General features: G+C 54.1%; 62 protein-coding genes and 1 pseudogene. 16 read left to right on the top strand and 47 right to left on the bottom strand.

Features of this window, described 5'->3' with window-relative positions; genetic code table 11:
• From OEW58_06230 to radC, 11 genes are all read right to left on the bottom strand, one after another.
• A partial coding sequence (locus OEW58_06230) for a YbgC/FadM family acyl-CoA thioesterase (GenBank protein ID MDH5300944.1) occupies positions 1-291 on the bottom strand: 291 nt, incomplete at its 3' end.
• A gap of 12 nt (positions 292-303) precedes the next feature.
• On the bottom strand, positions 304-1,350 hold the full coding sequence (ruvB, locus tag OEW58_06225) for a Holliday junction branch migration DNA helicase RuvB (protein ID MDH5300943.1): 1,047 nt from the start codon (positions 1,348-1,350) through the stop codon (positions 304-306).
• Positions 1,347-1,961 carry a Holliday junction branch migration protein RuvA gene (gene ruvA / locus OEW58_06220; GenBank protein ID MDH5300942.1) on the bottom strand — a complete coding sequence of 205 codons (615 nt, stop codon included), beginning with the start codon at positions 1,959-1,961 and terminating at the stop codon, positions 1,347-1,349. Before ruvA ends, ruvB begins: the two co-directional genes overlap by 4 nt.
• On the bottom strand, positions 1,958-2,458 hold the full coding sequence (gene ruvC, locus OEW58_06215; protein ID MDH5300941.1) for a crossover junction endodeoxyribonuclease RuvC: 501 nt from the start codon (positions 2,456-2,458) through the stop codon (positions 1,958-1,960). The genes ruvA and ruvC overlap by 4 nt, the downstream gene beginning before the upstream one ends.
• A gap of 161 nt (positions 2,459-2,619) precedes the next feature.
• Complete coding sequence (locus OEW58_06210; GenBank protein ID MDH5300940.1) at positions 2,620-3,264, bottom strand: alpha/beta hydrolase; 645 nt, start codon at positions 3,262-3,264, stop codon at positions 2,620-2,622.
• A gap of 223 nt (positions 3,265-3,487) precedes the next feature.
• Complete coding sequence (locus tag OEW58_06205; protein MDH5300939.1) at positions 3,488-4,063, bottom strand: YfaZ family protein; 576 nt, start codon at positions 4,061-4,063, stop codon at positions 3,488-3,490.
• Positions 4,064-4,217: 154 nt separating this feature from the next.
• Positions 4,218-4,799, bottom strand: a complete 582-nt coding sequence (locus OEW58_06200) for a transglutaminase family protein (protein MDH5300938.1) — start codon at positions 4,797-4,799, stop codon at positions 4,218-4,220.
• A 112-nt stretch (positions 4,800-4,911) separates the two neighbouring features.
• Complete coding sequence (rpmG, locus tag OEW58_06195; GenBank protein MDH5300937.1) at positions 4,912-5,067, bottom strand: 50S ribosomal protein L33; 156 nt, start codon at positions 5,065-5,067, stop codon at positions 4,912-4,914.
• Between the two features lie 11 nt (positions 5,068-5,078).
• A complete protein-coding gene (rpmB, locus tag OEW58_06190; protein ID MDH5300936.1) occupies positions 5,079-5,315 on the bottom strand; it encodes a 50S ribosomal protein L28 in 237 nt (78 codons plus the stop codon).
• A 104-nt stretch (positions 5,316-5,419) separates the two neighbouring features.
• On the bottom strand, positions 5,420-5,941 hold the full coding sequence (locus OEW58_06185) for a porin family protein (GenBank protein MDH5300935.1): 522 nt from the start codon (positions 5,939-5,941) through the stop codon (positions 5,420-5,422).
• Positions 5,942-5,977: 36 nt separating this feature from the next.
• Positions 5,978-6,655: a DNA repair protein RadC gene (gene radC, locus OEW58_06180; GenBank protein ID MDH5300934.1), complete on the bottom strand. Its 678-nt coding sequence runs from the start codon at positions 6,653-6,655 to the stop codon at positions 5,978-5,980.
• 53 nt (positions 6,656-6,708) lie between these two features.
• Between radC and coaBC the strand changes: the two genes are divergently transcribed.
• From coaBC to OEW58_06150, 6 genes are all read left to right on the top strand, one after another.
• A complete protein-coding gene (gene coaBC / locus OEW58_06175; protein MDH5300933.1) occupies positions 6,709-7,935 on the top strand; it encodes a bifunctional phosphopantothenoylcysteine decarboxylase/phosphopantothenate--cysteine ligase CoaBC in 1,227 nt (408 codons plus the stop codon).
• The gene (gene dut / locus OEW58_06170; protein ID MDH5300932.1) at positions 7,907-8,362 is read left to right on the top strand and encodes a dUTP diphosphatase; all 456 of its coding nucleotides are present in this window, start codon (positions 7,907-7,909) and stop codon (positions 8,360-8,362) included. Before coaBC ends, dut begins: the two co-directional genes overlap by 29 nt.
• Positions 8,363-8,394: 32 nt before the next feature.
• On the top strand, positions 8,395-9,795 hold the full coding sequence (locus OEW58_06165) for a phosphomannomutase/phosphoglucomutase (protein MDH5300931.1): 1,401 nt from the start codon (positions 8,395-8,397) through the stop codon (positions 9,793-9,795).
• A 53-nt stretch (positions 9,796-9,848) separates the two neighbouring features.
• Entirely contained in the window at positions 9,849-10,742 is an 894-nt protein-coding gene (argB, locus tag OEW58_06160) for an acetylglutamate kinase (protein MDH5300930.1), read from the top strand.
• A 20-nt stretch (positions 10,743-10,762) separates the two neighbouring features.
• Entirely contained in the window at positions 10,763-11,374 is a 612-nt protein-coding gene (gene slmA, locus OEW58_06155; GenBank protein ID MDH5300929.1) for a nucleoid occlusion factor SlmA, read from the top strand.
• A 75-nt stretch (positions 11,375-11,449) separates the two neighbouring features.
• Positions 11,450-12,205, top strand: coding sequence for a sulfite exporter TauE/SafE family protein (locus OEW58_06150; protein ID MDH5300928.1), 756 nt, complete (start codon positions 11,450-11,452; stop codon positions 12,203-12,205).
• Here the strand turns inward: OEW58_06150 and OEW58_06145 are convergent, their stop codons facing one another.
• Positions 12,206-12,712: a chemotaxis protein CheX gene (locus OEW58_06145; protein MDH5300927.1), complete on the bottom strand. Its 507-nt coding sequence runs from the start codon at positions 12,710-12,712 to the stop codon at positions 12,206-12,208.
• Positions 12,713-12,880: 168 nt separating this feature from the next.
• On the opposite strand from OEW58_06145, the gene OEW58_06140 reads away from it, so the two are divergent.
• Positions 12,881-13,192 (top strand): pyrimidine/purine nucleoside phosphorylase, encoded by a 312-nt coding sequence (locus OEW58_06140; GenBank protein ID MDH5300926.1) that lies wholly within the window; start codon positions 12,881-12,883, stop codon positions 13,190-13,192.
• Between the two features lie 50 nt (positions 13,193-13,242).
• On the opposite strand, the gene OEW58_06135 is transcribed toward OEW58_06140, so the two are convergent.
• The 18 genes and pseudogenes from OEW58_06135 to OEW58_06050 form a co-directional block, all read right to left on the bottom strand.
• Positions 13,243-13,638, bottom strand: coding sequence for a hypothetical protein (locus tag OEW58_06135; protein ID MDH5300925.1), 396 nt, complete (start codon positions 13,636-13,638; stop codon positions 13,243-13,245).
• Positions 13,628-14,026: a hypothetical protein gene (locus tag OEW58_06130; protein ID MDH5300924.1), complete on the bottom strand. Its 399-nt coding sequence runs from the start codon at positions 14,024-14,026 to the stop codon at positions 13,628-13,630. Before OEW58_06130 ends, OEW58_06135 begins: the two co-directional genes overlap by 11 nt.
• A gap of 94 nt (positions 14,027-14,120) precedes the next feature.
• A complete protein-coding gene (locus tag OEW58_06125; protein ID MDH5300923.1) occupies positions 14,121-15,611 on the bottom strand; it encodes an outer membrane protein transport protein in 1,491 nt (496 codons plus the stop codon).
• Positions 15,612-15,866: 255 nt separating this feature from the next.
• Positions 15,867-17,009, bottom strand: coding sequence for a radical SAM protein (locus OEW58_06120; GenBank protein ID MDH5300922.1), 1,143 nt, complete (start codon positions 17,007-17,009; stop codon positions 15,867-15,869).
• Between the two features lie 15 nt (positions 17,010-17,024).
• Positions 17,025-18,116 (bottom strand): NAD(P)/FAD-dependent oxidoreductase, encoded by a 1,092-nt coding sequence (locus OEW58_06115; protein ID MDH5300921.1) that lies wholly within the window; start codon positions 18,114-18,116, stop codon positions 17,025-17,027.
• Positions 18,107-19,195: a lipoate--protein ligase gene (locus OEW58_06110; protein ID MDH5300920.1), complete on the bottom strand. Its 1,089-nt coding sequence runs from the start codon at positions 19,193-19,195 to the stop codon at positions 18,107-18,109. Before OEW58_06110 ends, OEW58_06115 begins: the two co-directional genes overlap by 10 nt.
• Before the next feature lie 144 nt (positions 19,196-19,339).
• Positions 19,340-20,362 (bottom strand): annotated as a pseudogene (locus tag OEW58_06105) (radical SAM protein).
• 117 nt (positions 20,363-20,479) lie between these two features.
• A complete protein-coding gene (gene gcvH / locus OEW58_06100) occupies positions 20,480-20,920 on the bottom strand; it encodes a glycine cleavage system protein GcvH (GenBank protein ID MDH5300919.1) in 441 nt (146 codons plus the stop codon).
• Positions 20,921-20,990: 70 nt separating this feature from the next.
• Positions 20,991-21,389, bottom strand: coding sequence for a DsrE family protein (locus OEW58_06095; GenBank protein MDH5300918.1), 399 nt, complete (start codon positions 21,387-21,389; stop codon positions 20,991-20,993).
• A 3-nt stretch (positions 21,390-21,392) separates the two neighbouring features.
• Positions 21,393-21,833: a glycine cleavage system protein H gene (locus tag OEW58_06090; GenBank protein ID MDH5300917.1), complete on the bottom strand. Its 441-nt coding sequence runs from the start codon at positions 21,831-21,833 to the stop codon at positions 21,393-21,395.
• A gap of 47 nt (positions 21,834-21,880) precedes the next feature.
• Positions 21,881-22,792, bottom strand: a complete 912-nt coding sequence (locus OEW58_06085) for a CoB--CoM heterodisulfide reductase iron-sulfur subunit B family protein (GenBank protein ID MDH5300916.1) — start codon at positions 22,790-22,792, stop codon at positions 21,881-21,883.
• Positions 22,785-23,501 (bottom strand): 4Fe-4S dicluster domain-containing protein, encoded by a 717-nt coding sequence (locus OEW58_06080; GenBank protein MDH5300915.1) that lies wholly within the window; start codon positions 23,499-23,501, stop codon positions 22,785-22,787. The genes OEW58_06085 and OEW58_06080 overlap by 8 nt, the downstream gene beginning before the upstream one ends.
• Positions 23,502-23,528: 27 nt before the next feature.
• Complete coding sequence (locus tag OEW58_06075) at positions 23,529-24,362, bottom strand: hypothetical protein (protein MDH5300914.1); 834 nt, start codon at positions 24,360-24,362, stop codon at positions 23,529-23,531.
• A 9-nt stretch (positions 24,363-24,371) separates the two neighbouring features.
• On the bottom strand, positions 24,372-25,400 hold the full coding sequence (locus tag OEW58_06070) for an FAD-dependent oxidoreductase (GenBank protein MDH5300913.1): 1,029 nt from the start codon (positions 25,398-25,400) through the stop codon (positions 24,372-24,374).
• 6 nt (positions 25,401-25,406) lie between these two features.
• Positions 25,407-26,810 (bottom strand): heterodisulfide reductase-related iron-sulfur binding cluster, encoded by a 1,404-nt coding sequence (locus OEW58_06065; GenBank protein MDH5300912.1) that lies wholly within the window; start codon positions 26,808-26,810, stop codon positions 25,407-25,409.
• Between the two features lie 38 nt (positions 26,811-26,848).
• Positions 26,849-27,526 carry a 4Fe-4S dicluster domain-containing protein gene (locus OEW58_06060; protein MDH5300911.1) on the bottom strand — a complete coding sequence of 226 codons (678 nt, stop codon included), beginning with the start codon at positions 27,524-27,526 and terminating at the stop codon, positions 26,849-26,851.
• Between the two features lie 141 nt (positions 27,527-27,667).
• Positions 27,668-28,135, bottom strand: coding sequence for a DsrE/DsrF/DrsH-like family protein (locus tag OEW58_06055; protein MDH5300910.1), 468 nt, complete (start codon positions 28,133-28,135; stop codon positions 27,668-27,670).
• A gap of 63 nt (positions 28,136-28,198) precedes the next feature.
• On the bottom strand, positions 28,199-28,429 hold the full coding sequence (locus OEW58_06050) for a sulfurtransferase TusA family protein (GenBank protein MDH5300909.1): 231 nt from the start codon (positions 28,427-28,429) through the stop codon (positions 28,199-28,201).
• 303 nt (positions 28,430-28,732) lie between these two features.
• Between OEW58_06050 and OEW58_06045 the strand changes: the two genes are divergently transcribed.
• The 6 genes from OEW58_06045 to soxA all read left to right on the top strand — a co-directional run bounded on the left by OEW58_06045 (position 28,733) and on the right by soxA (position 32,710).
• A complete protein-coding gene (locus tag OEW58_06045; protein ID MDH5300908.1) occupies positions 28,733-29,038 on the top strand; it encodes a hypothetical protein in 306 nt (101 codons plus the stop codon).
• A 78-nt stretch (positions 29,039-29,116) separates the two neighbouring features.
• Positions 29,117-30,556 carry a M48 family metalloprotease gene (locus OEW58_06040; protein MDH5300907.1) on the top strand — a complete coding sequence of 480 codons (1,440 nt, stop codon included), beginning with the start codon at positions 29,117-29,119 and terminating at the stop codon, positions 30,554-30,556.
• A gap of 109 nt (positions 30,557-30,665) precedes the next feature.
• On the top strand, positions 30,666-31,031 hold the full coding sequence (gene soxX / locus OEW58_06035; GenBank protein MDH5300906.1) for a sulfur oxidation c-type cytochrome SoxX: 366 nt from the start codon (positions 30,666-30,668) through the stop codon (positions 31,029-31,031).
• A 24-nt stretch (positions 31,032-31,055) separates the two neighbouring features.
• Positions 31,056-31,523 (top strand): thiosulfate oxidation carrier protein SoxY, encoded by a 468-nt coding sequence (gene soxY, locus OEW58_06030; protein ID MDH5300905.1) that lies wholly within the window; start codon positions 31,056-31,058, stop codon positions 31,521-31,523.
• 27 nt (positions 31,524-31,550) lie between these two features.
• On the top strand, positions 31,551-31,868 hold the full coding sequence (soxZ, locus tag OEW58_06025; GenBank protein ID MDH5300904.1) for a thiosulfate oxidation carrier complex protein SoxZ: 318 nt from the start codon (positions 31,551-31,553) through the stop codon (positions 31,866-31,868).
• A gap of 32 nt (positions 31,869-31,900) precedes the next feature.
• Positions 31,901-32,710, top strand: a complete 810-nt coding sequence (soxA, locus tag OEW58_06020; protein ID MDH5300903.1) for a sulfur oxidation c-type cytochrome SoxA — start codon at positions 31,901-31,903, stop codon at positions 32,708-32,710.
• Between the two features lie 39 nt (positions 32,711-32,749).
• Here the strand turns inward: soxA and pyrE are convergent, their stop codons facing one another.
• On the bottom strand, positions 32,750-33,397 hold the full coding sequence (pyrE, locus tag OEW58_06015; protein MDH5300902.1) for an orotate phosphoribosyltransferase: 648 nt from the start codon (positions 33,395-33,397) through the stop codon (positions 32,750-32,752).
• Positions 33,398-33,528: 131 nt separating this feature from the next.
• On the bottom strand, positions 33,529-34,557 hold the full coding sequence (locus OEW58_06010) for a carboxypeptidase regulatory-like domain-containing protein (GenBank protein MDH5300901.1): 1,029 nt from the start codon (positions 34,555-34,557) through the stop codon (positions 33,529-33,531).
• Positions 34,558-34,665: 108 nt separating this feature from the next.
• Here OEW58_06010 and OEW58_06005 point away from each other — a divergent pair, with 108 nt between their 5' ends.
• The 3 genes from OEW58_06005 to OEW58_05995 all read left to right on the top strand — a co-directional run bounded on the left by OEW58_06005 (position 34,666) and on the right by OEW58_05995 (position 38,730).
• On the top strand, positions 34,666-35,445 hold the full coding sequence (locus OEW58_06005) for an exodeoxyribonuclease III (protein MDH5300900.1): 780 nt from the start codon (positions 34,666-34,668) through the stop codon (positions 35,443-35,445).
• An 82-nt stretch (positions 35,446-35,527) separates the two neighbouring features.
• Positions 35,528-37,009, top strand: coding sequence for a DUF4382 domain-containing protein (locus OEW58_06000; protein MDH5300899.1), 1,482 nt, complete (start codon positions 35,528-35,530; stop codon positions 37,007-37,009).
• 212 nt (positions 37,010-37,221) lie between these two features.
• Positions 37,222-38,730, top strand: a complete 1,509-nt coding sequence (locus OEW58_05995) for a DUF4382 domain-containing protein (protein MDH5300898.1) — start codon at positions 37,222-37,224, stop codon at positions 38,728-38,730.
• A 77-nt stretch (positions 38,731-38,807) separates the two neighbouring features.
• On the opposite strand, the gene OEW58_05990 is transcribed toward OEW58_05995, so the two are convergent.
• From OEW58_05990 to gshB, 15 genes are all read right to left on the bottom strand, one after another.
• The gene (locus OEW58_05990) at positions 38,808-39,005 is read right to left on the bottom strand and encodes a PEP-CTERM sorting domain-containing protein (GenBank protein ID MDH5300897.1); all 198 of its coding nucleotides are present in this window, start codon (positions 39,003-39,005) and stop codon (positions 38,808-38,810) included.
• A 312-nt stretch (positions 39,006-39,317) separates the two neighbouring features.
• Complete coding sequence (locus tag OEW58_05985; protein MDH5300896.1) at positions 39,318-39,893, bottom strand: YggT family protein; 576 nt, start codon at positions 39,891-39,893, stop codon at positions 39,318-39,320.
• Positions 39,893-40,720 carry a pyrroline-5-carboxylate reductase gene (proC, locus tag OEW58_05980; protein MDH5300895.1) on the bottom strand — a complete coding sequence of 276 codons (828 nt, stop codon included), beginning with the start codon at positions 40,718-40,720 and terminating at the stop codon, positions 39,893-39,895. The genes OEW58_05985 and proC overlap by 1 nt, the downstream gene beginning before the upstream one ends.
• 44 nt (positions 40,721-40,764) lie before the next feature.
• A complete protein-coding gene (locus OEW58_05975) occupies positions 40,765-41,451 on the bottom strand; it encodes a YggS family pyridoxal phosphate-dependent enzyme (GenBank protein MDH5300894.1) in 687 nt (228 codons plus the stop codon).
• A gap of 42 nt (positions 41,452-41,493) precedes the next feature.
• Positions 41,494-42,141, bottom strand: coding sequence for a hypothetical protein (locus OEW58_05970; protein MDH5300893.1), 648 nt, complete (start codon positions 42,139-42,141; stop codon positions 41,494-41,496).
• Positions 42,141-43,424 (bottom strand): dihydroorotase, encoded by a 1,284-nt coding sequence (locus OEW58_05965; protein MDH5300892.1) that lies wholly within the window; start codon positions 43,422-43,424, stop codon positions 42,141-42,143. Before OEW58_05965 ends, OEW58_05970 begins: the two co-directional genes overlap by 1 nt.
• Complete coding sequence (locus OEW58_05960; protein MDH5300891.1) at positions 43,424-44,401, bottom strand: aspartate carbamoyltransferase catalytic subunit; 978 nt, start codon at positions 44,399-44,401, stop codon at positions 43,424-43,426. Before OEW58_05960 ends, OEW58_05965 begins: the two co-directional genes overlap by 1 nt.
• 10 nt (positions 44,402-44,411) lie before the next feature.
• Positions 44,412-44,888 carry a bifunctional pyr operon transcriptional regulator/uracil phosphoribosyltransferase PyrR gene (gene pyrR / locus OEW58_05955; GenBank protein ID MDH5300890.1) on the bottom strand — a complete coding sequence of 159 codons (477 nt, stop codon included), beginning with the start codon at positions 44,886-44,888 and terminating at the stop codon, positions 44,412-44,414.
• A 35-nt stretch (positions 44,889-44,923) separates the two neighbouring features.
• The gene (ruvX, locus tag OEW58_05950) at positions 44,924-45,367 is read right to left on the bottom strand and encodes a Holliday junction resolvase RuvX (protein ID MDH5300889.1); all 444 of its coding nucleotides are present in this window, start codon (positions 45,365-45,367) and stop codon (positions 44,924-44,926) included.
• Positions 45,368-45,381: 14 nt separating this feature from the next.
• Positions 45,382-45,945, bottom strand: a complete 564-nt coding sequence (locus OEW58_05945; protein MDH5300888.1) for a YqgE/AlgH family protein — start codon at positions 45,943-45,945, stop codon at positions 45,382-45,384.
• Positions 45,946-45,990: 45 nt separating this feature from the next.
• The gene (locus OEW58_05940) at positions 45,991-46,884 is read right to left on the bottom strand and encodes a TonB family protein (GenBank protein MDH5300887.1); all 894 of its coding nucleotides are present in this window, start codon (positions 46,882-46,884) and stop codon (positions 45,991-45,993) included.
• Positions 46,862-47,404: a Gx transporter family protein gene (locus tag OEW58_05935; protein MDH5300886.1), complete on the bottom strand. Its 543-nt coding sequence runs from the start codon at positions 47,402-47,404 to the stop codon at positions 46,862-46,864. The genes OEW58_05940 and OEW58_05935 overlap by 23 nt, the downstream gene beginning before the upstream one ends.
• Positions 47,404-47,760, bottom strand: a complete 357-nt coding sequence (locus OEW58_05930) for a NusG domain II-containing protein (GenBank protein MDH5300885.1) — start codon at positions 47,758-47,760, stop codon at positions 47,404-47,406. The genes OEW58_05935 and OEW58_05930 overlap by 1 nt, the downstream gene beginning before the upstream one ends.
• A complete protein-coding gene (locus OEW58_05925) occupies positions 47,757-48,782 on the bottom strand; it encodes an FAD:protein FMN transferase (protein ID MDH5300884.1) in 1,026 nt (341 codons plus the stop codon). Before OEW58_05925 ends, OEW58_05930 begins: the two co-directional genes overlap by 4 nt.
• A partial coding sequence (gshB, locus tag OEW58_05920) for a glutathione synthase (protein ID MDH5300883.1) occupies positions 48,779-49,517 on the bottom strand: 739 nt, incomplete at its 5' end. The genes OEW58_05925 and gshB, both read right to left, overlap by 4 nt.

Raw genomic sequence — 49,517 nt, 5'->3', positions numbered from 1 at the left:
TTCTTGGCGGAAATGTAAACTTAAACGATTGGAAGAGATCAATTCGGTTTTAACCGCCAGCAAATCATCGTATTTTGCCGTACGTTTAAATTCTAGCGACGCATGACGCACTGCAAACAACAGGGAATGTTGCGCCACCCACTTTGCCTGCCAAATACCCCGCTGGCGCAAAGCCTCTGTACGCGCCCGCTCCATGTACGCCAAATAGTTGGAATGATACACCACTCCGCCGCAATCAGTATCTTCGTAATAAACACGAACGGGCCAGTAAAATGCTTTTGTCTCACTCACACGACATTCCCGTTAATCATCCATCGACTCGATCACTGAACCACGATCCCCGGGGGCGGGCAAACCAAAATGCGCGTAGGCATGCGCCGTTGCCACCCGACCACGTGGCGTACGCATTAAAAATCCCTGCTGGATCAGATACGGTTCCAATACATCTTCAATAGTGTCGCGTTCTTCACCAATCGCCGCCGCCAGGTTATCCAAGCCCACCGGACCACCGGAAAACTTGTCAATCATGGCACGCAGCAGCCGCCGATCGTTTTGATCGAATCCGAGCGGGTCAACATCAAGCATACTTAATGCCGCATCGGCCACTTCGGCAGAAATATGTCCATCGGCACGCACCTGGGCAAAGTCCCGCACCCGACGCAGCAGCCGGTTGGCGATGCGCGGCGTACCCCGCGAACGGCGCGCAATTTCACCCGCCCCCGTGGCATCCATCCCCACGCCCAAAATTTGCGCAGAACGCGTCACTATGCGCTGCAAATCCTGGTTATTGTAGAACTCGAGGCGCTGCACAATGCCAAACCGATCGCGCAACGGCGAGGTCAGCAAGCCAGCTCGGGTCGTCGCGCCAATCAGGGTAAACGGTGGCAAATCCAGCTTGATGGAACGCGCCGCCGGTCCTTCGCCGATCATAATGTCGATCTGGTAATCTTCCATCGCGGGATAAAGTACTTCCTCCACTGCCGGGCTCAGTCGATGGATTTCGTCGATAAAAAGCACGTCGTGCGGCTCAAGATTGGTCAGCATCGCCGCCAAATCGCCGGCTTTTTCCAGCACAGGCCCCGAGGTTTGGCGAATATTGACACCCATTTCGGCAGCAATAATGTTCGCCAGAGTGGTTTTCCCCAGGCCTGGCGGACCATAAATCAGCACGTGATCCAGCGCATCGCGCCGGGCCCGCGCCGCACCAATGAAAATATCCAATTGCTCACGCACCGGCTGCTGACCAACATAGTCAGCCAGACTTTTTGGCCGGATGGCCCGATCCAGGGCTTCATCACGGCCGTCTGCCACGGCAGCCACGGCAGCCACCAAACGATCTTGCTCTATCATGCTTTGGCCTTGGCGACACTTTGCAGCGCCGCACGAATAATTTCTTCACTTCCCATACCATCAACCGCCACTGCCTTGACCATGCGGGCGGCATCCTGTGGTTTGTAACCCAAGGCGATCAATGCGCTTTGGGCATCCCCTACCTCACTGCTAACGGGCACCGCTCCCAGTGTCGGCAACAATGTTCCCGCACCGTCACCAACCGCCATGTCCTTGAGCCGATCGCGCAGTTCAACAATTAACCGTTCAGCGGTTTTTTTGCCAATGCCTGGCAAACTGACCAAGCGGTTGACGTCATTATCGTGCAGCACCTGCACCAGCTCTTCGGTGGAGATTCCTGACAAAATGGTCAGCGCCAATTTGGGACCTACGCCATTGGCTTTGATCAAATGACGGAACATGGTGCGTTCTTCACGCCGCGCAAAGCCGTACAGCAAATGCGCATCATCGCGCACCACCATGTGAGTAAACAACATCACTTTTTCGCCCAGCGAGGGCAAGACATAGAACGTACTCATCGGCGCATCGACTTCGTAGCCGACCCCGCCGACGTCCACCAACAAATGCGGCGGCTGTTTTTCCAGCAACACGCCCTGCAAACGACCGATCATGCCAATACTCCACGCACAGTACTCGACGCATATTTCACACTGTGGCCATGGCAAACTGCGATCGCCAACGCATCTGCCGCATCCTGTTGCGGCAAACCCGACAACTGCAACAACGCCGCAACCATGTGCTGCACCTGATCCTTCGCCGCCCGCCCGGTCCCGACCACCGCCTGCTTAACGCGCGTTGGCGCATACTCACTCACAGGCAACCCCAAGGTTACTCCGGCACAAATCGCCGCACCGCGCGCCTGCCCCAACTTCAACGCCGAGGCCACATTATTCTTCACAAACACCTGCTCTATCGCCATCACGTCGGGCTGATACTGACGAATCACGCAGCCCAACTCTTCAAAAATCACTTTCAGGCGCAACGGAAACTCTTTTTCCTGGGTGCGAATACAACCACTGGCCACATACCGCAGCCGCCCCTGGTTCAGCTCAACCACCCCAAAACCGGTAATTCGCGAGCCGGGATCAATCCCGAGAATACGCATCAATAGCCCGCTCCAACTAGACAAACCCGGTTGCTCAATTCGAGCAACGCACATACGGCGCTTTTCCGAAAAATGCTTGGCATCGCCTGTTTTTTAGGCATTTTTCCGCACAAAACGGCAAACTGCCGTGCGACACAACAGTTTACCACCCCCTCAGCGCAAGTTTAAGACTCCCTATAAAAAGCCCCTGTCCGCAAGAAGCTTTCAACCTGCGCAAATACCGAGGGCGACAGCAGTAATCCCGAATGCGACACCGCCAACACCTGATGATCCGCCATGCCGCTCATCCTTGTTTCTTCCACCAACACCGCGCTATCCCCCGCAGGCAAACGCGAACCCAGCAACCGCCCCAACCCAAGCGCATGATTGCCAGCAATTCCTCCCCATTGCCACCCCGGTGGCACTTGTCGCTGCGACTGGAACAATAACGTTTGCGCCCGCCCCAGCAGCCACCGCCCCCAGCGATGGCGAACCAACTGGGCCGCCACTGCGCAATCCTGATGTGGCGAACCTAAAGTCACCACCCGCCCCAATGGCCGTACATGATACTGATCAATCCAACACCAAATTAATTTGCCACCGAGACTGTGACCGACGAAATGCAGTTGCGAATGATGAGGTAACGCTTGAACGAAATGCTGAAATTCAGCGACACAACGGGAAAGGCCGCGAAATACCGGCCAATAGGAAAAGTAGTAGACACAAAAACCTTGAGCACGCAGACGTCGCCCAAGCAAAAAAACAAACCAGGAATTCATCCAGATGCCGTGCACCAGCACCACAGCGGGTCGAGAATTTGCGCTATCCATCGCTCATGACACCCCAGAAACAACAATGCCGACAGTAGAAAACCACTGCCGGCATAATGACACGCCTAGGTGACATGCCCTCCCCCCACTTTTTCACTCCTGCGTCTTGGTGCGCAGGTCGATAATCACGAACAGCACAAATTTTTCTTATTTTTCGTATTGTGTGCTCAGCGAATACAGGGCTAAGACTAAAGTTCTAGGCTTAAAGCAAACTTAATGAATCTTAAAATTCCACCTGCAAACCAACACGAGCGCCTTTTTCAATACTGAAGCTGCCGCGACCATCGCTCAACGTCACGTGAAATTGATGTGCTTCAACATAGACTGCCGCCTCTGGGAACAGCGCAAACTGCAAACGCAACGCGCCTTCACGAAAACGCTCTGCATCCATAAACGATACAATCGGTGGTGCATAATAAAAGGTTCCGCCCACACTGATGCGATCTGCACCCGGCAAGGAATACATCATCTGCATCCCCAAACCCAGCGCCAACAAATCGACATCGCGTGATGATGCGGGCATGGTCGTGGCAAATACTTTACCACCTACGCCAATTTTCAAACCGCGAGCGCGACTACCAGCCTCATCTACCACATGCAAACCCAGCTCGGCAACGTAGTCATCTTTTTCATTAAACAACAGACCCATCACCATTTCGCTGCGACCGTAGCTCGCGCCACCCACCAGCAAGCCATACTTCAACTGCGCGCTGGTTTCACTCAAACTAGCCGACGCCGTTTGCGCCTGAGCATTCCACGTCACCAATGATGCCAGCAACACAAATATGAATCGGAACACGCTCTTTCTCCTCAATTTTCTGAATCTGCAATACGCGTAAGACTTGCAATCATTCGACTGCCGCTTTAGTCGGGGCCTCATTGTAGCAGAGCAGCGCATGCATCAAACACCCCATTCCGCCCCCACCAACCCAAGCACGTCGCTGCGCACAATTCTATAGTCTTACAATCTCAATGTCCGGCAAATTATCCAAGACTTCACTGTAGGTTTGGCATCGCTCCAGGACATCGACGACAACAGGAAGTGGCGAATGCCATATTTCCTTAAAATCCGACTCATTTTCGCCCAACACCGGAAATGCCAACTTTTCGCGGGGAGGCGAAAACTGCGCATCTACGCCCGGCTTATTCCCTCGCGCATCCACTCGATACCAGCCAAATTGACGCAGATAAATTGCATTCAAACCATGCAGGCAATACGGCGCACCATTCTCATGAAGACTCAGTCGCTGATAACAAAGCCCTGCAGGAATATTGTTGGCTCTCAGCAATGCCGCCAACAAGTGACTTTTCGCGTAGCAAAATCCCGTGCCCTGCTCCAACACGTCGGAGGCAATACAGGTAACTGGATTTAGCTGATAATCCGAACTGTGCTTTATGTTGTCGCGAACCCACTCAAAACAGGTTCTGGCTATTTCCAGTTCATCACTTTTCCCCTGAACCAGCTTCTGCGCCAGAGAAAAAACATGAGGAGACTTCCAATCGATATATTTCGAGGATTGTAGATATTTTTCCATTTATGCTGCGAAGCATCCTTCAAGCATCGGCCAACACGCTGATGACAAGCCCAAAATGCAAAAAACCCGCATAGGCGGGTTTTTTTACAAATACGTTACCGGCAAAAGAAGCTTATTTAATTTTAGCTTCTTTATAAACCACGTGCTTACGCACAACCGGGTCGTATTTTTTGATTTCCATTTTTTCAGGCATAGTACGCTTGTTCTTGGTCGTTGTGTAAAAATGACCGGTACCAGCGGAAGAAACCAAACGAATTTTATCACGCATGGTGCAACTCCTTAGATCTGCTCGCCACGGGCACGCATATCAACCAGAACCTGATCGATGCCCTTCTTGTCGATGATGCGCATACCCTTAGTAGAAGTACGCAGTTTCACCCAACGATTCTCACTCTCAACCCAAAAACGGTGAGTCTGGAGATTCGGCAGAAAGCGACGCTTGGTCTTGTTGTTCGCGTGCGAAACGTTGTTCCCAGTAATTGGGCGTTTACCTGTAACCTGACAAACTCTTGACATTGTAATCTTCTCCAAAAAACCTTGGCGCAATTCACTCTTTGCGAAGGGCCGCACTTTATACCAAACCCATGCCGGTTTGTACAGCCTTTCCGCAATTCCCCTAGCTAGAATTTCAGATGAACGCCCAGTGTAGCTATGAAACTGTCGGCATCTAACCGACTTATCTCCGCCTCGACGATCAGGCGCCGAAACTGGCCGCCGTGGTACACCGTGCCCGCTCCCACCCCGGGAATAAAGCTAAACTTCGTGCCACTGTAGTCGTTCAGGCTCGCCGAAAAGCGCTTATCCAGCATCGCCCCGCCAAGCTTGCCCTTGAGGTAGGCGGCCTGGGACAACACCACTCGTTTGGTTATAAACCCCGACACACCGGACACGCTCATGGTGCCATCGCCCTTGGAGGCGACGCTACTGCCTATACCGCTAAACGCGTCCAGCTCGAACGACGTATCCCGTGACACATTATGCCCATAGGTCAGCGATATTATCTTCAGCGGCTCCATCTGCGGCTTATTTTCCGCCAATATTCCGGCTCGCGCAAACCAGAATTCGTCTGACTCAGCCGCCCACACCGGCATTGCCAGCACTCCCAGCAGCACCGTGGAGATCAATTGTTTTACCAATGGCACCTAGAAACCTCAAATTATCTCTTTGTAAACGCGCAGTTATTGTAACTCACCCGCCTCGGCAAAAGAATATCCCGCGCCTTCTCCGACCACCACATGATCCAGCACCCGGATGTCCACCAGCGCCAGCGCCTGAACCAATCGCCGGGTAATGGCGCGATCCGCCTGGGACGGTTCACATACACCCGACGGGTGGTTGTGCGCCAAGATGACCGCCGCGGCATTCAAGGCCAGTGCGCGCTTCACCACCTCGCGGGGATGCACGCTGGCGCCGTCGATGGTGCCACGAAACATCTCCTCAAAGCGAATCATCCGGTGGCGATTATCCAGAAACAGCACCGCGAACACCTCGTGTTCGTAGTCGCGCAAGCGGTTTTTGAGATAGCGCTGCGTCACCGCCGGACTGCTCATCACGTCTTCGCGCAGCATTTCGGCTTCCAGATGGCGCCGTCCCATCTCCAGCACCGCCTGCAACTGTACGTACTTGGCCTCGCCCAGCCCCAGACCGCGACAAAACTGCGCCTGCTCGGCTCGCAACAACGCCCGCAGACTGCCAAACTCATGTAACAGCTCCCGCGCCAGATCCAGCGCCGTCTTGCCCTTCACTCCGGTGCGTAAAAAAATCGCCAGCAGCTCGGCATCCGACAGGGCGCTCGCCCCCTTATGTAACAGTTTTTCTCTCGGCCGTTCCATGACCGGCCAATCCGTAATGGCCATAACCCCTTCCTTTTCGTGCAGAATCCATTCACAAAAGGTAAACTCTAGCGCCTATGAGCCAACTTGCCCAGAAACAAATCCTGCTCGGCGTCAGTGGCGGCATTGCCGCCTACAAATCCGCCGACCTTGTCCGCCGCCTGCAAGACCAGGGGGCGGTCGTGCGCGTCATCATGAGCCGCGCCGCCACCGAGTTCGTCACCCCCATGACCTTCGAGGCCCTCAGTGGTCATCCGGTGCATGTGGAATTGTTCGAGACCGGCACCGGCGCCATGGAACACATTGAACTGGCCCGTTGGGCCGACGCCATCCTGATCGCGCCAGCCAGCGCCAACACCCTGGCCCGACTGGCCCACGGCCTGGCCGACGACCTGCTCAGTACCGTCGTGCTCGCCAGTCGCGCGCCGTTGGCCGTAGCGCCAGCAATGAATCAACAGATGTGGGCTCACCCAGCCGTACAAACCAACATCGAAACCCTGCGCCAGCGTGGCGTGCAGATTTTCGGCCCTGCTTCGGGCAGCCAGGCCTGTGGCGACGTGGGCACCGGTCGCATGCTGGAACCACTGCAACTGGTCGAGGCCCTGGAAAGCTGTTTCACTCCGCCCTGTCTGGCCGGAAAGCGCGTCACCATTACCGCTGGCCCGACCCGCGAGGCGCTGGACCCGGTTCGCTTCATCAGCAATCGCAGCTCCGGCAAGATGGGCTATGCCCTGGCCCAGGCCGCGCGCGCGGCCGGTGCCGAAGTCACTCTGGTCAGCGGCCCGGTTAATCTGCCTGCGCCCGCCGGCGTAACCACCCTCCGCGTCACCAGCGCCGATGACATGGCCCAGGCCGTACTGCAAACCCTACCCGGTTGTGATATTTTCATCGCCGCAGCTGCCGTAGCTGACTACCGCCCGGCACAACAGGCTGAACAAAAAATCAAAAAGAACGACAGCGAAATGCGACTGGAACTGGTGCGTAATCGCGACATTCTCACCGAAGTATCTACCCACCCACATCGCCCCTTCTGCGTTGGCTTTGCCGCCGAGACCGAAAATTTGCAGGCCAACGCCCAGGCCAAACTGCAGCGCAAGCAACTGGACATGATCGCCGCCAATTGGGTGGGTGCCAGCGCCGAAACTGAACAAACCGGCTTTGACAGCGACGACAACGCCCTGCATGTCTACAGCAAAAATTCTGACACCCTGTTGCGCAAGACCAGCAAACAGCGTCTGGCCCAGCAGTTACTGCAACTTATCGCCGAGAAATACCATGAAGCAAATCCAGCTAAAAATTCTTGATCCTCGCATGGGCAGTGAGTTCCCGCTGCCCACCTACGCCACGCCCGGCAGTGCCGGCATGGATTTGCGCGCCATGATCGACGTCAAACTGACCATCGCCCCCGGCGAGACCGTGCTGATTCCTACCGGCCTGGCCATCCACGTCGAAGACCCGAGTCTGGCGGCGGTGATTCTGCCGCGCTCCGGCCTGGGCCACAAACACGGTATCGTGCTGGGCAATCTGGTGGGCCTGATCGACTCCGATTATCAGGGGCCGCTGATGGTGTCCTGCTGGAACCGTGGCAACAAACCGTTTGAACTGGAAGTGGGCGAACGCCTGGCGCAACTGGTGTTCGTTCCGGTGGTACAGGCGAGCTTTGAAATCGTCAAGGAATTCGGCGCCTCCGAACGCGGCGAAGGCGGCTTCGGCTCCTCCGGTCGCAAGTAAAAATCAAAATCAATCAAGGACAAGCGCATCGCATGAGCACGCAGTACAACGCCGATTTCCCCATCACCGAATCCATTTTCAAAGCCTACGACATACGCGGCATCGTCGACCAGGGACTGACCGAAGACATGATGTTTGCCATCGGCCGTGCGCTGGGCAGTGAAATCATCGCCAGTGGCAAACACCAGGCCTGCGTCGCCCGCGACGGTCGCTTGTCCGGCCCGCGCCTGCTCAAGGCGCTGACCGACGGTCTGCTCGCCTGCGGCGTGGATGTGATTGATGTTGGCCGCGTGCCCACGCCGGTGCTGTACTTCGCCACCTTTGAGCTGGCCACCGGCACAGGCTTCATGCTCACCGGCAGCCATAATCCGCCCAACTACAACGGCCTGAAAATGGTGCTCAACGGCGTCACCCTGTCTGGTGACACCATCCAGAAACTCAAGCAACGCATCATCGACAAAGACTTCGTCAATGGTCAGGGCAAGCTGTCGCACCAGGATGTGCAGGACGCCTACGTCGCACGCATCGCCTCGGACATCAAACTGCCGCGCCCGCTGAAAATCGTCATCGACTGCGGCAATGGCGTGGCCGGTGAACTGGCCCCCAAACTGTTCCGCGCACTGGGCTGTGACGTGACCGAGCTGTTCTGCGAAATCGACGGTAACTTCCCCAACCACCACCCCGATCCCAGCCAGCCGGAAACCCTGGAAACCCTGATCGAAAAAGTAATCCACGGCGGCTACGACGTTGGCTTTGGCTTTGACGGCGACGGCGATCGTTTGGGCGTGGTTGCGCCCAGCGGCGAAATCATCTGGCCTGACCGCCAAATGATTCTGTACGCACTGGACATCATTGAACGCAATCCCGGCGCACAAATCATTTACGACATCAAATGCTCACGCAATCTGCACATTGCCATTGAACAGGCCGGCGGCGAGCCACTGATGTGGAAAACCGGTCACAGCCTGGTCAAAGCCAAGCTGAAGGAAACCGGCGCGCCACTGGCCGGCGAAATGAGCGGCCATATTTTCTTCAAGGAGCGCTGGTTCGGCTTTGACGATGCGCTCTACACCGGCGCACGCCTGCTGGAAATTCTGTCCAAGGATTCACGCTCCACCGGCGAAGTCTTTGCCAGCCTGCCCAACATGGTCAACACCCCGGAACTGCGCCTGGAATTTGATCGCGACGGCGAACACTTTGAGTTCATGGCTCGCCTGACCCAGGCGGCCAATTTTGGCGACGCCAGAATCACCACGATTGATGGTTTGCGGGTAGATTTTGCCAACGGCTGGGGACTGGTGCGCGGCTCCAATACCACGCCTTGTCTGGTCATCCGTTTTGAGGGCGAGGACGAAAATGCCATGCTGTCCATCCAGGAACAGTTCCGCAAATTGTTCCAAAGTCTGGACGACAGCCTCAAACTCCCGTTTTAACTACAAAAATACCGAGTATAATCAGCACCTCCCGAGATACGAGATTAGCGCCTATGAGTTTAGATGCCAATTCAGCCATGAATATCGCCAAAGTCCTGGTTGAGGCCCTGCCTTACCTGCAGCGTTTTGCCGGTAAGACCTTCGTCATCAAATACGGCGGCAACGCCATGATAGACGAGGAATTAAAAACCAGTTTTGCCCGTGACATCGTACTGATGAAAGCCGTTGGCATTAATCCCGTGGTGGTGCATGGCGGTGGTCCGCAGATCGGCAATCTGCTCAAGCGCATCGGCAAAGAAAGCGAATTCATCCAGGGCATGCGCGTCACCGACGCCGAAACCATGGACGTGGTGCAAATGGTTTTGGGCGGTCTGGTCAACAAGGAAATTGTCGGCATGATCAACACCCATGGCGGCAAAGCCGTGGGCCTGACCGGTAAAGACGGCAACATGATCCGCGCGAAAAAACTCACGCTGAAAAACAACTCGCCTGAATTGAATGCCTCCGAAATTATCGACATCGGTCACGTCGGTGAGGTCAGCCGCATCGACACCACCCTGATCGAACGTCTGGTGGCCAACGATTTCATCCCGGTGGTTGCGCCGGTGGGCGTGGGCGAGAACGGCGAAGCGTACAACATCAACGCCGATCTGGTGGCCGGTGCATTGGCTGCAGCATTGAAGGCCGAAAAGCTGATTCTGTTGACCAACATTCCCGGTCTGCTGGATAAAAACAACAATCTGCTGACCGGTCTGAGTTCCAAAATGGTGGACGAACTGATACAAGACGGTACTATCTATGGGGGAATGCTGCCCAAAATCGACAGCGCCCTCAAAGCCGTACAAGAAGGCGCTCACACCGCCCACATAATTGACGGCCGAGTAAAACATGCCGTAATGCTCGAGATCTTCACGGACGAAGGCATCGGTACATTAATCCGCAGCTAAACGTAAACGGAGTAGACGCAGTGAGTACTAACAAAGCGAAATCGTCGCGCAAACAGGAAATTCTCGAAGCCCTGGCGCGCGAGCTGGAAACCAATCCGGGCACGCGCATCACCACCGCCAGTCTGGCCAAGGCCGTGGGCATTTCCGAAGCCGCTCTCTATCGTCACTTTCCCAGCAAGGCCAAGATGTTTGAGGGCCTAATTGAATTCACCGAAGACACGGTTTTCAGTCTGATCAATCGCATCCAGGCCGACCACGCCGATGCACAAAACCGCAGTGCTGCCTTGCTGAAACTGCTGTTGGGTTTCTCCGAGCGCAACCCGGGCATCACCCGCATCCTGCTGGGTGACGCACTGGTCGGTGAACACGAACGTCTGCGTGGTCGCATCAACCAGTTCTACGAGCGCCTGGACACCCAGCTCAAGCAAATATTGCGTGAAGGCAGTATGCGCAACGAGTTGCCGGACAATTTCCCGATCAATGCCGCCGCCAACCTGATGCTGGCCACGGTTGAGGGTCGGATCAGCCAGTTTGCCCGCAGCGGCTTTAGCAAGCGCCCCACCGAACACTGGGAACAACAGTGGCTGCTATTGTCCGAAACCCTGTTCGCCAGCCAGATCGAACCCGCATAATTGTTCTGCTCTGTGCCACGGCTCATCTCACTGCGAGCCGTGGCCATTGCCATTCCCCATCTTTAGGCGTCGCCCGTGTCCTGGTTTGATCAAATCCTGCTGTTTCTGATTTCGCTGCTGGCCAACCTGTTGTCGGCGTTTGCCGGCGGCGGTGCCGGTCTGATTCAGCTGCCTGCGCTGATTTTCCTCGGCCTGCCATTCAGCCTGGCGCTGGCCACCCACAAAGTCGCCAGTGTGTTTCTCGGCATTGGCGCCACCGTGCGCAACCTGCGGGAAAAACCCCTGGACTGGAAATTTGCTTCGCTGATTCTGGCCAGCGGCCTGCCCGGCGTGATCCTTGGTGCCAACATCATCCTCAGCATTCCTGACCATGTCGCCCAGGTGGCGCTGGGCGTGCTGACCATCAGCCTGGGGCTGTATTCGATTTTCAAACCCAATCTCGGTCAGCACAGCCAGCCACAACATCGCGACCGGCGCGGCTATCTGATTGGTGGCGGGCTGCTGTTTTTCATCGGCGTGCTCAACGGCTCGCTGACCTCAGGCACCGGCCTGTTCGTCACCCTGTGGCTAGTGCGCTGGTTTGGACTGGATTACAAAACCGCCGTCAGTTATACGCTGGTACTGGTCGGTTTATTCTGGAATGGCACTGGGGCCGTGACCTTGGGATTGCAGGGCAGCATTGCCTGGGATTGGTTGCCGGCGCTGATTCTGGGATCGCTGATTGGCGGCTATTTGGGGGCCCACCTGGCCATTGCCAAAGGCAACAAATGGATCAAGCGGATTTACGAAGTTGTCACGCTGACGGTGGGACTAAAGCTCATCCTGAGCTGATTAACCGGTTGTCGCCTTGCGGGCCACCGGACAGGCCTGCGGGTCGTAATCAATGCACATTTCCACGTACAGCTCACCTTCCTGGCAGCGAAACGGCACGACGATGACCTTCATCGGCGCATGATGCTTGATCACGTGCCCAGCACCATTCAGCACCTCAGGCAAGCTCATGGTCAATCGGTAGCCTTTTTCTTCCAGCAGCACCTTGGTGCTGCCAGTCACCATGTTGGCAATCTCGCCGGCCAGATCAAGCACCCAAGGGTCAATGGCCGATGGTTGACGCCGTAGCATGCGCCGGCACAGCGCCAAAATCAGCGATCGGGAAAATGAAATCGCCACCGACCCCATGATTCCCTCGCCATTGATGCGCAACATCCCTGTGACCTCGCCCAGGGATTTGTCGCCTTTCTTCAGCTGCGGCTTGCCTGGCGCCAGCTCCAACCGCGCCATCAAACCCAGCATATCGACCACGTTTTTTAGTACCGGATTGACCAACTCGACATTCATGCCTAGCCGCCCATCAGAAAATTAGTTCAATAATTGATCGGCGCACTATTCCTGTTCTTGAGTGTGGTTGTTGGCAATCCATCATCGCCGCAGACGACTTCTATCCGCCGCAGCCATGTGCTATAAAACCGGCCAGTTTGCACTGTGAATAACCCAAGAGAGTAGATCATGTCTAAATTCGACCACGTCAGCGTGACCCAAGCCGCCAACATCTATTTTGATGGCAAAGTCACCAGCCGCACCCTAACGTTTGCTGATGGCAGCAAAAAAACCCTGGGCATAATGCTGCCCGGCGAATACGATTTTGGCACCGACGCCCCTGAGTTGATGGAAATCTATCGTGGCGACCTGGACGTATTGCTGCCCGGCGAAACCGAGTGGAAAACCATCAAAGGCGGCCAGTCGTTCAATGTTGCCGGCAACGCCCGCTTCCAGTTGAAGATCCGCGAAGTTACCGATTACTGCTGTTCGTTTCTGTAATAAAAAAAGCCCGCAGTAATTGCTGCGGGCTTTTTTGTTTCTGCGCCAAATTACCACTCGTATTGCTGATAAAACGTCGGCAACATCTGCAGCATTTCCTCGCGACTAAAAAAACGGTCTGCACGCGCCAGACGCATTTCGTCCTGAACGTCAGCATCGCCACCAAAGCAAAACACCGGAATATTGATCTGAAATTGCATTCGAATCTGGCGAATGACATCAATCGGATCAAACGCATCGACTTCATTCAAATCCATCAGCAAAAATCGGTAGAGCAACACATCATTCCAGTCACCAATCTGCTCAAGATCGGTCACAATCGTCAACTGCCAATCGGCCGGCAGTAGCTTTTCGACGGCAGCGATCATCGACGCGTCGGTAGTCATCAAAATCTGGCGTTTTTGCAAACGCGCTTCGATGGTGGGCACAGATGGGTTAGGTTTCATCGCCAGCATCATCGCCTTCGTAAAAATAATCAAAATAAAAATCGCGCAGTTTCAGATCCAGATACAGACTTTGTCGCTCCTTCATTCCTTGCTCAAACACCTTGGCCAGCGCCTGGCCTTGCAAAGCATCCAGAATATGAATCTGACCAATCAAATCCTGATCGGTATCGAGCACATGCTCAGGCATCGCCTCCGGATAGTCGGCATACAGCAGCCAGGATTTGCATTCGGGATCACTTGGGTCCAACGGCTGCAGAACGATTTTTCCCAGCCACGCCAGACGCGCTACCTGATTGAATTGATTAATGTCGAGTTTTTTGCCGGCCTTATATTTGCGCAGCTCGTTTTTGATATCACCAACGCTGGTGATCTTGATGGGCTTTTTCACATGACTACCTTTGCCTACAGACGTCGTTTCAGTATCCCAGAAAAACAAAAAGCGGGAAACAGTTCACTGTTCCCCGCCCATTGATTCGCGTCGACTAATAGCGATAGCTGTACATCAACTGCCAGCTAAATTGTGAGTGACTGCTGGTAACCGCAGGAATGGTGCTGCCATTGCCTGGGTTAGTGGATTCCACATTCAGCGCCTTGGTGAAAGACAAATCCACTTGCTGTGCACCACTACCCATGCCCAAACCCAGTGTCAGATGTGATTCAACAATCGCTGGAAACAGCGCGTTGAGGTATTTTTCTGGCACAGGGTTGTTTGCATGGTTGTAACCAGCACGCAGCACCAGATCATTTTTCACCTGATACGCACCGCCCAAGGAAATCACGGTTTGGTCATCCCAGTTTTGATACAGCGCCATATCCATTTTCGCGCCCGCAAAACCACCATTGGCTGCAACATTGTCTGCCTCAAAGGACATGCTGAAATCTTTCATCACGTCTGACCAGGCGATTTGCTTCACATCTGCCACCACCATCAGCTTGTCGCTGGCCTGATAAGCAGCACCAAACGCATAGGTTGCAGGCCACTGGAAATTCTTGACGGTGATTTTACCACTCACAGGAATATTCATGTCCACATAGGTGCCCGACGGCGCACCGCCTGACATCACTCCAGTGTCCGCAAGTACCCCCATGCTCATCACCGCATCAGAGGTAGTCATGTCGCTGAGACTGGTTTTGGCATGATATGTCGCACCTACATTTAATTTGCGATTGATCTTGTAGGCCAAACCAATCTTGCCGCCGTAGCCGGTCGCCTGTGCCTTGCCGGAATATTTGTCGTCATTGGAAAAATCAAAATAGGCATGGTGCAATTTCTGTACGCCGGTTCCGCCAAATGGTTCATACATCAGGCCAAAACCCTGCACCAATGTTCCAGATGCCTCACCAATATTCTGGGCCGCTGGATTGGCCAGATCCTGGAACTGCGCTTCGCTCATGGCCATCTGTAAATCCATACCGGCCCAGACATAATCCAGGGTCGCTGCCACACTCAAGCTATCATTGACGCTGAATGAAAGTGGCAAAATCGCACGCCCTACACTGACTTCAGAGCGATTCACCAAACCTGCGGTCAACGCAGTATTGGTGCCCATGCTGGGATCAGCCATCCAGGAATTGGAACCAAACTCGGTACCCATACCACCTTGAGCAAAAACACCTACACCATAGATCAGCGTTCCTGATTTTTTCGCCCAGCCCATGGCTGGCATCATGTAGGAACGGCCAGTGGAATCACTGGTCATGGTCATTGCACCAGCATCCACGGTCGCATCAACACGTGGACCAAGTACACCAACCGCAACATCAAAACGATGCTCACTGTTCATCATTGATAACGTTGCCGGATTATTCATCACCGCCGCAGTTCCGTTATCATATGCCATGGATGCCCCACCCATACTGGTAGCAATCGGCCCATAGCCTTCCATATTCATGCCATTGGTTGCCAAGGCTGGCGCACTGAAAACCATTGCCATCGCTGCCGCCAATGCTGTTTTTTGATTCAGTCGTTTCATACTGACCTCCTAACTGTGCCCAGCCTCACGCACCTTTCAAATGCGCACGCCATCCTGCCTACATGCTTTTTTGTACTTTCATAAATACAAGATCGTACAAAGCGTCGAACTTCCTCTTAAAAAAACTAGGTTTTTTAGAACGAGTTCACACAAACAGTTAGCGACCAGTCACATACCAGCTTTTCTCGGCAAATATTGAGGAAATAAAAAAGCCTCCGAAAGGAGGCTTTGAGAAACAACGTTTAACTTTTTCAGTTAATCTTCGTCGTGATAGGTACCCACATTTTCACCGGCCATCTGCCGCCGTACCACACCTACATCGCGGGCATTGAGCGCAAACGGGAATGACAAGATGTCAGTGGGAGTGGAATCGCCATACGGACGATTGCAGGCAGAAACATCATCTTCCTTGCCTGGACATCCTGAAGTTTGGAAAGGTTTGCCGGTGGCAATCAGCGCTTCCAACTCGGCCTGCGGCATGCCAAAGTCGATCACCTGGCCTTCAGCATTGAATTTCATATTGTCGACGTGTCCGCCGGCATAATCGATCAGATAGCGGCCCAGCTGCACACGACGCCACTGATCACGCGACACCGCAGCCCAGTCTTCCATCATCGAACCACGCTCGGGGAAGAACGCAAACATGTGATTGTGACCACCCATATCGCGGATTTTCTGACAAACCTGCAGCATTTCCTGTTCAGTCTCGCCCATGCCACAAATCAGATGCGCACCAAATTTTTCCGGGCCAAAAATTTCTGCCGCCCACTCAATCGCCTGCCAATACTTTTCCCAGGTATGCGGACTGTCAACGGTCTTGCCTCGGGTACGTTCAAAAATGTTCGGCGTCACCGCATCCAGCGCTACGGTAAAAATATCAGCGCCAGCATCACGCAGCGCGACCAGATCGTCGTAGCTCATGGTGGTCGGATTGGAAAGAATGGACACAGGTACGTGTGGCACTTCCTTCACCCATTTTTTCAACAACACCATGGTGTCATCATCAGAGTTCGGATGGGTGATCATGGAAATACACATGCGCTCGAAGGCCGCTTTATCCTTGCCGGCCTTGACCTTTTCAATCACGTCATCGTAACGCGCGGTCGGCCAGTCAACACGAATGAAATTGCGATCGGCGTAATCGCGCGACTCTTCGCGGTGGCGCGCCAGGCCGCAATAACTGCAGTTGGCGCGACAACCTTCGGGATAAGTCACCAACAAATTCAAACAGTGAGTACACGAAGTGCGATGCATCGCACCTTCCACCAGTCCCAGCGTAATGGCTGCGGCAGTCGACATCTGCACATAGTCGGGCGAGCGCATTTTCGGGGTTTTGACATAGTAATCCGGTTTGTAAAAATTCAACGGCACTGTCATCGCTTCTTTGGTGACGCTCATCTTCCGCTTCCTCTGTTAAACGGCCACAGCCTGCTGCTGCGGCTCGAAAAAATATTCATCAAATGCAATCCAGCCACGACGCATGACATCATCACGCTGCGCCGCCGGCGTATGCCACACTGTCAGCAATTCCTTGCGACGGTTCACCGCACGCTGCAGTGTGTCCTGATACTGGTCGCGCATTTCGTCCTGATAATCCTGCAGGGCATCGCGATCGCCCTGCAAATAATCCACGGCGGCCTGCCCCGCTGCCTCGCCACTGAGCACGGCCGCAGAAATTCCTGCACCGGTAATGGGATGGGTAAAGCCACCGGCATCACCGACAAACATCACATCCCCAACCACCAGTGATTGACGTAACCCGCCTACCGGAATCGATCCGCCAGTGCGTCCATGAATAGTGGCGCCAACCCGACCACTTTCGATCAACACACGATGCAGTCGATCCAGCGGCGTTTTCAAATCCTCGCCGAAACGTTTGTCCGACCCCATGCCCAGGTTGGCTTTATTTCCCTTGGGAAACAACCAGCCATAGCCACCGGGAAAATCATCACTCAACCAGATATCGGTATCCGTAAATGGTTGCAGCAAATCAACGCTGTACTGTCGCGTGTTTACCGTCTGCAATTCTGCCAAGCCCAACTGCCTGGCAACCGCAGAATGAGGACCATCCGCAGCCACCAGCAATTTGTAGTGAACCTGCTGCTCGCCCTCAGGGGTGACAATCGTTGCAACGCGACGCGCAGCATCCAGCGTCTGCAAACGCGACTGCAACCAGATCTGCGCGCCAACCGCTTGGGCATCACGCGCAATGGCGGCATCAAATTCGTCGCGGTTAATCATCAAGCCAGGAAAAGCAGTTTGATCAACCTCGCCGGAGGGTAAAAAACTTTTCATTCCGCTGATGGTTTGCACCCGCACCGGTTCACTGCTGGCCAAACGACTCATGGGCAGCGGCACAAATTCAGCGCACTGCACCGGCACGCCGAGCTGGCGTTTTTTCTCCACCGCCAACACGCTCAAGCCGGCACGAGCAGCCACCGCCGCAGCGCGTCCGCCTGCCGGCCCCAAGCCGATGACCAGTACATCGACGTTCACTAGACTGATTCCGCCTGATTCACTGTATCCAACGCAGCCTGGATCGCAGTTACAAAATTTTCCGGTTTGAGCAGCAACATTTCTGCGCCGTAGCTTGCAAAAAATGTCTCAACATTGCGCTGCAAATCCACTACCGCCGAGTCACGCAGCGCCGCTTCAAGATCCGCGACCAATCGACGCGGTTTGACAAAAAAGTCGCCGGTCAGCCAGACCTGTTTGATGCGGTTTTTACTGGCATCCAACAGCACATTGGTGCGTACCAGGCCTCCATCAAATTTGATAATACTGCTCAGAGTCGGCGCTTCGGCAGCAGGACGATTGTGTTGATAGACCCAATCCGCCGTATCCATTTCCGCCAGCGCCTGATTGTAGAGCTTCACCTCGTCGGCATTCAGCTCGCTGCTGGGTTCAAATTCAATACCAAACTCTGCCGCAAATTCTGCGGCGATGGTTTGCTTGACGCTCGCCATGTCAGGCAGTTTGCCAAGCAGGTCTTTCAGGTTGGCAACACGCTCTTGTGCCGAAGCGATAGCTTTGTCGGAAAGTTTTTCTGCAGGAATATTGAGCACGCGCATCATGCGGCCCACATCAAAATCGAGCAACAAGGTGCCCTGATACAAAATCGAATCACCGTCAAACGCGCCGCCAGTGCCCGAAATTTTCTTGCCATCCACTTCGATGTCATTGCGCGGACGGAATTTAGCATCAACGCCCAGCTTGCTGATCGCACGTGCAGCAGCCTCACAAATACGCTTGGCAATCGCGCCCATATCCGCCGTGCCCAGCACTTTCTTGTCGAGATACAGCTCCCAGCCGATTTGGGTTTGATCAAAATAAATTGCGCCACCACCGGTCATGCGTCGTTGAATGTCAATGCCATTGGCCTGGCAATAATCTGTTTTCAATTCCTGTTCAGCACTCTGATGAAATCCCAGCAGCGCACAAGGCGTAAATTGCAGAAAGCGCAGCGTATGCGGCGTCACTCCCTGTTGATGCCCCTCCAGCAGGGCACGATTCATCGCCATGTTTTCTGCAGCACGACGAAGACCGGTATCCAGCAGGCGCCATTTATTCTCACTACGACTCATGTTCAGTTTTCTCCTTGGTTATGCGCCAACGACCTTAATGCCAGCGAATGCCGCACTGGGGGTAAAAACGGGACGTCGATTACGACGTTCATGTTCGATGATTTCCTGCAGATCCAGTTCCAAGCTTTCGTCGTTGTCCTGCATTGCCATGACTTCATCACCGACCGCAATTGAACAGCATGCCGGAGTGATTTTGACTTTTCGCTCCAGACGCGCAGCCAGTTCGACCACACCATCCGCCGGATGAGCAACGCCGCTAACACCCGCCATCACTGCGTAGGCATCAATTTGTACTTTGGCAATTCCCGACGGACGCGCGCAACCCAGCAGCAGCGGCGTTTGCGGCAATGCCTCGCGTGCATCCATGAAAAAACGTCCTACTTCATGCGGATTGGGTGTGGCAAACGGCTTTTTCGCCGGCGCGTATTGCGGCATGACCACCACCAACACCACCGCATCAGGTACATGGCGCTGCAACATTCTCAGCGCATTCCATTCACCCAGCAGTTTGCCATAATGCAAGCCAACAACGATGTGCGGCACCACTTTCATTTTGCTATTGACCAAACATTCAAGCGTGCGTTCAAAATCATCCACGCTGCGCTTCAAATGATAAACCTGGGTAATGGTTTCCTGCGCGCCAATCACATCCATCATCGCGGCATCAATGCCGGACTGCTCCATTTTCAGCGCGATATCTTCGTCCACCAGCGCGGTATGCAGCGCGATTTTGAATTGAGGAAACTCGTCTTTAATGCGGCGAATGGTGGAATAGTAAGGGTCGTATTCGACAATATTTTGATGATTTGAGCCACCGGTCAACAACATCCCACCGGCCCCCATCTCAATCTGCTGATTGACCACGCGCCATAAATCTTCCGGCGTGCGCGCAGGGATCATTGGCTCAAGAATTTTTGCCTTGCAGTGATCACACTGCAATTTGCAATCACTGCCGGTAATCGAAACTGCTGGCCAGCTACTGCTGCCACAACTGCTGATTTCGTTGCTGGCGTAATTTTTAAAATTGGGGGTATAGAAATTTACCCGCGCCTGACCATGATTTTGCAATCCGGCCCAGGTGTCTTGCATGTGCTGAATGAGGTTCCGATCGAACTCAATATCTTCCAGCGCTTCGACGCGCTCTATGGCACCAGACCAGTCCAGCATAAATCACCCTGATGTCGTACCGCCAAGGTGCCGAGGCACACAACGAACACCTTCGCAGATTTGATTGAACGGATACACGAGGGCGGCAGCGCTAGGCCAGCCGCCCCGCAGAGCTGATCAGTTGCAGCCTGCGAAACCGTCGGCGTTCATTTTCGCTTCAAAAGCAGCCAATGCCGCAGCACCGGTTACCAGATCAGCGGAGTCACCATCCCAGTTTTCAGGCTTGATTTTCACCAACCAGCCAGCTCCGTATGGATCAGCATTGATGGTGCCTGGACTGGCAGATACCGCATCATTGACCGCAGTTACTTCGCCAGACACCGGAGACTTGGCGGGACCAACCCACTTGCCAGATTCCACCGTGGCGCAGGATTTGTCTTTTTTGACATCCTTGCCCACTTTTTTAGGCGTGTAAGAGACGATTTGTCCTGCCAGCGATGCCGCATACGAGGTCATACCAACAGTGACGTTGCCGTCTGCCTCTTTGCGCACCCACACGTTGTTATCAACGCTGTAGCTCAGATCGTCTGGAATTTTACAGCCGCGCACATCACCCATGGATTGCCTCCCAATTTGCTTTTTATAAAAACTGGACCGGACAAATTCGCCAGGTCCGCTACTCGAATTCCTAAAACGATATTACCTTATCCGAACTCAGGATCAAATCAGCCAGTGCGCCGCCGCCAACCACGTCATCCACTTCGTCAATCAGATCTTTTTCCGGATCGATTTCATAACCTGGCAACGCTGGCAAACAACAGACCAGTTTAACGCCTGCCTGCTTGGATTCCCGAATGAAATCGATAATCACCTTGCCGCCTTCCATCGCCACCAGGTTCTCGGCCACACCCTTTTTCAGCAAATTCACCGCTTCCATAGTGAAAAAAATCTTCACATCAGCATCCATTGCCGCCAGGATAGAACCCAGAAAGAAGGGCGTCGCGCAACGCTTCGGTGTGCTGGGGCCGCTAGTCATGATGATCAGAACAGTTTGCTCGTCATTGTCCAAATAGTGATCAGGATTCACTCTTTATTTCCGCTCACAATGAATATTTTCGCGCTGCGCTCGCAGGCAATAGCCGCGCTGCGCTTCCTCGCCCGTCACAAACAGCGCAAAGACATCGGCAGAGGGATCGGCTGGTCGAACCCTCGCAATCCAGGCACCAAAGGGATCCTGATTCAGAAGCGCAGGTTTTTGCAAAACCGCCAGATTTCCCTCTTCGATAACACAGTCAATCAGATTGGGGACAGGACCCGCCCACTTTCCACTCTCTAGCGTCGCAATGGGCTTGCCCGCAGTGCGCTGCGTGCCGGGTTTGCGTACCCGCACATGCAAAATTCGACCTGCGATGGTTTGGGAGATATCGGTCATTCCCACCCTCAGGCAACCGTCAGCATCCTGCGCCATCCAAATCTGAAAATCTTTATCGTAATACAGCTCTGGATGAAACTCGCAGCCGTTACAGGTCATGCCCCTTCCCTCAAATACCCCGGCGACATGGCACCGGGGCTATTTTTTTAAATCACGCCTTTTTGTTTTAGAAAATCGATCGAGTCGCTGATGTTCTCATGTATACCGAGCTTACGGGGAGATAAGCCCAAAGCCAAGCCCAACAGCTGGGTGAAATAGATGATTTTTACATTTGTCTTGATACCGAATACTTTTTCAGCACGCACCTGGTGCATTTCCAGACCAGAATGGCAGGTCGGGCACTCGGTCGCAATCACCTCGGCACCACAGTCTTCCGCCGCCTGCAGCAGATTAAGCACCAGCTGCGTAGAGGTATCCGCGTCGGACAAGGTGTGCGCGCCACCACAGCAGGCCGTTTTCAGCGGGAAATCGACATTTTGCGCACCCGCCGCACCCAGCAAATCGTCCATAAAGTGCGGCTTGTAGGTGGACTCGGAACCAGGGCCTTTATCTTTTTCTGGATAAATCTGACGCGGACGTGTGTACATGCACCCATAGTAGTTCGCAATCTTGATGCCTTGCAGATTTTTGCTAATGCGCTCCTTGATGCCGTCCACGCCCACTTCTTCCATCAACCACTCCAACAGGTGCACGGTGCGCACATTGCCGTTGTAGACAGGATCATCTGCCTTCTTCGCCAAATCCTGCACCGTTGCCAAGGAATCGCTGGAGGTTGCCAACTCGTATTCCGCTTTTTTCAAATTGTGATAACAGCCGTTGCACGGCGCCATCACCGTATCCAACCCCATTTGCTCGGCGGCAATCGCCAAGTTGCGCGCAGACAAATACGTCTGCAGCATCGGGTGAACGTTTTTAACTTCCATCGCGCCACAGCAATTGTAGTCGCGCAAATTTTCCATCTGCAGATTCAGTGCGCCCACAATGGCTCGTGTCGAGCGATCATACGGACCACCACTGCCTTCCAGCGCACAACCAGGATAATACGCCACCTTAGCCATGAGCTGCCTCCTTCTGCTGCTTCACATATTCTTTTAGCACATCACCCGTTTTACCCCAGGACTTGGTTTTCGGATGAAACACTGTATTCATGCCGGAACGAATCAAGTGTTTCAGTGGCAGATGCTTAATCATGCGTTTGATCATTTCCACCAGCCAGTCCTGCGTCAAACTTTGCCCGGTTTTCTTGAAGAAATTTTGTAGTACCGCGCTATCCTCTATCCGACCACGTGCCGAAATCTGATCCCAAAATTCTTCATCAAATTTGGTGGACGGCGTTTTTTCAGTAATGCCTTCCTCTTCCATCCAGTGCGCCAGCGCCTTCATCACACCCTCTGGCTTAACATCCTTGGGACAAATATTGGTGCATTTGTTACAGGATACGCATTGCCAAATAATGTCTTTGTCCTTGATCAACTCATCCTTTAAACCAAGGCGAGTGAGGTAAATCCAGTAGCGAGGATTAAAGTTAACGTTCTGCGCATACATCGTACAAGAGTTGGTACAGGAACCACACTGCCAGCAGCGGTAGACGTAATCACCACCGCCGTACTTCATGATCGTTTTTTCAAAATGCTCATCGTAATCGCGGAGGGTGCGCGGCGTAATCATTGTATTCCAGTGACCAGACACGTCCACGCCATCTATCACCAGTGATTCGGCAGTCTTTAATCGGTCAGCATCAATCAGCGATTTTTCATGGATAGCCATGGTTCTCTCCGTCTTTCCTCAAACGTGTTAATGGACAGTAGCCGCCTTTAGACGCGACCGACCGCCGTTCCTCGCCGGTTCTATACCTAACAGTTTCACCACAAAATCCAGCGGCTCCATTCGCCCGCCAAACTCCGAGCCCATCATGCCCATGCCACTGGACATGGCCAGCACGTAATCCGCATAAGCCTGGGCCTTCACCAGATCCACCAGCAATGGCAAATCACGGTAGAAACCCTTTTCACTCAGTTGCCCAATTATCCAGAGCCTGGCTGCCTCAAAATCTTCAGGAGCAACACCCATGTCCACCGTTTGCATCGTGTCATTGGCGCGAATAAACTCGCGCAATGAACCGCTCTGGGTCTTTGCATCCCAAATCCAGCGAGTCATCAGCGGGTAGTGCTCAGGATCATTAAAATGAACTAGTTCCACCGCAAAATCCCACAGTGCTCGCTGCTGTTTTTTATTGCTGGCCGCCGCCACGGAAACAAAGTTATCCAATCGTTCGCTTAACGACTGCTTGCCGCGAAGCAGCAACTCGGTTCGCTGACGCCAGTCATCCATCGACAACGAAGAAACGACATCACCCAATCGGCGACGTGCGGGAAACACCGTATCCAGCACCGCCTGAAAAGACTGGGCATCCATCTGCAACAAGACATCGGTTCGCAATGCTTCGGTAAAAAGCGTTTGCTTGCCGCGCAACGCATCAAGAAAAACATCGATGCCGCCACGCTCCGCCGTTGCATCCAACAGTCGCTCCAGTTTGGATTCGAGAATTCCCGCATCAAATGACACCCTGAGCTCAGCGGGCTCAAGGTGATCAACTCGCTGCAAAGGTTCGCGTTTAAACCAGAGCATATCGCCTCGTTATTTTAGGTGCGAAATAGCACGCAAAGCCGCAGCCTTGCCCTGCGAAATGGAATCATCGATAGTCTCTGGACCATACGCTGAGCCACAAGAATAAACACCTTTGCGCGATGTCCCGCACGTATTGGTGTAGTGCTCAGAGCGCTCGATGTAACCATGTTTTTCCAAATTAACGCCAAACGCCCGAGAAATTTCCGGATTGTCTTCGTTGGGGTCCATGCCCACCGCATGCACCACCAGATCAAATGGAATCACGATAGGGCGTTTCACCAGCGTGTCCTCGCCTTTCACCAGCAAGCGACCATCGGGCGACTTGGTGACTTCAGCGATACGCGCCTTGACGTATTTGACTTTGAATTCTTCCTGCGACTGCCAGTAAAACTTGTCTTCGTACAAACCGAAGGTGCGAATATCCATGTAGTAGATGAACACTTCGGTCTGCGGTGACATCTCGCGAATTTCCATCGCCAGGTTAGCGGACACCGTACAACAAATTTTCGAACACCACTCGCGCCCAATCTGGCGGTCACGTGAACCCACACAAAGCAAAATCGCCACGCGCTGCGGCACGCGCCCATCGGACGGACAGACGACCTTGCCAGCACCCACCATTTGCTCCACCTGGGTGGTCGTTACCACATCAGGGAAAGTGCCAAAACCCCATTCGGGTTTGTTGATGGAATCAAAATGAGTGAATCCCGTTGCCAGCACCACTGACGCGGCTTTCACCGTTGAGCCATTGGACAGCGTGGCACTAAAATTCCCCACGTCTCCGTCCAGCTTGGTGATTTTGACACCTTTGTTTACCGTAATATTTTTGTCGCCTTCAACGGCGCTGACCATGCGACCAATAGCATCCTTGGCCCATTCGCCAGAAGGCACCAGCTTGGCGTACCCCGACAAAATCGGCGCACCGCCCAAGCGATCTTCCTTTTCCACCAGTATCGCTTTTTTACCTGCGGCAGAAACCCCAGCTGCAGCGGAAAGACCAGCGGGTCCGCCGCCAACGATTAGTACTGTGTCCGTCATGTTCGTTTAACCCCCCACTGCCAGTTTTGGATCGTATAAATACTCAATTTTTCCTGCCTCAACCTCTTTGAGGTAAGCCTGGAAGCTCTTCTTCGCGTCAGCCCAACTGATGCCCATTTTTTCAACAACTTCTTCACAGGGAGAAGCGTGCCATTGCAACTGGACAATCTTGAAGGGGTCAGCGCCACAAGCCAGCGCCGCCAACTGTACATCCGCCATGATAGGCATACTGAAGTTTTGACCGTGAGCCTGACCGATCCACTGATTTTTATCCATGGTGGTAATACAGCCGGTGTCGATACCCAGCATCACGTCGGCATTGGCCTCTTCACGCGCCACGCGGATTTTGCGATCCATCGTGAATGAACGAGTGAACTCGCGCTCGGAAATAATGTGGCGGAAACCAAAACCGCAGCAGTCATACCAGGTGGAATAATCGATCACTTGCGCACCTAGGGCTTGCGCTACCGAGGTTCCTGGCGCAGCACGATTACCGCCCAGAACAGTCGGATCATAAATCGCGTCTTCGTGAACCATTTTGTAATAGTGACATGCCGCATGTACTGTCACGCGCAAGTTTGAAATATCGATGGTCTGTAGCTCGTTGGCCATGCGATTGCGCATCACATGCACCCATTCAGAGTAGTGAATGATTTCCTCGGGAATAACCAGTTTTCCATCCACCAAGCGTCCAAGCTTGCCGAGAATTTTTTTCACTTTCTCGCGCAACTGTGGCGATTCGATCAGATATTTGCGAATTTCTTTGTAGTTACCAAACGATGTTCCGCAATGCACCAAGGGATAAAAGTGCCCAGCACCGTGGCCATGCTGTTTGCCCGAAACATAGGCTTGATGGAAGTTGCGAAGGAATACCGCCGCCAACGATTCCACATTACCAATGCCCGAACCGTGATAATTCCAGGCCGTGCATGAGGTCTGATCGGTTTCGTCCAGGTAATCCTTGCCCGGCACATAGCCAAACTTATTCATGAACCACATCAGCGACGTGGGATAGCCAGGAATGTTGCCGCACTGACCACAGGATTTGTGATGCCATAACTGGGTGGTGGGAATTTTCTTGTCCCAACCAAACAGCGTTTTGGTCATGATCGGTTTATGATCATCGGTGATGCGATGAACAATAATCTCGCCTTCTTTTTCCAGGTGCCACATGTGCTCGCGCACATCATCCATGCGTTCGCCCAGATCAATGCTGCGCTTGTCCACATGCTTGCGAACCCAATCAGTGGCGGCGATAGCATCCGCTTCCGACAGATTGGTCTGCTGGAAAAACGAACCATGTCCCGCAACCCCTTGACCATCGGTGTTGTGAAAACCAGGCTTCATGGTGCCGGGACCTGCCCCCTGGGAGGACGTGTTGTGATGTCCGGGTTTGTGATCATTACTCATAAGTCGCGACCTCCAACTGGAGTTAAAATTGCCGATGATCAATCATCGTCGTCTTTGTCTTCCTGTTCTTCCAACCAGTCATCGTATTCCTCTTTTTTCTCATCGATGAAATCTTCGATAACGTCAAAGAGGTTCTCGTCCATGGTTTCCAGTTGAGTCAAAACGCCTGTCATTTCCCAAATGGTGTACATTTCAACCGAGGTTTTTAAACTCACTTCCCAGGCGGTATCTGTTGTCTGCAACGTTTTGACCGGAATAGCCTTGCGCAAGGTTTTCAGATTACCTTCGACTTTTTGAATATTGGGGCCCCAATCGGGAAAATGATCAGGCTGTATCATGTCGGGTGACAATTGATTACCCGTAGTAATCAGCTTAAGCATGACACGACCAAAAGGACGCAACACTTCTTTGGCAGAGTCCATGCCGTGTTTGATTGCCACTTCGCGCATGATGGCCACCAGACCACCAGGGGAGTTTTTAAACGGACAACGCGCCGCACAAGTCATGCATTGAGCACAGGCCCAAATTTTCTCCTGCATGGCGTCGTAAATCTGATCCACGTTTTCGGTCCAGAGCAACTGGACGATTTCGCGGGGGGAGTAATCGTAGAACTGCGCCGAAGGACAAGTGGCAGTACAAATCCCACAATTTAAACAGCCGTTTAGCTCGTGCTCGTAACGAAAATCACTGCGAATATCTTCGAAGATTTCCTGCATTTCTGCATAAGTCGCCATGTCCAGCACCCTCTTCGTTTAAGCTCACCCTCGTAAGCTTAGCTCACATAACATCCACAATCATATTGTTATATTTTAATATAGGTGGCAAAGAAAAAGGGCGCAATGCACCCTTTCTCTTAATCACATATACAAACTGACGTCAGATTCGCCAGCGAACTCAAAGAACGTGGCCGCACCGCCGTACTCAACACCATCCAGCAGTTCGCTGTGGCTGAACTCGAACAGATCAACCGTCATCTGGCAGGCGATGAATTTTACTTCCGCCTCTAGACACAACTCGCGCAATTCGGCCAGATCGGCTACGCCCTTTTTCTTCATTTTTGCCTTCATCATGGAGGTCATCATCGCCTCCATACCCGGCATTGCCTGCATCAGAACTGGCACAGGCATGGGCATGGGCATCGCGGGATTACCCAGCGAGCTCATTTTCAGATCCAAGTCTTTCTTCAGCAGCTGCAAGCCGTAAAACGTGAAGAAAATCTGTACCTGATAACCTAACGCTGCCGCAGTCGACGCCAGAATGAAGGGCGGATACCCCCAGTCCAACGTGCCCTTGGTAGCGATAATGGCTAATTTTTTCTCTGACATAAACTCACCCTTTACTTCAAACCAGCCAAGTCGACCACTGCCAGTTTTAATTTCTCACTGCGATTACGACTTTTTGATGAGAAAGTAAAACTTGCCGCCATTCTCCTTAGCCTCAATCAGCTGATTGCCAGTCTGCTTGGCAAACGCTTCGAAATCCTTCAATGCACCAGGATCGGTAGCAATCACATGCAAAACCTGTCCCGAAGACAGCGCTGACAGTGCTTTTTTTGCACGCAAAATTGGCAGCGGACAATTCAAACCCGATGCGTCCAATTCTTGATCAAAGTTAGCCATGGTTCCATTCCTCGAAAATTTTATATCGTCGCCAATCTCTAAAAACCTAGTCGACAAAACACACTTTGTCTGCAACCAAATTTATTTGCGAGATGCTACCGGTTGCTATCTATAGCGGCAACCCCGCTAGCGGCCACGAATAGAAAGTATTAATACCTAGTTAAAAACTATATTAATATCATCTAATATAAAACAGTTCAAACAGCTTATCGTCTATTAGCTGCAGAAACTTTCCACACAGACCGATGTATATTTGATGGAAATACTATGTTCTTTTTCGCCACTCCATATGAGGGAATGATCATGGATAAATCTAACTTTCAACAAGATACCCGATATTCCGCCACATTGCGCGATAGTGAGGGCAAACTGAGACCTTCGAATTTTTATGTGCTGGCCCTGCATGACGATGGCATGGTCGTGCGCTTAACTGAGCGCGAAGGCATTCTGCGTAAAATTACTTACAGCGACGTCATCAAAATCGTCAGCCAGCAAAGTGTATCTGCACAGAACCGTTATTGCGTTCCTGGCGCACTGCTGACCGCCAAACATTGGACAAATCGCAAGGAAATCCAGCATTATTCCAGTTCTCCGCACATGGGAAAATAAATGACAACTGTCGCGACCGGCGTATACCCCATAAAATTACTGACCCACACACTCCCCATTACTTAAATGGATTTTGCCTTGCGTCGTATCGCCCAAGCCTGCCTACTTGCCATCTCGGTGTCACTGACTCCCGCCATGGGCAGCACGACTGACATCAGCCTGCCGGATATCGGGCCGAACGCTCGCACCCCGGATGAGGAACGACGCCTGGGCGAAGCCTTCATGCGCATCGTTCGTCAGGAAGTCGCTGTCATCAATGACCCTGAGCTTAGCGAATACATCTGGAACCTGGGCTACAAACTGGTAGCCAACAGTGATTTTCGCGGCACCAATTTTTCTTTCTTCATGGTTCAGGACAACAGCATTAACGCCTTTGCCGGCCCTGGCGGCTACATTGGCGTGCATTCCGGCCTGATTTTAACGGCTGAAAACGAGGGTGAGCTCGCTGCGGTTCTCGCTCACGAAATTGCTCACGTGACCCAGCACCATCTGGATCGTGCCATGGAGGCCGAAGGCAAGATGGATCTGCCGCTGGCCGCCGCTATCGCTGCTGCCATCATTTTGGGCAGCCAAAATAGCAACATTGCCGAAGCCGCGATTGTGACCGGCATTGCTGCCAACGTTCAAAGCAGGCTTAATTTTTCTCGCAGCCACGAACGCGAGGCCGACCAAATCGGCATGCGCATTTTGGTGCAATCCAGCTATGACCCACAAAGCATGCCTGCTTTCTTTGAACGCATGCAGCAGGGTGAAAGCCTGAGCGACTCCGCGCCCGAGTTTTTGCGAACGCACCCGGTCACCATCAACCGGATTGCCGAGTCAAAAAACCGCGCCAACCAGTACCAAATCAAAACAGACAATGACAGCCAAATGTTCCACCTGATGCGCGCCAAACTGCAAGTCATGGCCTCGCAGAATTTGCCGCAACTGATTCGCGCCTATGAACAAGAGCTCAAAGCCGGGACCTTCCGCAACGAAATCGCGCATCGTTACGGCTATGCACAGGCATTACTGGCCAATAATGATTTTGATCGCGCTCGCGAACAAGCCTCATTACTGATCAAAAAAGACGGCGAAAAAATCACTTACGATATTCTGTTCGCCCAGATTGAATTGGCATCAGGGCGGGTTGCCCAGGGCTTGCGCAAGCTCGACGATGCGCTCGTCCTCAGCCCAAGCAATCCGGTGCTGGCGCAATTGTACGCCACTGCCTTGTTGCGCAATGAACAGCCACACAAAGCCAAACAAATCCTGCTCACCGTCCCCCCTGAGCGCCGCACCGCCAATTTTTTGAAGCTGCATGCCCAGGCCGAGCGTGACTCAGGCTTTCCTGGCCGGTCTCACCAATTGCTCGCGGAATATTATTACCAGATGGGCTATACCCGCACCGCCATTGACCAGCTCAATCTGGCCTTGCGGGAAAAAGACATTGAAACTGCCGAGGCCGGCACCATCCGTGCACGTATCGATGAACTTAAAGATCTGGTTCGTCAGGAACGCCAGCAAGCCAATCAATAATTTCAAATTCAGGCATCGCTTGCGCAATTGACACTGCCGGATCAAATACGTAAAAAGTTAGATGCTGCCTCGATTTCATCGTGGCCATCACCGTTTTCTAGGAATAACCATGATCCGGTTTAGCCCATATCTGTTCGGTTTTGCTTTACTGCTTCCTGCTGCGGCAAGCCTTGCCAACAACGGTTCCGAGCCTGGTGCCGCCGATGTTCTCAGCGAAGGAAAGTCCATTTCATTTGATCCGCAACGCGGCAATTGTCTGGCTTGTCACGCCATTGAGAGCGGTGAGCACCCCGGCAACATTGGCCCGCCGCTGGTCAACATGAAGGAACGCTATCCCAACAAACAACGCCTGCGCGCGCAAATCTGGGATGCCACTCTGAAAAACCCCAACACCATCATGCCCCCCTATGGCCGGCACCTCATTCTGACTGAGGACGAACTGAACAAAGTCGTGGATTTTATCCATACCCTGTAGAGCCGTTGCGCTGAGGTTAATTTCATGAGCATCAAACGTCGAACATTCATCAAGGGCAGCGCCGCCAGCGGTGCATTGCTCGTGGCAACCAGCATTGGGCTGCTAACGCCCGCCCAGGTTTTGGCCGCGTGGCCACAAAAAGCATTCACCGCCACCAACATGCAGGACGCGCTAAAGGCACTACTGGATGACACGCGCATGGAGGTCGGCAACATCACCGTCAAACTTCCTGAAACTGCCGAGATGGGCGCACTGGTTCCCATCACCGTCACCAGCACGTTGGAAGACATTGAAAGCATCAGCATTTTTGTCGCGAAAAATGCGCAGCCACTGGCATGCAGTTTTGACTTTAAAGGCGATCTGCAAAATTACATTTCCACCCGGATTAAAATGGCACAGACCTCCGAAGTTATCGTGGTTGTTCGTGCCGACGGTGATTTGTACAGTGCCACCCAAACGGTCAATGTCATCAACGGCGGTTGCGGCGGCTAACCGCCGTCATCCACACAGGACAAGCATATGGCTCAAAACACCATCAAGATCAAAGCGGAAAAAAAAGAAGACTTCGTCGAAGTCAGAACCATGATTCAGCACCCGATGGAAACCGGGTTGAGCATTGATCCGGAAACCAAAACAAAAATTCCTGCGCACTTCATCCAGGAAGTAAAATGCGAACTCAATGGCAAGGTCGTACTCGTTGCCAACATGAACATGACCGTGTCAAAAAATCCGTATCTTTCGTTTCGCCTCAACAAGGGCGACAAGGGCGACACACTCAAAATCAGCTGGGTCGACAATTTGGGTGAACGTGACTCAGCGGCGATAAAAATTAAATAATCCGCAAACTCGGCACGGGAGGAGCCAACGTAATGCACAAATTGTTCGCCTTTATGCTCAGCATCAGCTTGGCCGGCGCAGCAGTCGCCGACCCGGAAGCCGACAAAAAGGCGTTCCAAAGTTATTACAAAACCATGTTCCCTCGGGTGGCTCTGCAGGATTTCGCCAATGGCGTTTACGGAATTGATCCTCCCTCCCGTGACCAATGGGAGTCACTGGAAGAATTTCCGCCTTACGAAACCGATGTGGATGCCGGCAAAGCCATCTATCAGGGCAGCGCGACCTTGCAAAAGTGTTTTCCTGATGCGGAAAAAGGCATTACGCAAAACTATCCCTACTTTGACACCGCCGCTCAGCAGGTCATCACCCTGCCTCTGGCCGTCAACAAATGCCTCTCCGCCGCCGGCGAGCAGCCATTCAGTTACAAGCGTGGCAAAATAGCTCAACTCACGGCCTACTTCGCCTTCCGCTCACGCGGCAAAGTCATCAATGTGAAAGTGCCCAATGCAGCGGCGTTGCAAGCCTACCAAGAAGGCAAACATCTTTTCTATGCCCGTCGCGGCCAGCTCAACCTGTCCTGCGCCCACTGCCATGTCGACAACGCCGGCAAGCGGGTACGCTCGGACATCATCAGCCCCGCGCTGGGTCATGTCTCGCACTTCCCGGTATATCGTGAAAAGTGGAATGGCCTGGGAACACTGCACCGCCGCTTTGCGGTGTGCAACGAGCAGACTCGCTCCACGCCGTTTGAGGCGCAAAGCCGCGAATACCGCAATCTGGAATATTTTCTCAGCTACATGAACAACGGCATCCAGCTCAACGGGCCTGCCGTGCGCAAATAGATCAAGCCGCCCCGACAGGGGCGGACCTTTTGAAGTCAGTTAAGCCTGAACACCGTATTGACGACGGTACGCCGCCACCGCATCAGCATGTACCGCCAACTCGGGATGGTCTTTGATGTAACTGAATAGATCGTCCAGATTCACGATGCTCGCCACCGGCATGGCGTAGTCGCGTTCCACTTCCTGAATGGCTGACAACTCACCCTTGCCGCGTTCCTGACGATTAAGCGCAATCAGCACGCCAGTTGGTGTGGCTCCCGCCGCACGAATCATGTCCACCGATTCACGCACCGAAGTGCCGGCAGAAATCACGTCGTCCACAATCAGCACCCGCCCGGCCAGCGCAGAGCCCACAATGGTGCCACCCTCGCCGTGATCCTTGGCTTCTTTACGGTTAAATGCATACGGCACATCCATGTCGTAGTGATCCGCCAGGGCTACGCCTATGGTCGATACCAGCGGAATTCCCTTGTAGGCGGGACCGAACAGCAAGTCGTATTCTATGCCAGAGTTTTGCAGCGCAGCCGCATAAAACCGCCCCAACCGCGCCAGCGATCGACCGGTATTAAACAAGCCGCTGTTGAAAAAGTAAGGACTGATGCGCCCCGATTTGAGCGTGAACTGGCCAAAGCGCAGTACGCCGGTTTGAATGGCAAAATCCAAAAACTCTCGTTGATAGTCACGCATGGGGCCGCCTCGAAAAAAGAGGCTATTCTAGCGACTTGCTTGCTAGGGTGAAACAGTCAACGGCATCGCGCTCAGCGCCAGTTCACAAGATTGATCGCGATATTCGGCCAATTCCTTGATCTGTGCACCGCTCAGCTCAAAAACCAGCCAGCACATTCCCGACTCATGCGGCGGGGCAAAAAATACCTCGTGCCGATGATCATCCCGATACACATCCACCCGCGCGCCCACCTGTGAATGCGCCGCCGGTGCCCCTGCTGAACAGTAAAATCACCCACTGCAAAATAATAACTGCCGGTAGTTTGTCCGTACAATTGGGCCGTTTCCACCGTTGTCTGTTGCAAATCCAGCTGGGCTTGTGGGCTATTGTATTGGCTGTAAAAAATCATAAATCGCTGATTTTTTTCGGCCACCGGACCACTCACATAAGCATCCAAATCACGCGTAGCCGTCTCCCAGCTCAACACAATCCGCGCCTGCCCCGTAGATAAATCTTCCGGCGACAACCATAGCTCACCATCCCGATCCAAGCCACCGCTTACTGCCACCAATGAATAAAACGCAGGCGCAAAGCCCAAACCCTGCAGCTCCAGGGTATAACTGCCATTGGGCAGATTATCGAAATAATAATTGCCATCGCTGTCCGTCGCCGCGGTGACCAATGGCTCATCCTGAGTGTTATTCATCCCGGGTCGCAACGACACTGCCACATCGGGCAAGGCCTGCGCCCCGCCGCTGGCCGCCCTGACACTGCCCTGCAAAATCGCGGCATTACCTTCGCCACGATTGGGCACCATCACCACGGGCTGCAATGCCTGTAATTCGTCCGTTTTGACGTTGATTTCTTTGTAGCTGACGCCAAGGAAATAAGGCGTTTCAAACCGCAGGGCATAGTCAACACCAGATTCAAGCAGGAATTGATACAAACCCCGCTCATCGGTATAACCGGACACCAGATTTTTACCATCACGCGACAAGGTCACCTTGACGCCGGCCAACGGCAAACCACTGGTCACGTGACGCACTACCCCAATAGCGCTACCGGTAGGTGTGCCGTCAGGCAGTTGATGAACGTACTCACCAGTACCGCACGCAGCCAGGGACACCAACCCCAACCACAGTACGCCCCTCACAATACGCCCCAACGGACTATTTACCACACATCCCCCTTGCGCCAACTCACTGAAAAACCGCCCGTAATCCGGTATAGTGACCGGTTCCAGCTAATCCCCAATATTATCCGTTTTATCGTCCTAGCGAGAAATTAGATGAGAGTGACCAGCGCCAACCTCAATGGTATTCGTTCTGCCAGCAAAAAAGGCTTTATTGACTGGATGTTACAGCTAGATGCTGATGTCGTTTGCCTGCAGGAAACCAAGGCCCAGGAAGACCAGCTCAACCCGGCAGAACACCACCCCGCGGGTTACCACACCTTCTTCTTCGATGCCCAGCAAAAGGGCTATAGCGGCGTGGCAATTTTCAGCAAGCGCGAACCAGACCGGGTTATTCGCGGCCTGGGGGCAGGTTTTGAGGATATGGACGCCGAAGGCCGCTATATCCAGGCCGACTTCGGCAATTTGAGTATCATTTCCCTGTATTTACCTTCCGGCTCCGCCAAAGAAGAACGCCAGCAGGTCAAATTCAGCTTCATGGAACGCTTCACCTCCCGTCTGGAGGCCATGCGCAACGACGGCCGCGACTACATCATTTGCGGCGACTGGAACATCGTCCACAAAGAAATCGACATCAAGAATTGGAAAAGCAACCAGAAAACCTCCGGCTGCTTGCCCGAAGAGCGCGCCTGGCTGGACCTGCTGTTCGACAAACAAGGCTGGGTGGATGGCTTTCGTGTGGTCAACCAGGAAAAAGACCAGTACACCTGGTGGTCCAATCGCGGTCAGGCCTGGGCCAAAAACGTGGGGTGGCGCATTGATTATCAGGTAGTTAGCCCCAGTCTGGCTGCCAAAATCATCGCCGCGTCCATCTACAAGGAACAGCGATTTTCCGATCACGCACCTTTGACCTTGGACTATCAGGGCACGCTCTAACTGTCGTGGATTACCCACTCTGCTGCGTTTAAGAAATTTGCTCTACAATGCCGACAAAATTACCTTGCTACAGGAGATACCCATGAAAAAATGGCTCATTACACTGCTGTGTGGCCTGTCTCTGACCGCCTGTCAGCTACCCCAAAGCGCGGAAGACAAATTGGCGCAACTCGAGTCCGCCAAGGAACGCTACGCGTCCTTGTACGTTTATCTGAAAGAATTAAAGGCGTCACTGAAATATGCGGAGTTCTGGATTACCGTCCATCGACTGGAAGGTACTGACAGCGACGGTCAAGCGCATGTGCTGTTCGATGCCCCCGAAGGCAAAGCTATCAATCTGATCAGCCACGACGGTCTTGATGAGCTGCTGACCCTGGCCAAACTGCCTGTCGGCGACTACCAAAGTCTGACACTGACCGTTGGCCGTAACGTTCACATCGTCACGCCGGATCAAAAAGAAATCGACACCCACTTCCCCACCGAGGACAGTACCTACCGCCTGACCTTGTCTGGCCTGCTGTCGGTTTCTGTGGATCAGATTGCTCATTTCATCGTCAACATTGATCCTGATCAGTTCATCGTCGATGCTCAAAACGCTCTCGCACCCTACCAGGATGAAATCAAGGCAGCGATCGAGGAAATCAAGGACAGCGAGCTGTACCAGCAGATTACCACCGAACTGGAAGGTACCGTGGTTGAAATCAAAGGCAGCACGGTCTGGATTCAAACCGACCACGGCGTGCGCGTCAAAGTGGTCATTCCCGGCTTTGCCAGCATTTACAACGAGCATCGCAGTGAAACCGGCCTGAACCTGACCGCGCTGCAAAATGGCCAGTTGGTGCGTATTTTCGGCAAGCTGGTACGCAACGGTGACGAAATCATCCTCGAAGCCCTGACCTTGGCGCTGGAGCTGAACGAAGATGATCAACCCAGCAACACGTCAACCACCGCAGAGGTGAAAGGCGAAGTTGTCAGTGTTGACCTGAACAACGGCACCTTGGTTCTCGATGTGAAGAAAGCGTCCTTCGTTCCTGGCAGCGACCACATCAGCGTCATCGATCTGAACAACGCCTTGTTCGTGCGCGGCACCATCGACATGCTGGCCGCTGATGTTGAAGTGCGCATCAGTGGCCACTGGGATGGCAGCCAGTTAGACGCCAATGTCATCAAAATCGATGCGGCGGCTGATAGCCACAAATTGGAAGAGGAGGGTCATCGTGAGTCACTGAACACCCTGGCCGCCGTCGTCACCCTGGTAAACCTGCAACAGGGCACTATCGAAATCACCACGCCGGGCAGCAGTGTACCGATGGAAATCGCCATTGATCTAGATGACACCTGGTTCCAGAACGGCGACAGTGACTGTCTGCAGCCGGGAGCAAGCATTCAGCTGTATGGCACCCCAAGTGCGCACGCTGGCAGCATTGACGCCAGCAGCATCGTGTTTGATGAGCAAACCTGCTCAACCGAAGACAGTGCCGATCAGGCTGATGCCGACCATGACGAGGAAAATTCGGCACCGGCAACCGAGCCTCCTGCACAACTACCACCTGCTGCTGCCTAACCCCCAGCCCAGGAAACCACGAGTCCCCCCTTTTTCACCTTGCTGCGTGGTTTCCAATTTCAGCCTCTGCCAAAAACAGAGGCTTTTTTTTAAACTCCGTCGCAGTTCAGCATTGATTCAGGTCCAATTCACTTTTCGTTTCTATAGTCAGTTCATGAGCAGTACGTACTTGACCGGCTGGCTCCTTCCAGCCCCACACAGGAGACAAACTCATGAACACGACCGCCAAAACCGCCCTAGTCGCCGCCGTTTCGCTGGCCTTGGCAGGTTGCCCCAATCCGTTTGACCAGACTGAACAGAGCGTCGACAAAGCTAAAAAAGCCATCGCCGGCCTGAACAAACTGCACACTTACCTGACCAACAGCCCGCTGGCGCAGCTGGCCAACTACAACTACAGCGAGGCTTGGGTCACGCTGCACAAGGTCGAGGTTCGCAACAGCACGACCAACGCCAGCAGCGTCCTATTTAAAGATGACGTCGGCAAGAGCATCAACATTACCCGCCGCAGTGGCGTGGCTGAACTGCTCTCGCTGGCACCGGTTCCCAGCGGCAGCTATGACACCCTGATCATCACCTTGGGCAACAGCGCCAAAATCGTGCTGAACGACGGCTCCACCCTCAGCCCCACTTTCGGCAGCAATCCAACCTCAACCTACGACATCACCATCACTCTCGACCAGATCCTCAACCTGGCGCAAGACGTTTCCAGCGGCCTGGCACTGGAGTTTGACTTGGCCAGCTTCGCCCCTCAGGGCAACCAGATCCTCGATCCGCTGATCCGCGTCGTCACCAACACCACCACCTTCCAGCGGTTGTACGGCGAGCTAAACGGCACCATCACCGCCATCGACCTGGTTGGTCGGGTAGTCGCCGTCAAACTGAGCAACGGCACCGTGGTCAAACTGCAAATTCCGAGCTTCGCCACTCTGCTTGATGAGGCCACCAAGGCGCAGCTAGCACTTGCAGAGCTCAAGGTGGGCGACGTAGTGCAGTTCTTCGGCAACTACAACGCCAACCAGTTGCGGATGGAAATCCTCTCGCTGTTGGTTAATCCGCAGACAGTGAATCAAGGCACCGAAACCCAGGCCTGCGTCGGCGCCAACACCAGAGTGCGCGCCGAAGGCTACGTGGTCAGTTATGATGGCAACACCTTGGTGCTGGACATGGAGGAAGCCTCCTTCCTGCCCAATGGCGACACGCTTAATGTCATTGGCCTAGCCGGCGCAACCTTCCTGCGCGGCAACGCCAACATGCTGACTGTCGGCCAGGAAGTTGAAGTTCGCGGTAGCTGGAATTGCAGCAACCTGAACGCAGAAATCGCCGAAATTGACGATGCTCCTGCCTTGGGTCTAAGTGACAACGCTACGGAGTTGGCGGAAGTCAAAGGCAATCTGACTGTCGTCAACGGTTACCAAGTGACGCTTAACATCACCAGCAGCGAACATTTCAACTTGCTCAGCGGCCCCTTGGCAGTAGATCTCACCAATGCTTGGTTCAAGCAGGGCAACAATACCTGCCTGATCGTCGGCGCGAATGTTGAGGTCAAAGGTGTGGAAATCGTCGGCACACCCACGGGCCTGCAACCCAGCAGCGTGGAAATTGAGGGCTGCGCATCAGGAACCCTGCCTGACGATCCAGCATTCGACGACGATAACGGTACTGACGAGACCGACGAAACGCCTGATTCGGAAAATGCGGTCGAAGCCGGCGAAACGAACTAAGTCAACAGCCACAGCCCCAACAAACAAAAACCCCAGCCTAGGCTGGGGTTTTTGGCGCATACAACCATATAAAAAAATTAACGGCGACGACGGCTCACTACCAGACCGGCAATACCTACTGCCAAGCAAATCAGCGCAGCAGGCGCGGGTACTTTGTGAGTCATGTTAACTTCATTGTTGTTGTTGGTGGACTCGCTATCTGCCACGACGGCAAACGCAGAGCTTGTCAGCGTCATCAACGCAACAAAACCAGCGGCTAACATTTGTTTCTTCATATCATCCATCCTCTTAGGAAACGCTCCAAACATCTAATGCACACCTCGGGCCAACTGCATTATTTCCATTAAATACAGCCAATTACGAAAACAACTTAACGTGAATAGTTTGTTTTTGTAAAGTACTTCGACACCCAGCGCAAATTAGACGCTGACCCCATAGCCCTGTCAATAGTCAGGACACACAAAACACCTATAAATTTTATTGGTATAATCGGGCCATTCATTCCACAAAATCAAATGTCTACACGCTATCAACAAACCCATGCAGCGGAACTCGCCACTCGCACCTTACACTACAAAATCAGTAGGTTAAAACATGCTACGACCAAAGTCCGTGATCGGCGCCACCACCAGCATCGAGATCAACTGCAAGCCAATCATCACCAAAATCGGCGATAAATCAAAACCAGACACCGGCGGCAACAGATTACGCGCCCGGTACAGCAACGGATTGTTGATACTGTAAAGAATACTGACAGCAGGGTTATACGCCCCCGGATTCACCCAGCTGAGTATGACCTGGATTAAAATCCCAAAAATATAAATATTAATCAGCAAATCAAGAAGTTCGGCCATCGACAACACCACCAGCCCCATGGGCTGCGGCATGTGTCCCAGTACCAGCGCCACCAGAAACAGTTCCGCCATTTGCAGCAAAATCAGCGTCACCACGCTGGCCATGTCGATGCCAAACAGGCCGGGAATGAATCGGCGCATCGGCACCAGAACCGGATTGGTCACTTTGACAATAAACTGCGACACCGGGTTGTAAAAATCCGCCCGCACCAGCTGCATCAAAAACCGCAGCATAAACACCAGCATGATCAAACCAAAAATGGTCTGGATCAGAAAGGTTCCTGCGTTACTGACATAACCTCCACCCATTAGTCTGCTCCTAATTGTTTGGCCAGTTCCTGTGCCCGTTGATCCGCCGCCGTCATCGCTGCCGCGACCATCTCCGGCATACCGCGCTGCATGAACACGTTAATCGCCTGCTCGGTGGTTCCACCTGGCGAAGTCACCTTGGCGCGCAACGCCGCTGCGCCGTCGTCCGCCTCCAGCGCCAGCTTCGCCGCACCAAAGGCTGTCTGAAGCGCCAGCAGACGTGCGGTCTCGGCCTCCAGCCCCAACTGTTCGCCGGCTTTCTGCATGCTTTCGATCAACAGGAAAAAGTACGCCGGACCGCTGCCCGACAACGCCGTCACCGCATCCATCTGCGATTCCTGCTCAACCCATAGCGCCAAGCCAGTGGCGCGCATAATGCTCTCGGCCACTTCATGCTGATGCGCTGTCACCCGCTCGTTGGCAAACAATGCCGTCGCCCCGCTGCGAACCAGGGCTGGCGTATTGGGCATGGTGCGCACCAGCGCCACCTCTCCGCCCAACCAGCGCGACAAATCCGCCGTCGGCAAGCCTGCCGCGACCGAGATCACCAGCGGCTTGCGCTGCTGCACCTGTGGCGCCAGCGGCTTGAGGACGGACTTCATGATCTGCGGCTTGACCGCCAGCAGCAGCACGTCCACTTTTTCCAGCAACTGCGCGTTGTCATTGGCCACATGCAGACCATGGCGCTGCTGCAGATCCTGCAGCTTGCGCTCATCGACATCACTGACCCAAATGTCCGTCGGCTTGCAACCGGAGGCGATCAAGCCACCAATAATCGCCGAGGCCATGTTACCCGCGCCAATGAATCCAATTTTGCCTATCTGCATTGCCGTTCACCCAAAAATGCGTTGAAAAATAAAGTCTAACGCAATTATTGGCGAGCCCCAAAAATATCCGTCCCCACCCGCACGATGGCCGCTCCTTCCTTCACCGCCGCCTCCAGGTCGCCAGACATACCCATCGACAAGGTATCCAGCTGCAAACCCAGCTCGTCATTCAGTTGCTGCTGCAACTCGGCCAACTGCCGAAAGGGTTCCCGTTGGCGCTGATAATCATCTTCGTCACGCGGGATTGCCATCAGACCACGCATTTTCAGTCGCGGCAGTTTGCTGATTTTTTCTGCCGCCGCCATCAATTCCTCGGGGAGAAAGCCGGATTTGCTCGCTTCGCGGCTAATGTTCACCTGCAAACAAATATTCAGTTCGCCCATGTCCACTGGGCGCTGTTCGCTCAAACGCTGCGCAATTTTGACCCGCTCTACGCTGTGCACCCAGGTGAACTGACTGGCAATGGCGCGGGTTTTATTCGACTGTATGGGGCCGATGAAATGCCACTCAATCGGCAAATCGGCCAACTCGGCCTGTTTGTCCAGGGCTTCCTGTAAATAGCTTTCGCCGAAACAGGCTTGCCCCGCCTCAAACAATTCAGCAATGGCACTGGCGGGATGGCGCTTGCTTACCGCCAACAACATCGCATCTTCGGCACCACGACCTGCGACCGCCAATGCCTGGCGCAAGCGTGCCTGTGTTCGCAACCAACGCAGAACCAGCTCACTCATCTCTGTACCCTCGACCTGCTGTTGTTCAACCATATCGGCAGATCAGTCCTGATGTGAATATTGCCATTCGCCAATCCCCTCCAGTGCAGTTCGTAATTCCTCACCGCCGGCCGCCAACACATGGACATCTCCGCGCTGGTTGCCCAGCCAATGCTGTGCCAGGCCCAACACCGATCCAGAAAAACATCCCGGCAAGTCGTCCTCGCTCGCAATGCGCGAGGCGATCCCCCAATCCTCCAGCAGCGGCGCCGCCGCAATCACCCCCGGTGGCAGTCCCTGCACCATGAACTGGGAAGGCCGCAACGAAAACGGCGTTGCCGCAGACAACTGCAACAGCACCAATGCCTGGCGCTGACCATGGAACCAGCATTGCGCCGCGTGTATCGCCGTCGCCATGCCGGCCTCGTCGGCCAGCACCAGGACCGCGCCGGTCGTCGGCTGCTGCCAGCGCTGCGCGGCCAGCAGCTCCACTGCTTGGGGTAAATTCGAGGACAGTGACGGCGGAACGGCCTGGCGCGACAGGCACTCCACCCAGCGAGCCGCCGAGCGCATCACCGGCAGGGCCCAATCACAACCGGCAAAACGCAGGCGATCGCCTGGCTGCCACAAGGTGTCTGTCGCCGTATTAAAACGCAAAACGCTGGCACCATTGGCCAGCGTTTGGGTGGATTGCCAAGTCAGCTGCATCATCACGCCGAATGCTGGTAAACCACGTTGCCCGCCAGCAGGGTCGCATGCACCTGACCGCCACGGAATTCCCAGCCCAAAAACGGCGAGTTCTTACCGCGACTGCGCAGTTGCGCCAGATCAAACGTCCAGTAGCTTTCGGGATCAAACACGCACACATCGGCACAGGCGCCAACTGCCAGATGCCCGGAGTCCAGCCCCAAAATGCGGGCCGGTTCTGCCGTCAGCTTGGCAACCATCTGCGACAGACTCAGCACTTCTTCGTGCACCAAACGCAAACTCAGTGGCAGCAAGGTTTCCAGCGAGGAAATGCCCGGTTCGGTTTCGGCAAACGGTGCCAGCTTGGCGTCTGAATCGTGCGGCTGATGATCCGAGCAAATCGCCGAAATCACCCCCTCGGCCAAACGCTGGCGCAAACCATCACGATCACGCTCACTGCGCAGTGGCGGACGAACGTGGGCGTTGACGTTAAAGTCCCCTAAATCCATTTCCGTCATGTGCAGATGATGCGCGGTCACGCTGGCAGTCACTGGCAGACCATCGTGCTTAGCCCGCGCAATTTTGCGCGCCGCCTTGTCACCGGAAATATGCAGAAAATGCGCGCGTACGCCGGTTTGTTCAATCAACGCCAAGTCGCGCGACACACCGATGGTTTCGGCAATCACCGGAATACCGGTCAACCCCAGTCGTGAGCTCACTGAGCCTTCGTGAGCCACACCGGAACCACGCAACCAGGGGTCTTCGGAAAACAGCATCACCGGCATATCAACGCTGGCTGCATACTCCATCGCCCGGCGCATCACTTCGGTGTTGGTCACTTGCTTCAAGCCATTGCTGACCGCGACACAACCGGCTTTTTTCAGGCCGATCATCGGCGCCAGCTGTTCGCCTTTCAGCCCCAGGGTCAACGCGCCCACCACGTGTACTCGCGCCTGGCCAGCCTGTGCTGCACGGGCCAGAATGGATTCCACCACTGCACGCCCTTCAACGATGGGCGACGTATCCGGCGCGCACACCACCGTCGTAATTCCGCCCTTGGCCGCTGCGGCAGTTTCGCTGGCGATGGTGCCTTTGACTTCCTGACCCGGTTCGCGCAAACGTGCCTGCAAATCAATCAGACCCGGACACACCACCCGCCCTTTGGCGTTAATGGTCTGATCGGCAACAAAACCATCGGGCTTCGCGCCCACCGCCACCACTTTGCCTTCGGCAACGTACAGATCCAGCAACCCATCCACGCCATTGGCGGGGTCCAGCAGATGGCCACCCAAAATCGCAATTTTCATTACACCGCCCCTCTCGCCGCGACATTGCCCATGCACATGGACATCACCGCCATGCGCACCGCGACACCGTTGGTCACCTGTTTCAAAATCACCGATTGCGGACCATCGGCCACCGAGGAGGCGATTTCCACCCCACGATTAATCGGCCCAGGGTGCATCACAATGGCGGTCGGCTTGGCGTAGGTCATGGTTTCGTCGGTCAGACCGTAGGAGTTGTAAAATTCTTTTTCGCTGGGAATAAACGCGCCGCTCATGCGCTCTTTTTGCAGACGCAGCGCAATCACCACATCGACATCTTTCAGGCCGGCGCGCAGATCGTGATACACGTGCACACCCATTTGCTCAATGCCGCGCGGCATCAGGGTTTTTGGTCCAACCACCCGCACTTCGTTCACCCCCAGCGTGGTCAGCGCATGAATCTGCGAACGCGCCACTCGTGAGTGCAAAATGTCGCCAATGATGGCCACGTTCAGCGGTGCAAATTCACCGAAATGGCGACGAATGGTGAACATGTCCAGCATCGCCTGGGTGGGATGGGCGTGTGCGCCGTCGCCGGCATTGATTACGCTGACGTGCTTGGGCACGTGCTGGGCAATAAAGTGCGCCGCACCGCTGGTGGAATGACGCACAACGAACATGTCGACCTGCATCGCTTCCATGTTGGCCAGGGTATCAAGCAGGGATTCGCCCTTAGAGGTCGCTGAGGTGCTGATATCCAGATTCAGCACGTCGGCGGAAAGACGGTTGGCAGCCAGCTCGAAGGTTGAGCGAGTACGGGTGCTGTTTTCAAAAAACAAGTTAACGATGGTTTTTCCGCGCAGCAGCGGCACCTTTTTGACCGACTGCTCGGCAACCGAGCTAAACCCCTCGGCCGTGTCCATGATCTCCACCAAATGCTGACGCTTGAGTCCTTCGATGGAGAGAAAATGCCTGAGCTTTTTATCCTCGTTCAGCTGGATGTTATGCCTGTAGCTCATGCAAGGACCTTCAATTGGAGTTAGGTTTGGTGACGACCGCCAGTTGTAGCGGTTCAGGACCGGACAATTTTACCTGCTCATGCGCACCCAATACCATACGCGCACCGACCACATCGGCTTGAATGGGCAATTCACGGCCACCCCGATCCACCAGCGTCGCCAAAATCACTCGCGCCGGACGACCGTAATCGTAAATTTCATTGAGCGCCGCCCGAATGGTGCGGCCAGTGTAGAGCACATCGTCCACCAGAATGATGCAGCGGTCTTCCACCGAAAATGGCAAATTGGACGGACTAACCTGCGGATGCACGCCGATACGGGTAAAGTCATCACGATAAAACGAGATGTTGAGTTTGCCCAAGGGCTGGTTCAAACCCAGCGCTTCATGCAGCCGTTCAGCCACCCACACGCCACCAGTGTGTATGCCTATCATCACTGGCTCGTGCTCACACACATCACTGCACAGTGATTTCAGTTCAACGGTCATTTGCCGAAGCAGCGCTTCAACGTCGTATTGTTGTGTCATGCTGATTCATTTCCTTGTTGCTGTGCCAGCCAGGTTTCTACAATCACCTTGGCGGCCATACTATCGAGTTCTATTTTTCCACTGCGTTTGCGGTCTGACAAATCACGCAGTTGTTCCTCGGCCTCCACCGAACTCAGGCGCTCATCGACCATGAACACCGGCAGGCCGTAACGCCCATGCAGCCGATTGCCAAACTTGGTGGCGGCGACAGTGACCTCGTGCGGATTGCCATCCATGTGCATGGGCTTGCCGACAATCAACGCATCGGGTTGCCATTGTTTGAGCAGCGCTTCGACTTCGTCCCACACTGGCTGGCCGTCACGTGCCTTGAGCACACACAGCGGACTGGCGCTCGCCGTCAGGGTCTGCCCCACCGCCACGCCGATGCGCAACCGGCCATAGTCAAATCCGAGAACACGGTGGATTGGTTTTTTTGACATGCCTGACAGCAAACTCAGTCATGACCAGCATCGCTGGACAAACGGGACAGATCCACACCCACACTGCGCGCAGCCGCTTCCCAGCGCTGCTCAATGGGCAGATCAAACAAAATCTTCGGGTCCGCCGGGCCGGTCAGCCAGGCATTGGCCACCATTTCCTGCTCCAGTTGTCCCGCTGTCCAACCGGCATAGCCCAGGGTAATCAGCAACCGGTCCGGCCGATAGCCTTCAGAAATCGCTTCGAGAATATCCAGCGAGGTAGTCAAGGCCAGGTCATCGGTGATGCGAATGCTGGAATCCCAATCGCCCGCCGGCGAGTGCAGAATGAAACCGCGCTCCTGCTCGATCGGCCCGCCCAGCAACACGATCTGATCTGCCAGCGATTGCTCCGGCCATTCCAGATCCATTTGCGACAACACCTCACCCAGGCTGATGTCGGTTTGCCGGTTGATCACCAGCCCCAACGCGCCTTGTTCGCTGTGTTCACAAATATACGTCACGCTGTGATAGAAATTCGGGTCATCCAGCGATGGCATCGCGATTAAAAAATGGTTAGTTAAATTCACAGTATCCGTCATGAGGTTAAGTATCAGGGAGTCCCTAGTAAACAGCAAGTCGTAAGCTCATTGGCTGACGACATTGCTGTCACCCAAAAATTTCCAAGTGCGAGTAATATGCAGCACATCGGTGTCCTTGCGTATGGCTTCGGGGAATGGCAGATAGGGCGACGCATCACGCACTACCTGAATGGCATAATCATCCAAAATTTTGTACCCCGAAGAGCGTTTAATCTCCACGCTATAAATCGTGCCATTGGCGTTCAGCGCCACTTCCATCAGCAAACTGCCAGTCAAATGCTGACGCTGGGCTTCGCCGGGATAGTGCAAGTTCCCCAGCGTTTCTACCTTGCGGCGCCAGCCGTCCATGTAGGCCGCGTATTTGTGTTCACGCGTAGTGGCGGAAATAAATGTCCGCCGTGGCATTTCTGCATAGGCGCGAATCGAATCGCCAATTTCCACTTCCAGACTGGCAATGTCCATGCTGCGACTGATCAACTGCGCGGCATTCACTTCCTTCGATTCAACTTTTTTCTGCGGTGAAACTTCCGATGTCCACTTGTGCGGTGCCTTCGCCACCGTCATCACTTCCACCCGTGGATTGCTGGGCGAAGGTGGCGACATGGCGGGTGGATTGGGCGAGGTTAATTCCGCACTGTCTTTGGGCAGCAAGCTGGGAAACATGGTTTCTGGCCGGACTTTTTCATCGGTATTGCCGCCGCCTTCCTGATTGGCCTGAGCAACGTAGTGCGCATTCTCCGGCGCATTTTTGCTTTGGCTGTTCACCAATGTCACTTCGATGCTGGGTACCTGCGGCGTTTTGCTTTCTTCCTGATTGATGCCAAAGCTCACACCGAAAATCACCAGGGCGTGCAACGCTGTCGCCGCCAGGATCATTAATCCCAAACGGTCTCGCGGCAGCTCCAATGCCTCCCAGTTATAGTGCAGTGACGACGTCATCTGTTTTCAATCGCTTCAACAAATAGTGACAAATCCAACCGTTGATGATGCCAAACACCAAGGCAGCGGTCAGCAACACCGGCAACAATCCCAGCAGCGCCGGATGCGGCACAAACAACGCCCAGGCCAGCACAAACTGCCCCAGCATATGCGCCACCGCCGCCAGCACGCCCACACCGATGGGCGTCAGCCCGGCAAACCGGCCCCGCCCCAACCACAACAGCAACGCCATCGCCATCAGCATCGCCACCGCGCCACCCAGACTCAGAAAAAAAGTCGGCGTCATGAACGTGCCCGCCAGCAGGCTGCCGCCCAACACCCGCAGCATGCTGACCCACACGGCCGCTTTCCAGCCGTACAAAAAACACACCGTCAGCGTAATCACGTTCGCCAGTCCGGGCTTCACTCCCGGCAGCAACGACGGAAACGCGCCTTCGAGCACGTGAATGGCAATGCCCAAAGCGGCGAGTTGCGCTATGCGCCAGTCTTCGGCGCTGACGGTTACCTGCGTTGTTGCCATCAAAAATTCATTGCATCGTAAACTGTGTTTTCCGCCACCACGCGCAGGCTAATTCCGTTGGGCAGACACACACTGGTTTCGCCCGCATGGTGCAGATGCCCGGTGCGAACACATAATTTTTCCGGGCAGGGTGAATCAACAAACGCCGCGTTGCCATCGCGTATCTGAATCACCGATTCGCCCAACAAGCCACGCACGTGAAACTCCTGGTTCTGGGTTAAATCCAGCCGCGCGACCACTTCACCGCCACGCGCCACTTCCAGCCACTGGCCTTCGCCGCGATTCCACAACAATCCGTACAGCAAGGCCACCAGCAGCGTCACCACAGCGATCACCACACGATCGCCTTTGGTCACAGCGACACCACCGTCACTGCCGTTTTGGCATTCACAAATTCCACCCGCGACTGCATCGCTGGCGTTAGAAAAATCCGCCCTTGCGAATCAATCACCATCACCTGCTGTAAACCCAACTGCTTGGCAATGCGTAGCCAATCATTAGGCCCCGCCACCAGCAATGCGGTTGCCGCCGCATCCGCCACGCTGGCCTGCGGATACATCACTGTCACCGAGGTCAAACCCTTGGCCGGGTAACCGCTGCGCGGGTCCAGAATGTGATGATAGCGTTGGCCCTGATATTCAAAAAATCGCTCATAATCGCCGGACGTCACCACCGATTCATCGCCACGAACTGCGATACTGGCCAACACCCCAGGACTGCGCGGATCACGCACGCCGATGGTCCATGCCTGTTTGCCTTTGCTGCCTATGGCGCGCAAATCACCACCGGCATTAACGATCGCATCCTTCACACCTGCCGCACGCAATTTCGCAATCGCCGCGTCCACTGCCACGCCTTTGGCAAACCCACCAAAGTCCAGCTGCAGCGCTGGATTATCGCTGCGCAACTGATCACCCTGCAGATGCAGTTGATGCATGCTCAGATTTTGCTGCAGCAGCAACTGTATGGATTCCAACGACGGCGGCGGAACATCACCTCGCACGTCTTGATGAAATCCCCACAACTTCACCAGACTGCCAATCGCCGGATTAAACAAGCCATCACTGCGATCAGACAAAACCGCCGACTGCTCGATCAATTGTTGAATCGCTGGCGACACGCTGGCGGCCTGACCCGCTGCCAAGGCGCGATTGATATCGGCCAATTCACCATTCTGCCAGGGCTGCCATTGCGCATGCAGACGTTTGAATTCCTGCTGCACTTGTTCGCTTAATTGCTTGCTACGCTCAGGGGTTACGCCGTAGAAACTTAAATTGATCACCGTGCCCATGGCATAAAATTCTTCACGCTGCGGCGCATCATCGCCACAACCTGACAACATCCAGAGCACCAGGAACAGCAGCGCGCCACGCATCATTGCGTTGCCAGTCTCGCGGCAATCACATCCATCAAATCACCGGCGATGTCGAGCTGATACTGCGCATCCAACTCACGAATACAGGTCGGACTGGTCACATTGATTTCGGTGACGTAATCGCCGATCACATCCAGCCCCACAAACAGCAGGCCGCGTTTTTTCAACTCTGGCGCGATCTGTTCACACAACCAGTAATCACGCGTAGTCAGTGGCACGCCTTCACCACGCCCACCGGCCGCCAGGTTGCCACGCAATTCGCCCTTGGCGGGAATACGCGCCAGCGCGTAAGGCACCGGTTTACCATCGACCAGCAAAATGCGCTTATCGCCCTGCAGAATTTCCGGCAAATAGCGCTGCGCCATCACCATCACTTGATCGAACTGCGTCATGGTTTCCAAAATCACGCTGAGATTGCCATCATCGGGACGCACACGAAAAATCGATGCGCCGCCCATCAATCCCAGCGGCTTGATCACCACATCCTGCTGTTCGTGAATGAATGCGCGTAAACGCTCGCGACTGGCCGTCACCAACGTTGGCGCACAACATTGCGGGAAATGGGTAATAAATAATTTTTCGTTGGCGTCGCGTAGACTTTGCGCCTTGTTGACCACCAAGGTACCGCGCTGTTCGGCCAGTTCCAGCAGATAGGTGGTATTGATGTATTCCATGTCGAACGGTGGATCTTTACGCATCAATACGGCGTGCTGTTCGTCCAACGGTGATTCGACCCGC

The sequence above is a fragment of the Gammaproteobacteria bacterium genome (genome assembly GCA_029884425.1).
Taxonomy (GTDB): Bacteria; Pseudomonadota; Gammaproteobacteria; order S012-40; family S012-40; genus JAOUHV01.
This window is presented reverse-complemented; position numbering and strand designations above follow the sequence as displayed.

What these genes read in the sequence shown, in the direction of transcription:
- OEW58_05925 (MDH5300884.1), bottom strand. Translation starts at nt 48,782, where the DNA reads ATGATGCGTGGCGCGCTGCTGTTCCTGGTGCTCTGGATGTTGTCAGGT.
- OEW58_06125 (MDH5300923.1), bottom strand. Translation starts at nt 15,611, where the DNA reads ATGAAACGACTGAATCAAAAAACAGCATTGGCGGCAGCGATGGCAATG.
- OEW58_06145 (MDH5300927.1), bottom strand. Translation starts at nt 12,712, where the DNA reads ATGAATGTCGAGTTGGTCAATCCGGTACTAAAAAACGTGGTCGATATG.
- dut (MDH5300932.1), top strand. Translation starts at nt 7,907, where the DNA reads ATGAAGCAAATCCAGCTAAAAATTCTTGATCCTCGCATGGGCAGTGAG.
- coaBC (MDH5300933.1), top strand. Translation starts at nt 6,709, where the DNA reads ATGAGCCAACTTGCCCAGAAACAAATCCTGCTCGGCGTCAGTGGCGGC.
- OEW58_05960 (MDH5300891.1), bottom strand. Translation starts at nt 44,401, where the DNA reads ATGAGCTACAGGCATAACATCCAGCTGAACGAGGATAAAAAGCTCAGG.
- OEW58_06210 (MDH5300940.1), bottom strand. Translation starts at nt 3,264, where the DNA reads ATGGATAGCGCAAATTCTCGACCCGCTGTGGTGCTGGTGCACGGCATC.
- OEW58_05995 (MDH5300898.1), top strand. Translation starts at nt 37,222, where the DNA reads ATGAACACGACCGCCAAAACCGCCCTAGTCGCCGCCGTTTCGCTGGCC.
- OEW58_06165 (MDH5300931.1), top strand. Translation starts at nt 8,395, where the DNA reads ATGAGCACGCAGTACAACGCCGATTTCCCCATCACCGAATCCATTTTC.
- OEW58_06065 (MDH5300912.1), bottom strand. Translation starts at nt 26,810, where the DNA reads ATGAGTAATGATCACAAACCCGGACATCACAACACGTCCTCCCAGGGG.
- OEW58_06090 (MDH5300917.1), bottom strand. Translation starts at nt 21,833, where the DNA reads ATGACCTGTAACGGCTGCGAGTTTCATCCAGAGCTGTATTACGATAAA.
- OEW58_05970 (MDH5300893.1), bottom strand. Translation starts at nt 42,141, where the DNA reads ATGATGCAGCTGACTTGGCAATCCACCCAAACGCTGGCCAATGGTGCC.
- OEW58_05975 (MDH5300894.1), bottom strand. Translation starts at nt 41,451, where the DNA reads ATGAGTGAGCTGGTTCTGCGTTGGTTGCGAACACAGGCACGCTTGCGC.
- OEW58_06120 (MDH5300922.1), bottom strand. Translation starts at nt 17,009, where the DNA reads ATGAGCGTCACCAAAGAAGCGATGACAGTGCCGTTGAATTTTTACAAA.
- OEW58_06005 (MDH5300900.1), top strand. Translation starts at nt 34,666, where the DNA reads ATGAGAGTGACCAGCGCCAACCTCAATGGTATTCGTTCTGCCAGCAAA.
- OEW58_06085 (MDH5300916.1), bottom strand. Translation starts at nt 22,792, where the DNA reads ATGGCTAAGGTGGCGTATTATCCTGGTTGTGCGCTGGAAGGCAGTGGT.
- rpmB (MDH5300936.1), bottom strand. Translation starts at nt 5,315, where the DNA reads ATGTCAAGAGTTTGTCAGGTTACAGGTAAACGCCCAATTACTGGGAAC.
- OEW58_05965 (MDH5300892.1), bottom strand. Translation starts at nt 43,424, where the DNA reads ATGAAAATTGCGATTTTGGGTGGCCATCTGCTGGACCCCGCCAATGGC.
- OEW58_06070 (MDH5300913.1), bottom strand. Translation starts at nt 25,400, where the DNA reads ATGACGGACACAGTACTAATCGTTGGCGGCGGACCCGCTGGTCTTTCC.
- OEW58_06075 (MDH5300914.1), bottom strand. Translation starts at nt 24,362, where the DNA reads ATGCTCTGGTTTAAACGCGAACCTTTGCAGCGAGTTGATCACCTTGAG.
- radC (MDH5300934.1), bottom strand. Translation starts at nt 6,655, where the DNA reads ATGGCCATTACGGATTGGCCGGTCATGGAACGGCCGAGAGAAAAACTG.
- OEW58_05945 (MDH5300888.1), bottom strand. Translation starts at nt 45,945, where the DNA reads ATGACGGATACTGTGAATTTAACTAACCATTTTTTAATCGCGATGCCA.
- OEW58_05935 (MDH5300886.1), bottom strand. Translation starts at nt 47,404, where the DNA reads ATGGCAACAACGCAGGTAACCGTCAGCGCCGAAGACTGGCGCATAGCG.
- soxY (MDH5300905.1), top strand. Translation starts at nt 31,056, where the DNA reads ATGAGCATCAAACGTCGAACATTCATCAAGGGCAGCGCCGCCAGCGGT.
- OEW58_05940 (MDH5300887.1), bottom strand. Translation starts at nt 46,884, where the DNA reads ATGACGTCGTCACTGCACTATAACTGGGAGGCATTGGAGCTGCCGCGA.
- OEW58_06200 (MDH5300938.1), bottom strand. Translation starts at nt 4,799, where the DNA reads ATGGAAAAATATCTACAATCCTCGAAATATATCGATTGGAAGTCTCCT.
- ruvB (MDH5300943.1), bottom strand. Translation starts at nt 1,350, where the DNA reads ATGATAGAGCAAGATCGTTTGGTGGCTGCCGTGGCTGCCGTGGCAGAC.
- pyrR (MDH5300890.1), bottom strand. Translation starts at nt 44,888, where the DNA reads ATGACCGTTGAACTGAAATCACTGTGCAGTGATGTGTGTGAGCACGAG.
- OEW58_06080 (MDH5300915.1), bottom strand. Translation starts at nt 23,501, where the DNA reads ATGGCTATCCATGAAAAATCGCTGATTGATGCTGACCGATTAAAGACT.
- OEW58_06050 (MDH5300909.1), bottom strand. Translation starts at nt 28,429, where the DNA reads ATGGCTAACTTTGATCAAGAATTGGACGCATCGGGTTTGAATTGTCCG.
- OEW58_06055 (MDH5300910.1), bottom strand. Translation starts at nt 28,135, where the DNA reads ATGTCAGAGAAAAAATTAGCCATTATCGCTACCAAGGGCACGTTGGAC.
- ruvA (MDH5300942.1), bottom strand. Translation starts at nt 1,961, where the DNA reads ATGATCGGTCGTTTGCAGGGCGTGTTGCTGGAAAAACAGCCGCCGCAT.
- soxX (MDH5300906.1), top strand. Translation starts at nt 30,666, where the DNA reads ATGATCCGGTTTAGCCCATATCTGTTCGGTTTTGCTTTACTGCTTCCT.
- soxA (MDH5300903.1), top strand. Translation starts at nt 31,901, where the DNA reads ATGCACAAATTGTTCGCCTTTATGCTCAGCATCAGCTTGGCCGGCGCA.
- ruvX (MDH5300889.1), bottom strand. Translation starts at nt 45,367, where the DNA reads ATGTCAAAAAAACCAATCCACCGTGTTCTCGGATTTGACTATGGCCGG.
- soxZ (MDH5300904.1), top strand. Translation starts at nt 31,551, where the DNA reads ATGGCTCAAAACACCATCAAGATCAAAGCGGAAAAAAAAGAAGACTTC.
- OEW58_06135 (MDH5300925.1), bottom strand. Translation starts at nt 13,638, where the DNA reads ATGAAACCTAACCCATCTGTGCCCACCATCGAAGCGCGTTTGCAAAAA.
- rpmG (MDH5300937.1), bottom strand. Translation starts at nt 5,067, where the DNA reads ATGCGTGATAAAATTCGTTTGGTTTCTTCCGCTGGTACCGGTCATTTT.
- gcvH (MDH5300919.1), bottom strand. Translation starts at nt 20,920, where the DNA reads ATGGGTGATGTGCGCGGCTGTAAAATTCCAGACGATCTGAGCTACAGC.
- OEW58_06045 (MDH5300908.1), top strand. Translation starts at nt 28,733, where the DNA reads ATGGATAAATCTAACTTTCAACAAGATACCCGATATTCCGCCACATTG.
- proC (MDH5300895.1), bottom strand. Translation starts at nt 40,720, where the DNA reads ATGCAGATAGGCAAAATTGGATTCATTGGCGCGGGTAACATGGCCTCG.
- OEW58_06110 (MDH5300920.1), bottom strand. Translation starts at nt 19,195, where the DNA reads ATGAGTCGTAGTGAGAATAAATGGCGCCTGCTGGATACCGGTCTTCGT.
- OEW58_06000 (MDH5300899.1), top strand. Translation starts at nt 35,528, where the DNA reads ATGAAAAAATGGCTCATTACACTGCTGTGTGGCCTGTCTCTGACCGCC.
- pyrE (MDH5300902.1), bottom strand. Translation starts at nt 33,397, where the DNA reads ATGCGTGACTATCAACGAGAGTTTTTGGATTTTGCCATTCAAACCGGC.
- OEW58_06140 (MDH5300926.1), top strand. Translation starts at nt 12,881, where the DNA reads ATGTCTAAATTCGACCACGTCAGCGTGACCCAAGCCGCCAACATCTAT.
- OEW58_06060 (MDH5300911.1), bottom strand. Translation starts at nt 27,526, where the DNA reads ATGCAGGAAATCTTCGAAGATATTCGCAGTGATTTTCGTTACGAGCAC.
- OEW58_05985 (MDH5300896.1), bottom strand. Translation starts at nt 39,893, where the DNA reads ATGGGTGGAGGTTATGTCAGTAACGCAGGAACCTTTCTGATCCAGACC.
- OEW58_05990 (MDH5300897.1), bottom strand. Translation starts at nt 39,005, where the DNA reads ATGAAGAAACAAATGTTAGCCGCTGGTTTTGTTGCGTTGATGACGCTG.
- argB (MDH5300930.1), top strand. Translation starts at nt 9,849, where the DNA reads ATGAGTTTAGATGCCAATTCAGCCATGAATATCGCCAAAGTCCTGGTT.